Origin of the sequence: Gelidibacter japonicus (genome assembly GCF_010725055.1) — a bacterium.
GTDB classification, from domain to species: domain Bacteria; phylum Bacteroidota; class Bacteroidia; order Flavobacteriales; family Flavobacteriaceae; genus Gelidibacter; species Gelidibacter japonicus.
The window spans coordinates 288,357-346,027 of the sequence record NZ_BJKB01000002.1 but is presented as its reverse complement, the minus strand read 5'-3'; the positions used below and the strand labels follow the sequence as shown (position 1 = coordinate 346,027).

44 protein-coding genes and 1 pseudogene (1 of these 45 only partly in view) are annotated in these 57,671 nt (G+C 38.2%); 15 read left to right on the top strand and 30 right to left on the bottom strand.

Annotation, left to right across the window (positions count from 1 at the left end):
• Positions 1-126: 126 nt before the first annotated feature.
• Positions 127-1,035: a TIGR01777 family oxidoreductase gene (locus G6N06_RS03410; protein WP_163514654.1), complete on the top strand. Its 909-nt coding sequence runs from the start codon at positions 127-129 to the stop codon at positions 1,033-1,035.
• Positions 1,036-1,126: 91 nt separating this feature from the next.
• Here G6N06_RS03410 and G6N06_RS03405 read toward each other — a convergent pair whose 3' ends face one another.
• On the bottom strand, positions 1,127-1,741 hold the full coding sequence (locus tag G6N06_RS03405) for a hypothetical protein (RefSeq protein ID WP_163514653.1): 615 nt from the start codon (positions 1,739-1,741) through the stop codon (positions 1,127-1,129).
• Positions 1,742-1,796: 55 nt separating this feature from the next.
• Between G6N06_RS03405 and G6N06_RS03400 the strand changes: the two genes are divergently transcribed.
• The 8 genes from G6N06_RS03400 to G6N06_RS03365 all read left to right on the top strand — a co-directional run bounded on the left by G6N06_RS03400 (position 1,797) and on the right by G6N06_RS03365 (position 10,620).
• Positions 1,797-2,360, top strand: coding sequence for a nucleotide exchange factor GrpE (locus G6N06_RS03400; RefSeq protein ID WP_371865801.1), 564 nt, complete (start codon positions 1,797-1,799; stop codon positions 2,358-2,360).
• Positions 2,361-2,403: 43 nt separating this feature from the next.
• On the top strand, positions 2,404-3,510 hold the full coding sequence (gene dnaJ, locus G6N06_RS03395; protein ID WP_163514651.1) for a molecular chaperone DnaJ: 1,107 nt from the start codon (positions 2,404-2,406) through the stop codon (positions 3,508-3,510).
• A gap of 255 nt (positions 3,511-3,765) precedes the next feature.
• Positions 3,766-4,692 carry an ABC transporter ATP-binding protein gene (locus tag G6N06_RS03390; protein WP_163514650.1) on the top strand — a complete coding sequence of 309 codons (927 nt, stop codon included), beginning with the start codon at positions 3,766-3,768 and terminating at the stop codon, positions 4,690-4,692.
• Between the two features lie 2 nt (positions 4,693-4,694).
• Positions 4,695-6,008: an ABC transporter permease gene (locus G6N06_RS03385; RefSeq protein ID WP_163514649.1), complete on the top strand. Its 1,314-nt coding sequence runs from the start codon at positions 4,695-4,697 to the stop codon at positions 6,006-6,008.
• Between the two features lie 437 nt (positions 6,009-6,445).
• Complete coding sequence (locus G6N06_RS03380) at positions 6,446-7,609, top strand: sigma-54-dependent transcriptional regulator (RefSeq protein ID WP_163514648.1); 1,164 nt, start codon at positions 6,446-6,448, stop codon at positions 7,607-7,609.
• A 65-nt stretch (positions 7,610-7,674) separates the two neighbouring features.
• Positions 7,675-8,553, top strand: coding sequence for a PPK2 family polyphosphate kinase (locus G6N06_RS03375; RefSeq protein ID WP_163514647.1), 879 nt, complete (start codon positions 7,675-7,677; stop codon positions 8,551-8,553).
• Positions 8,554-8,731: 178 nt separating this feature from the next.
• Positions 8,732-10,111, top strand: a complete 1,380-nt coding sequence (locus G6N06_RS03370) for a M20/M25/M40 family metallo-hydrolase (RefSeq protein ID WP_163514646.1) — start codon at positions 8,732-8,734, stop codon at positions 10,109-10,111.
• Between the two features lie 20 nt (positions 10,112-10,131).
• On the top strand, positions 10,132-10,620 hold the full coding sequence (locus G6N06_RS03365) for a type II secretion system protein GspG (RefSeq protein WP_163514645.1): 489 nt from the start codon (positions 10,132-10,134) through the stop codon (positions 10,618-10,620).
• A 131-nt stretch (positions 10,621-10,751) separates the two neighbouring features.
• On the opposite strand, the gene G6N06_RS03360 is transcribed toward G6N06_RS03365, so the two are convergent.
• Together G6N06_RS03360 and G6N06_RS03355 are read right to left on the bottom strand one after the other, a co-directional pair.
• A complete protein-coding gene (locus G6N06_RS03360) occupies positions 10,752-11,522 on the bottom strand; it encodes a DUF1206 domain-containing protein (protein WP_163514644.1) in 771 nt (256 codons plus the stop codon).
• Positions 11,523-11,525: 3 nt separating this feature from the next.
• Positions 11,526-12,584: a proline iminopeptidase-family hydrolase gene (locus G6N06_RS03355; protein ID WP_163514643.1), complete on the bottom strand. Its 1,059-nt coding sequence runs from the start codon at positions 12,582-12,584 to the stop codon at positions 11,526-11,528.
• 834 nt (positions 12,585-13,418) lie between these two features.
• Here G6N06_RS03355 and G6N06_RS03350 point away from each other — a divergent pair.
• The 3 genes from G6N06_RS03350 (at position 13,419) to G6N06_RS03340 (ending at position 19,910) form a co-directional block, all read left to right on the top strand.
• A complete protein-coding gene (locus G6N06_RS03350; RefSeq protein WP_163514642.1) occupies positions 13,419-16,367 on the top strand; it encodes a SusC/RagA family TonB-linked outer membrane protein in 2,949 nt (982 codons plus the stop codon).
• Positions 16,368-16,377: 10 nt separating this feature from the next.
• Positions 16,378-17,709, top strand: coding sequence for a RagB/SusD family nutrient uptake outer membrane protein (locus G6N06_RS03345; RefSeq protein WP_163514641.1), 1,332 nt, complete (start codon positions 16,378-16,380; stop codon positions 17,707-17,709).
• A gap of 323 nt (positions 17,710-18,032) precedes the next feature.
• Positions 18,033-19,910 (top strand): CocE/NonD family hydrolase, encoded by a 1,878-nt coding sequence (locus tag G6N06_RS03340; RefSeq protein WP_163514640.1) that lies wholly within the window; start codon positions 18,033-18,035, stop codon positions 19,908-19,910.
• Positions 19,911-20,113: 203 nt separating this feature from the next.
• Here the strand turns inward: G6N06_RS03340 and G6N06_RS03335 are convergent, their stop codons facing one another.
• The 22 genes and pseudogenes from G6N06_RS03335 to lysA all read right to left on the bottom strand — a co-directional run.
• The gene (locus G6N06_RS03335; protein ID WP_163514639.1) at positions 20,114-22,138 is read right to left on the bottom strand and encodes a S9 family peptidase; all 2,025 of its coding nucleotides are present in this window, start codon (positions 22,136-22,138) and stop codon (positions 20,114-20,116) included.
• A 156-nt stretch (positions 22,139-22,294) separates the two neighbouring features.
• On the bottom strand, positions 22,295-25,462 hold the full coding sequence (locus tag G6N06_RS03330) for a S41 family peptidase (RefSeq protein WP_163514638.1): 3,168 nt from the start codon (positions 25,460-25,462) through the stop codon (positions 22,295-22,297).
• Between the two features lie 222 nt (positions 25,463-25,684).
• Positions 25,685-25,855, bottom strand: coding sequence for a DUF885 family protein (locus tag G6N06_RS03325; RefSeq protein WP_240337959.1), 171 nt, complete (start codon positions 25,853-25,855; stop codon positions 25,685-25,687).
• 6 nt (positions 25,856-25,861) lie between these two features.
• The gene (locus tag G6N06_RS03320) at positions 25,862-26,317 is read right to left on the bottom strand and encodes an acyl-CoA thioesterase (RefSeq protein WP_163514637.1); all 456 of its coding nucleotides are present in this window, start codon (positions 26,315-26,317) and stop codon (positions 25,862-25,864) included.
• Between the two features lie 181 nt (positions 26,318-26,498).
• Positions 26,499-27,353, bottom strand: a complete 855-nt coding sequence (locus tag G6N06_RS03315) for an SDR family oxidoreductase (protein WP_163514636.1) — start codon at positions 27,351-27,353, stop codon at positions 26,499-26,501.
• A 110-nt stretch (positions 27,354-27,463) separates the two neighbouring features.
• Positions 27,464-27,733: a hypothetical protein gene (locus tag G6N06_RS03310; RefSeq protein WP_163514635.1), complete on the bottom strand. Its 270-nt coding sequence runs from the start codon at positions 27,731-27,733 to the stop codon at positions 27,464-27,466.
• A gap of 101 nt (positions 27,734-27,834) precedes the next feature.
• Positions 27,835-28,716, bottom strand: a complete 882-nt coding sequence (locus tag G6N06_RS19805) for an ester cyclase (protein WP_240337958.1) — start codon at positions 28,714-28,716, stop codon at positions 27,835-27,837.
• Between the two features lie 6 nt (positions 28,717-28,722).
• On the bottom strand, positions 28,723-29,229 hold the full coding sequence (locus G6N06_RS03300) for a nuclear transport factor 2 family protein (protein ID WP_163514634.1): 507 nt from the start codon (positions 29,227-29,229) through the stop codon (positions 28,723-28,725).
• Between the two features lie 38 nt (positions 29,230-29,267).
• On the bottom strand, positions 29,268-30,623 hold the full coding sequence (locus G6N06_RS03295) for an MFS transporter (protein WP_163514633.1): 1,356 nt from the start codon (positions 30,621-30,623) through the stop codon (positions 29,268-29,270).
• A gap of 159 nt (positions 30,624-30,782) precedes the next feature.
• Positions 30,783-31,790: an NADPH-dependent aldehyde reductase Ahr gene (gene ahr / locus G6N06_RS03290; RefSeq protein ID WP_163514632.1), complete on the bottom strand. Its 1,008-nt coding sequence runs from the start codon at positions 31,788-31,790 to the stop codon at positions 30,783-30,785.
• Between the two features lie 78 nt (positions 31,791-31,868).
• On the bottom strand, positions 31,869-32,915 hold the full coding sequence (locus G6N06_RS03285) for a methyltransferase (protein ID WP_163514631.1): 1,047 nt from the start codon (positions 32,913-32,915) through the stop codon (positions 31,869-31,871).
• Between the two features lie 67 nt (positions 32,916-32,982).
• Positions 32,983-34,020 (bottom strand): nuclear transport factor 2 family protein, encoded by a 1,038-nt coding sequence (locus G6N06_RS03280; protein ID WP_163514630.1) that lies wholly within the window; start codon positions 34,018-34,020, stop codon positions 32,983-32,985.
• Between the two features lie 26 nt (positions 34,021-34,046).
• Positions 34,047-34,382, bottom strand: coding sequence for a hypothetical protein (locus G6N06_RS03275; protein ID WP_240337957.1), 336 nt, complete (start codon positions 34,380-34,382; stop codon positions 34,047-34,049).
• Positions 34,383-34,434: 52 nt separating this feature from the next.
• Entirely contained in the window at positions 34,435-35,280 is an 846-nt protein-coding gene (locus G6N06_RS03270; protein ID WP_240337956.1) for a hypothetical protein, read from the bottom strand.
• Between the two features lie 210 nt (positions 35,281-35,490).
• The gene (locus G6N06_RS03265; protein ID WP_163514628.1) at positions 35,491-36,423 is read right to left on the bottom strand and encodes a nuclear transport factor 2 family protein; all 933 of its coding nucleotides are present in this window, start codon (positions 36,421-36,423) and stop codon (positions 35,491-35,493) included.
• 106 nt (positions 36,424-36,529) lie between these two features.
• Entirely contained in the window at positions 36,530-37,462 is a 933-nt protein-coding gene (locus G6N06_RS03260; protein ID WP_163514627.1) for an NAD-dependent epimerase/dehydratase family protein, read from the bottom strand.
• A gap of 359 nt (positions 37,463-37,821) precedes the next feature.
• On the bottom strand, positions 37,822-38,325 hold the full coding sequence (locus G6N06_RS03255) for a nuclear transport factor 2 family protein (RefSeq protein ID WP_163514626.1): 504 nt from the start codon (positions 38,323-38,325) through the stop codon (positions 37,822-37,824).
• A 104-nt stretch (positions 38,326-38,429) separates the two neighbouring features.
• Positions 38,430-39,185, bottom strand: a complete 756-nt coding sequence (locus tag G6N06_RS03250; RefSeq protein WP_163514625.1) for a hypothetical protein — start codon at positions 39,183-39,185, stop codon at positions 38,430-38,432.
• A gap of 167 nt (positions 39,186-39,352) precedes the next feature.
• Positions 39,353-40,096 carry a LytR/AlgR family response regulator transcription factor gene (locus G6N06_RS03245; protein WP_163514624.1) on the bottom strand — a complete coding sequence of 248 codons (744 nt, stop codon included), beginning with the start codon at positions 40,094-40,096 and terminating at the stop codon, positions 39,353-39,355.
• Complete coding sequence (locus tag G6N06_RS03240; protein WP_163514623.1) at positions 40,096-42,015, bottom strand: tetratricopeptide repeat protein; 1,920 nt, start codon at positions 42,013-42,015, stop codon at positions 40,096-40,098. Before G6N06_RS03240 ends, G6N06_RS03245 begins: the two co-directional genes overlap by 1 nt.
• A 115-nt stretch (positions 42,016-42,130) precedes the next feature.
• Positions 42,131-43,174 (bottom strand): AI-2E family transporter, encoded by a 1,044-nt coding sequence (locus G6N06_RS03235; protein ID WP_163514622.1) that lies wholly within the window; start codon positions 43,172-43,174, stop codon positions 42,131-42,133.
• A gap of 105 nt (positions 43,175-43,279) precedes the next feature.
• Positions 43,280-44,491, bottom strand: a pseudogene (lysA, locus tag G6N06_RS03230) (diaminopimelate decarboxylase); the annotation flags it as partial.
• Positions 44,492-44,749: 258 nt separating this feature from the next.
• On the opposite strand from lysA, the gene sucC reads away from it, so the two are divergent.
• On the top strand, positions 44,750-45,940 hold the full coding sequence (gene sucC, locus G6N06_RS03225) for an ADP-forming succinate--CoA ligase subunit beta (RefSeq protein ID WP_163514620.1): 1,191 nt from the start codon (positions 44,750-44,752) through the stop codon (positions 45,938-45,940).
• Positions 45,941-46,265: 325 nt separating this feature from the next.
• On the opposite strand, the gene G6N06_RS03220 is transcribed toward sucC, so the two are convergent.
• Positions 46,266-46,523: a DUF1456 family protein gene (locus G6N06_RS03220; RefSeq protein ID WP_163514619.1), complete on the bottom strand. Its 258-nt coding sequence runs from the start codon at positions 46,521-46,523 to the stop codon at positions 46,266-46,268.
• A gap of 122 nt (positions 46,524-46,645) precedes the next feature.
• Positions 46,646-47,452 carry an alpha/beta hydrolase gene (locus tag G6N06_RS03215; RefSeq protein ID WP_163514618.1) on the bottom strand — a complete coding sequence of 269 codons (807 nt, stop codon included), beginning with the start codon at positions 47,450-47,452 and terminating at the stop codon, positions 46,646-46,648.
• A 267-nt stretch (positions 47,453-47,719) separates the two neighbouring features.
• Here G6N06_RS03215 and G6N06_RS03210 point away from each other — a divergent pair, with 267 nt between their 5' ends.
• Positions 47,720-48,121 carry a TerB family tellurite resistance protein gene (locus G6N06_RS03210; protein ID WP_163514617.1) on the top strand — a complete coding sequence of 134 codons (402 nt, stop codon included), beginning with the start codon at positions 47,720-47,722 and terminating at the stop codon, positions 48,119-48,121.
• Positions 48,122-48,249: 128 nt separating this feature from the next.
• Here the strand turns inward: G6N06_RS03210 and uvrB are convergent, their stop codons facing one another.
• Entirely contained in the window at positions 48,250-50,253 is a 2,004-nt protein-coding gene (gene uvrB, locus G6N06_RS03205; RefSeq protein ID WP_163514616.1) for an excinuclease ABC subunit UvrB, read from the bottom strand.
• A 231-nt stretch (positions 50,254-50,484) separates the two neighbouring features.
• Here uvrB and G6N06_RS03200 point away from each other — a divergent pair, with 231 nt between their 5' ends.
• Positions 50,485-51,015, top strand: a complete 531-nt coding sequence (locus tag G6N06_RS03200) for a lipid-binding SYLF domain-containing protein (protein WP_163514615.1) — start codon at positions 50,485-50,487, stop codon at positions 51,013-51,015.
• A 174-nt stretch (positions 51,016-51,189) separates the two neighbouring features.
• Here the strand turns inward: G6N06_RS03200 and G6N06_RS03195 are convergent, their stop codons facing one another.
• Together G6N06_RS03195 and G6N06_RS03190 are read right to left on the bottom strand one after the other, a co-directional pair.
• Positions 51,190-56,043: a T9SS type B sorting domain-containing protein gene (locus tag G6N06_RS03195; protein ID WP_163514614.1), complete on the bottom strand. Its 4,854-nt coding sequence runs from the start codon at positions 56,041-56,043 to the stop codon at positions 51,190-51,192.
• A 154-nt stretch (positions 56,044-56,197) separates the two neighbouring features.
• A protein-coding gene (locus G6N06_RS03190; RefSeq protein ID WP_163514613.1) for a T9SS type B sorting domain-containing protein crosses the window boundary here: on the bottom strand, positions 56,198-57,671 show its end. 3,353 nt of this gene lie beyond the right edge of the window; 1,474 of the gene's 4,827 nt are visible here — the last part of the coding sequence; the start codon falls outside the window, past its right edge; the stop codon is at positions 56,198-56,200.

The window sequence follows — 57,671 nt, the reverse complement described above, 5'->3', positions numbered from 1 at the left end:
CGGAGTGAATCGTCTATTTCCAAACGTTAAAAAAATCGATTATTTGTTAATTCTGTTAAACCTTGTGTTAAAGTGATAAACAATCAGTTTTTCATTGGTTAACTTTATAAAAAGCACAAGAAATAGATGAAGGTATTAATTACAGGAGCTACAGGTTTAATAGGTAAGGAAATAGTGAAACGATGTCATGAGCAGAATATATCGGTGCATTATTTGACAACTTCCAAAGAAAAAATTAGAACTCAGGATAATTACAAGGGGTTTTATTGGGATCCCGAAAAAAACATAATTGATAGCGGCTGTTTTAAGGATGTGGACGCTATTATTAATTTAGCGGGTGCGGGCCTCGCAAAACGATGGACTAAAAAATATAAAAAAACGATTGTTGAAAGTAGAGTCCAATCGCTACAGTGTATGAAAAGTGCGCTTTCAAAAATTGAAAACCATCACATTAAACATATTCTTTCTGCAAGTGCCATTGGTTTTTATCCAGATTCACTTACCAAATATTATGACGAATCGTGCACAAAAAAATCGCCATCGTTTCTTGGTGAAGTAGTTTCGGAATGGGAAAACGCCGTAGATGAATTTTCAACCTTGGGATTGTTGGTGTCAAAAGTTAGAATTGGCTTGGTGCTGGACGCTACTGAAGGTGCTTTACCTCAAATGGTAAAACCTATTAAATTAGGATTGGGATCAGCTTTTGGGTCAGGAGAACAATGGCAGTCATGGATTCATGTTTATGATTTATCACGAATTTTCGTTCATATTATTCAGAATGAATTGGAAGGAGTTTACAACGGCGTCGCTCCAAATCCTATTACCAATAACGAACTTACAAAGGCAATTGCAAAAACACTGCAAAAACCGCTTATTTTGCCAAACATTCCGAAGTTTTTCATGAAACTTGTGCTAGGCGAAATGCATATTGTACTTTACGAAAGTCAGCGGGTAAGTTCCAAGAAAATAGAAGATTCTGGTTTTGACTTTACTTATTCCAATGTACATCCTGCGTTGGAAGCTATTTTGATATAGCTTTTACGAAGTTTTGGGTTCAATGTTAGGAATATCATCCAACTCTATGAACGTTATGATGAGTCAGATGAATTAAAAGTGCCTCCAATTTTTAAATTTTTGCTCCTAACTTACACCGTAGTTGTTTTATTGGCGATAGGTCCAATTGTCCTTTATTCTCTATGTTTAATGCCTCTTTCAAGTCCTTAAAATTCGAATATTCGTAAGAAGAGAAGGACTTAGCCAATTTTCCATTCTTAATTAACCATACGGCCTCATATTCTCCATTTTCAGATTCTTCATAAATAATTTTGTAGTAATCATAATACTTAAATTGCACTTCTTTAATGTTGGAAGCAAACACATATTTCTGAAAGATAATACGTTCGGATTCAATCCGTAGGGGTTCCATTTTTAAAAGAGGAAAGCATCCAAATAGTAATATAGCAGCGGCAAATAAAAAAATGAGAATAGATTGTGGATCATTCCATGGTTCTGGATGTGTCCTATCTGGCGATGATAAAAAAAACAGGAGTAGGGACAATAGGATAGAAAGTCCAAAGACACTATAAGCCATTACCTTATATTTTAGAGTAAAATGTGAGATAACCATGATTTTATAAATGATTTGTGCAACCAAGAATACATCGTTGGATTGTGGAAATGTCAGCATTTCAAAAAATAATATTTTTTTACTTGGCAAGTCATGAAAAATATATTGTGACATTTTGACATTTTTTGAATAATGGCAGTACTTTTGCCAATTCAAAATGAAGATAAAAATGAAGTTCAAAAATATGAGCAAAAAAGATAAAAATGAAGACATTGAGATCAATGTTGAGGAAGCTGTTAATGAGGCTGTAAATGAAGCTGTTAAAACTGAAGAAGTTAGTGTAGAGGACCAATTGAAAGAAGAATTGGGCAAGGAAAAAGATAAGTTTTTAAGACTGTTTGCAGAATTTGAAAACTACAAAAAACGTACAACAAAAGAACGAATAGAGTTGTTCAGAACTGCAGGGCAGGATGTAATTCAGTCACTTTTGCCAATTTTGGACGATTTTGACAGAGCGATTCATGAAATTTCCAAAATAGAAAAAAAGGATAATGAGCTCCTCATAGGCGTAGAACTTATTCGTAACAAACTTAAGAGTACCCTAAATAGCAAGGGACTTGAGGAAGTTGTTGTTGAAAAAGGAGATGCTTTTAATGCAGATGAACATGAAGCCATTAGTCAAATCCCTGCACCTTCAGATGACTTGAAAGGTATGATTGTTGATGTCATTGAAAAAGGTTATAAGCTGGGCGATAAAGTGATTCGTTTTCCTAAAGTCATTACAGGATTTTAAATAGGCGAGTAAGGATTTAGGAATTGATTAGAATTAACATACCATGAAGGAAGATTATTACGACATATTAAAAATTGATAAGAATGCGTCAGCGAATGACATTAAAAAAGCATATCGCAAGAAGGCACTAAAATATCACCCGGATAAAAATCCAAACGACAAGGAGGCCGAGGAAATGTTCAAGAAAGCTGCAGAGGCTTATGAAGTATTGAGCAATCCAGAGAAGAAAGCACGTTATGACCAATTTGGTCATCAGGCATTCCAAGGTGGAGGCGGTTTCAATGGCGGTGGCATGAACATGGATGACATCTTTAGCCAATTTGGAGATATTTTTGGCGGTGGTTTCTCTGGTTTTGGAGGTGGTTTTGGTGGACAACAAAGACGCGTTAAAGGTAGTAATCTGAGAATTAGGATTACCTTGACCTTGGAAGAAATTGCCAATGGTGTTGAGAAAAAACTTAAGGTAAAACGAAAGGTTCAGGCGCCAGGTACAACCTATAAAACCTGTTCAACTTGTAATGGATCCGGACAAGTCATGCGGATTACCAATACCATCTTGGGTCGAATGCAGACCTCTTCGCCTTGTCCGGCCTGTGGCGGTGCGGGAGAAATGATCGATAAAAAACCTTCTGATGCGGATGCCCAAGGCTTGATTATTAAAGAGGAAACCGTATCCGTCAAAATTCCTGCGGGGGTGGTTGACGGCATGCAATTAAAAGTATCTGGAAAAGGTAATGATGCCCCTGGAAAAGGAATTTCGGGCGATTTGTTAGTGGCCATACAAGAAGAAGAGCACAGTACTTTGAAGCGTGACGGCGATAATTTGCATTTTGATTTATATGTGAGTTTACCAGATGCTGTATTGGGAACCAGTCAAGAAATTGATACTGTAACAGGTAAAGTACGTATCAAGATAGAATCAGGTGTGCAGTCCGGAAAGATTTTACGATTGAGAGGTAAGGGAATTCCGAGTATCAATGGTTATGGTAAAGGTGATCTATTGGTGCACATTAATGTTTGGACTCCAAAAACCCTGAATAAAGAACAACGGGAATTCTTTGAAAGCATGAGAGATGACGAACACTTTCAACCTAAACCGGAAAGTTCGGATAAATCATTCTTTGAGAAAGTTAAAGATATGTTTTCATAACCAAGTGGTAATTTGATAAAAATTACTATATTTGAATATCACTAATTTATTTTAGTGATATTTTTCTTTTTCATAGCAATTTTTTCCCATCCTTGATTTATTAAGGGTGGGTTTTGTTTTTTAGGGTATATTGCTTTTGAAATTCCTATGATAATAGTGGTTTTAAGATAAAATAAAAGTATATAATCTGAACTAAACTCTAACATTTAATATATTTACGCATCTTTAAACCATGCCATACAAACGCAATTTTTTATGAACAACTTGTTAGTTGCCAATTCAGTTTCCAAAAGTTTTGGAAATTTCAAAGCGCTAAATGAAGTATCCATTGCAGTTCCAAAAGGAAGTATCTTTGGGCTTTTGGGTCCAAATGGTGCCGGTAAGACGACGCTCATTCGAATTATCAATCAAATTACCATGCCAGATTCTGGCCAGGTGCTTTTGGATGGACAACCATTAAAACCAATGAATATCCGTGATATTGGTTATTTGCCAGAAGAACGTGGTCTATATAAATCCATGAAAGTAGGAGAGCAGGTACTCTATTTGGCTCAATTAAAAGGCTTGTCAAAGCAAGTGGCTAGAGAACGTCTGAAATATTGGTTTGACAAATTGGATATAGGCGATTGGTGGAACAAAAAAATCCAAGAGCTCAGTAAAGGACAGGCCCAAAAAATTCAGTTTATTGTCACGGTAATTCACACACCCAAACTCTTGATTTTTGATGAACCATTTTCGGGGTTTGATCCTATCAATGCCTCACTCATTAAGGATGAAATTTTACAGTTGAGGGACGAAGGTGCTACGGTTATATTTTCGACCCATCGAATGGAATCGGTGGAAGAAATGTGCGACCATATTGCGCTAATTCATAAATCCAATAAAGTTTTGGATGGGAAATTGACTGATGTAAAACGCCAATTTAAGACCAATACCTTCGAAGTTGGTATGCAGTCCTCCAATCCGGAAGAGGTCACGCGAATTATAAAGGAGAAATTTGAAGTGTTTCCGGCGACTTTCAAAAATTTGAATGACGATATCAAATTGAATATCAAACTACCTGATGAAACATCTTCCAATGATTTGTTGAGCTTTTTAACTTCAAAAGCAGAAATTCATCATTTTGTGGAAGTAATCCCTAGTGCCAATGACATTTTTATTCAAACTGTAAAAAATAATTGAAAATGAACCATTTACCGCTCATCATCAAAAGAGAGTATTTGAATAAAGTGCGCAATAGGTCTTTTGTTGTCATGACATTTTTGAGCCCTATCATCATGATTGCCCTTGTTGCAGTTGTGGCATATCTGTCCCAGATCAATAATGATAAAAAACGTAGCATTACAATCTTGGATGAAACTGGGGTTATTGCAGAGGCTTTTGAAAACACTGAGAATACTACCTATACGATATTAAGTGATACTGGGTATGAAACGGCCAAAGAGCTGGTTAAAGCTAAGGAGGACTTTGGATTACTGTATATTAAAAAAGCTTCTGATACTATTAACCTCGTCGAATCCGTAAATTTCTATTCGGATGAATCTCCTTCCGTATCCATAATTTCCAATTTGGAGCGACGAATTGAAAAGCGTTTGTCTGACATTAAATTGCAAAACGACGGAGTAGATATTGAACAGATAAGAGCTTCTAAAACTACGATAAATATTGGCCAGGAAACCTTTGAAGGTGAAAAAACATCTAAAATTGACAGTTATTTAAAACTCGCCTTTGGAGGTGCTGCGGGATATTTGTTGTTTATGTTTATTATCATTTATGGCAATATGATCATGCGCAGCGTGATTGAAGAAAAAACAAGCCGAATTATTGAGGTTATTATTTCTTCAGTTAAGCCAATTCAATTGATGATGGGTAAAATAATAGGAACCTCATTGGCTGGAATCACTCAATTTCTAATTTGGATTATTCTTGGAGGCGTATTGTTATTTATGGTTTCTGCAATTTTTGGCATCGATTTGATGCAAATTCAATCCCCACAGCAACAAATGATCAATCAGGCGATGGCGTCTTCCGACGCTCAAAATATTGCCCAAGATTTAATTGCCGGATTTGTTAATCTGCCAATCCTCAATTTATGTGTGGCGTTTTTGTTTTTCTTTATTGGAGGCTATCTTTTGTACAGTTCGTTTTATGCTGCCATTGGTGCAGCTGTAGATAATGAAACGGATACCCAACAATTTATGATGCCTATTATTATGCCACTCGTTTTGGCTGTTTATGTTGGTGTATTCACGGTCATAGAAGATCCTCACGGAACTGTTTCAACAATATTCTCCTTTATCCCCTTGACATCACCGGTGGTTATGCTCATGAGAATCCCTTTTGGTGTTCCCATATGGGAGCAGCTTTTGTCTTTTGCCATATTGGTGTTTACTTTCGTGTTTACCGTGTGGTTTGCAGCCAAAATTTATAGAGTGGGTATTTTAATGTACGGTAAAAAGCCTACTTATAAAGAGCTGTTTAAATGGTTGAAGTATTGATGTTATTGCCTGAAACTCTGTACTGAGAGGTGCTAATTGAAAAAATTAGACGTAAGTACTAATTGGCTAACTGAATAAGCTTCAATAAATAGGGGGTAAGAAATTTTGAAGTTAGATGGCGTTTGACCTCCCATTTCGATTTAAAAGTTGTTATGAGAAGAATATTTGTACCTTGTTTGCGCACAGAACACTTGCCATGGGCTTAAAGTAATTGCTAAGATTTACATTCCATACAGACTCTCCTAATGAGATCACCAAAATTTAATTTTGTGTTTAAATTTGAAGACAACAGCTACGGAATATCTTTTGCATAAAGTTATAACACCTTAGGTGTTTCTCATGAAAACAAATTAGAAAAAAAATAGAAATCAGATTTTTATTTCCGTTTCTAATAATAGTTTTTATTTTAGAACAAGAATAAAATTTAAATATAAAGAATGGCGAAAATATTAGTCATAGAAGACGAAGCAAGTATCAGAAGAGTTTTGGTTAAAATTCTTTCAGAAGAAAATGAGGCCTATCAAGTAGACGAAGCTGCGGATGGCTTGATTGGATTGGAAAAAATAAAAAAAGAGGATTATGACTTGGTACTTTGTGATATCAAAATGCCAAAAATGGATGGTGTTGAGGTTTTGGAAGCCGTCAAGAAAATAAAACCAGAAACCACTATCGTCATGATCTCTGGACATGGTGATTTGGACACCGCAGTCAATACCATGCGTTTAGGCGCTTTTGATTATATCTCGAAACCCCCTGATTTAAACAGATTGCTCAATACGGTCAGAATTGCATTAGATCGGAAGGAATTGGTGGTGGAAAATAAAATGCTCAAGAAAAAAGTGAGCAAAAATTATGAAATGATCGGCGAAAGCAAAGCCATTTCCCACATCAAGGACATGATCGAAAAGGTAGCGGCGACGGATGCCAGAGTTCTGATTACCGGACCAAACGGTACAGGAAAAGAATTAGTGGCACATTGGCTCCATGAAAAGAGCGATCGTTCCACCGGACCACTTATTGAGGTCAATTGCGCGGCAATTCCTTCTGAATTGATTGAGAGTGAACTTTTTGGACACGTTAAAGGTGCATTTACCAGTGCTGTAAGAGATAGGGCAGGAAGGTTTGAAGCTGCCAATGGCGGCACCATTTTTCTTGACGAAATTGGCGATATGAGTCTTTCTGCCCAGGCGAAGGTTTTAAGAGCGCTACAAGAGAGTAAAGTACAGCGCGTAGGAAGTGACAAGGATATCAAGGTGGATGTACGTGTCATTGCAGCAACCAATAAAAATTTAAGCAAGGAGATTGAGGAAGGCAGATTTAGAGAGGATTTATACCATAGGCTGGCGGTCATTTTAATTCAGGTGCCGCCATTGAATGACCGAAGAGAAGACATACCTTTATTGATAGAGCATTTTGCGAATAAAATAGCCGAACAAAATGGAACGGCACCCAAATCGTTTTCAGCAAAGGCCATCAAGCAATTACAGGAATACGATTGGACAGGAAATATTAGAGAGTTGCGCAACGTGGTGGAGCGCTTGATTATCCTTGGAGAAAAGGAAGTGAGTCAAAGTGATGTCAAGCTGTTTGCTTCTAAATAAAATATTAAGAATTAATACATCCGAATAGAAAATGAAGTATTTGGACTAAAAATATGACTTCTATTATGAAAAATATCAATATTGAGGACTTCAAAATTACAAATCCAATAAACATTAAGGATTTTAAAACAGAATTCAACCTTGAAGCTTCAAAAAGCGATATAAAAGATCATCTGAAGGACGTCCGAAAAGGTTTGGGTAAAATTCAAGATACCATGTACGCCCATGGTAAATATGCTGTTTTGGTCTGTTTGCAAGGAATGGATACGGCAGGAAAAGATAGTTTGATACGTGAAGTATTCAAAGATTTTAACTCACGCGGAGTGGTTGTCCATAGCTTTAAGACACCAACAAGTTTGGAATTAAGGCATGACTATTTATGGCGACATTATGTCGCACTTCCTGAACGGGGCAAATTTGGCATTTTCAATCGGACCCATTATGAAAACGTCTTAGTGACCAAAGTCCATCCATCTTATATTTTAAATGAAAACATTCCAGGAATTGATACGGTTGAGGATATTGACAATGCCTTTTGGGAAAGACGTTTTGAAGACATCAATAATTTTGAGAAACACATTGCAGAGAATGGCACCATCATTTTTAAATTCTTTTTGAACCTTTCAAAAAATGAACAAAAACATCGATTGTTGAGACGTTTGGATCGTGAAGATAAAAATTGGAAATTCTCTCCTGGCGATTTGAAAGAGCGTGAACTCTGGGATGACTATATGACCTGTTATGAGGACCTTCTCAATAGGACCTCAAAACCTCATGCGCCTTGGTACGTTATTCCTTGTGATGACAAAAAAACATCGAGGTATTTGGTTGCTAGGGTTTTGTATGATACTTTAAAAACCTATACAGATATTAAGGAACCTGAATTGGACGACGCCATAAAGGCGAATATTGACATGTATAAAAGACAGCTGAAAAAAGAGTAGCTTCTGTTTTAAAATTAAAATTTTTAATGACCTATCTGCAAGGTTTCTAAAACCATCCTGCAAGGTTTCTAAAAACCTTGTAGGTAGAACTAAAACTTCCATCTTCGGATAAATCCAACGGCAAAGTATCGCTTATAAATCAGTATATTTAATTCAATAAATCAATCATATACTTCCAATGAAACAACTTCTTTTTATATTAGGTATTTTACTCTCCATCAATATTTCAGCTCAAACCGATGCTGAAATCATTCAAAAAATCTACAGTAATTCTCTGACCAACGGAAAAAGTTATGAATGGTTGGACCATTTGTCCAATAAAATTGGTCCTCGACTTTCGGGATCACTAGGTGCCGAGCGAGCCGTAGAATATACCAAAGAAGAATTGGAAAAATTGGGTTTGGACAAAGTGTGGCTACAACCGGTCATGGTGCCTAAATGGATTAGGGGATTGCCTGAATTTGCCTATATCGAAACCTTGCCCGGAATGACTACCCATGTCAATATTTGCGCCTTGGGTGGCTCTGTTGAAACACCGGATGGAGGGGTGCGTGCACACGTTGTTGAAGTTCAGGGCATAGAGGAGTTAAAGGCCTTAAGTCCAGATAAAGTGAAAGGAAAGATTGTGTTCTTTAATCGTGCCATGCAGGCTGATTTGATTGATACCTTTGAGGCCTATGGTGGTTGCGCCGACCAGCGTTATGCAGGCGCTATGGAGGCTGGGAAATTGGGAGCTGTTGGCGTTATTGTTCGTTCCTTAAACTTACGATTGGATGATTTTCCGCATACAGGCAGCATGACCTATGGCGATTTGCCAATATCCCAACGGATTCCATCGGCTGCAATTAGCACCAATCACGCAGAGTTGTTAAGTACGATGTTGGCATTAGATCCAACGATCACGTTCTTCTTTAAACAAAATTGCAAACAGATGGCAGATGTGCAATCCTATAATGTGATTGGCGAAATTACGGGATCAGAATTTCCTGATGAATATATTGTTGTCGGCGGACACTTGGATTCATGGGATTTGGGTGATGGTTCTCACGACGATGGCGCGGGAGTGGTGCAATCTATGGATGTGCTGCGATTGTTGAAAAAGAGTGGCATTACACCAAAACGCAGTATTCGGGTCGTTCTATTTATGAACGAAGAAAATGGACTTAGGGGTGGTAAAAAATATGCTGAGATAGCAAAGTCCAAAAATGAAAACCACATTTTTGCCTTGGAAAGTGATTCGGGAGGTTTTACACCTAGAGGATTTTCATTTGATTGCAGTGACGTGGTATTTGATAAGGTCTTAGGTTGGCGAGACCTTTTTAAGCCCTATTTGATTCACTATTTTGAAAAGGGTGGCAGTGGCGCTGATATTGGTCCGTTAAAATCTGATTCTATTGTTTTAGCGGGATTAAAACCGGATTCCCAACGTTATTTTGATTACCATCATGCAGCGACTGATGTGTTTTCGGCGGTCAACAAAAGAGAATTGGAGTTAGGGGCTGCGACCATGGCCTCCTTGGTATATTTATTTGATACCTACGGGACAGGAACTAAATAGCTAAGGCTTAGTAATTAATCATGGAATCTATTGCTGGTTTATTGGCCGAATTGCTACTGATATTTGAAGATTTTAAATTTTGGCTCAAACGACGAAGGCAACGGAAATATGAACGCAAACATGGTTTATCAAAAACCTCAGTGCTTTACCCATCCCAGAAGATTATGATGGTTGGCCTATTAGTTGTCTTGTTGATTGTACTTACATTTTCCTTACTAAGATTTACGGTTTATTTATGGGGAAATAAAGAGACGCAGACCATCAAAAGACTAACTGAAGTGGCGTCGCTTTTAAAGCATCAGAAAGAAACCTCAGGTCATTACCCAAAGGAATTGTCAGCAATTATTAGAAATAATCCGTTACTCAAAAATATCCATAAAGATTATTGGGGACAGGAATTTTTTTATGAACGGCATCCATCTGGGGAAAGTTTTGTTTTAATTTCTTTAGGTTCTGATGGACTACTAAACACTTCAGATGATATTGCGTATAAGTTTGAAATTGATTGAAGGGAAAACCTTTACCAATGCTGCCTTCATGAACGACTTTATGCCAGAAGTGAGCCGCTTTACATGAAGTGTCAATAACTGAAAGGTCTTCGATAATGAAGACTATCAATAACCAAGATAACGCAATAATTTTACTGAATATTGACATACAAATATTTTGCTTTTACGAACATAAAGAGTCCAAAACATAAAAACCCAAGGGCCACAAGACCAAGAACCGCGTCACCAAACTCATTATTCAAGAATTGAAAAGCATCCTCTAAAGTACTCATTTTTTTATTTCGAAATGTAATTCCGGTTCGCATCGTTAAAAATGACATAACTCCAAAAACTACTGCACGCGCTGAATGACCAATACCTCCAAACTTCAATAAAGTTGTTTTAGCTTTCGGATGCATTTCTGAAGATTGTATATTCTTTTTAAATCGATTTGAAACCACAAAATATAGCTCGAAGATGGCTTTTCCTGCTAATACCAGCCCAAAAACGATAGCAAAGAAACTTCCGTATTTTGAGTTCAATGCTTTAATGATAAACTCTTGTTGGTGATCATAACCACTCCTAAAGAGTACTTTTACGGCAACAGATCCCAATGCCCCATAAAACAGACCACCGGTAAAATAACCAGCTCGAGTGAAAAGTGCCTTAAAATCAGTTCCTAAATTTCGGGAGTCATACAATGTCTGATACATTCTCCAAAAGGCGTAACTAAACAAGCCTATAGCCATTGTGACTAGTAGGATTTTGCCAAAAGGCTGACTGGACAAATAAGCAATAGCTCCTTTTGTTCCGGTTTTTTGCCCACCCCAATTGAGCGCCGTCATGGCCGTCAAAACACCAATGAGAACATAGACAAAACCCATGGCACTGAGACCAAATCGTGCTATGTTCTCTTTAAACATGATTTAGTTTTCTTTAAATGTTCCATTATCTACATCTTTAATGAATTGTATCAATCCATTAAAGAAGTTGTCAGCATCGTCATACTGTGTCAAATGGGCACCGTTAGTAGTCACACTTCTTCCGTTCTGTACCTGAGTGCTCATCCATTCCATATAGTTTGGATCCATAGTATCGTGCTTCCCACCAATCATCAAAGTTGGAACTCTTAGTTCATTTAACCGTTCAGAAATATCCCATCCTTTTAAGGTTGCATTCCCAGTGACACCAAATTCACTGTAGCCTTGCATATAAATATAAATGTTGGGATTCATATGGGAGAAGGAACGATTGATGAATTCCGGCCATTCGTCGAGAGGTAAATGCAGCACGTGTTTGGTGTAATAATGTTGGGTCACAAGTTCCGTGTATCGAGGATTGCTAAAATCTTCCTTGGCTTCCATGGTTTTAATTTCTTTATGGACTTCCGGTGGTAATTGAGGGCCTAAAACCTCTGCGGCATATTTTTCATATTCAGGAATACTGGCCATCATATTGGCAACAATAAGTCCCTTGATGTTATCTTGATATTTGAGTGCATATTCCATGGCCAAAAGACCTCCCCACGACTGTCCAAATAGGTAAAAATTATCCTTGTCGAGATTTAGGGCTTTTCTGACTTGCTCCACTTGCTCTACAGAATGTTCAATGGTCCATAATGTGGAATCGTTTGGCTTGTCACTATAATAACTATCCAATTGGTCGTAATAGATGTATTCAATCTCTTCATTAGGAAGATATCCATCAAAATTCTCAAATAACTCATGCGTTCCTCCCGGACCTCCGTGAAGTAGCAGCACCTTCATTTTTGGATTGTTGCCCATACGTTTTGTCCAAACATTAAAAGTGCCTTTTGGCGTGGTGATTGGAATCATTTTGATGCCACCCGTTTTTTGGTCATCGCTATTGGAATAGTCGAAATAACTTGATTTGCTATCGATTTCAGTTTTTACTGCGTTCTGTTGGTCACCGCAGCTTAAAAAAAATGCTGTCGAAAGGAATAAAGAGTAAATGATAGTTTTCATAAATTCATTGGTTTTTTGAAAGTTAATCTGATATATGCCAAGGTTAATGGATTTTAAGAAGGCGGTTCAAATAAAATATCGTTCGATTGAAAAAGCAACTTGTTAGTATAATGGGTATTTCACATGTTGAGATTCCTTAATTTAATATGCTGTAAACCTTCTATTTATGGTTCATAAAGATAAAGCTACTGATTATAATTTGTACTATTGTTCATTTTTTCTTTGTTTTTGATCCTTTTCTGCGATGAAGACCTTCTTTCATGAAAAAAACACAACAATAGACACATTTAGAATCTCTATTGTAGAGGCTGTCATTTCTGTCCATCTTAACCTCATGGTAGGAACTTTGAAAAGATGATGATTAACAATAAAAATAATGGTAAACCTTTCGGTTAATATAAGATAAAAAAACATATTGCCTTTTTTTGCTTGGCCATGCCGCTTAATATTTGCGATAGGATATGGTTTAAAAAATATTCGGTCACAGAGTTTATTATTGATTACTCGGTAGACTTCTGCTAAAAGACAAAAATTAAATCAAGATCATATTAATGATTTTCTTACTGTTATAGTCACCATTCTTACCGTTTCATTTCTACTATAAATATATTGAGCATCCAGTCCGATCTATGTGATACCGTCCGATTGACTCATTTTTCATTAAAAAGATATGTTGAAATCCTATTTTAAAATAGCATGAATTACCATAAAACTGTTCGGAAATTATTTGGAGGATTTACTTGCGGGAATTTACTTCTTCTGATAATAAAGTTTTTAAAACTTGAAAACTTTGCTATCTTCAGCAATTGAAAATTTAACACTAACTCTAAGAATATGAAAAAAAACTATTGGAAAAACTCCATTTTCTTGATTTTTTTAACAGTTCCATTGCTATTGGCAGCTCAGGGAACTGTGACAGGTAAAGTTACGGAAGGATCGGCAGGACTACCACTTCCGGGTGTCAACGTTGTTGTAAAAGGAACTACAACCGGCGCCATAACCGATATTGATGGTGATTTTGAACTCTTGGTTCCTTCATTTCCTTCAACCTTGGTATTTTCTTCTTTAGGTTACGCCACTACGGAAATCAATTTGACCGGACCTACAGTTCTGAGTGTCATTATGGAAGAGTCAGCGACCGGACTTGAAGAAGTCATTGTAACAGGATTGGCGAGTTCCGTTAAGAGACAAAACCTTGCGAATGCCGTTTCCACGGTATCTGCTGCTGAGTTAGTGGGAACTACCAGTCAATCTACAGTGGATGGAGCATTGTATGGGAAAATTCCAGGGGTCAATATTACGGCTACCTCAGGGGCTCCGGGCGGAGGATTTGCCTTAAGACTACGCGGAATATCTTCTATTAACGGAAACAACCAACCGCTCATCATCGTTGATGGTGTCTATTATAATAATGTGGAAATCCCTTCAGGCCTTCGTTTTGCATCTGGTGCCAACCGTGGGAATGAGGAGAACTCCAGTAACCGCTTGGCGGATTTAGATCCTAACGACATTCAAAATATTGAAGTGTTAAAAGGATCTTCTGCTGCTGCTATATATGGGCAACGAGGTAATGCCGGTGTAGTATTGATTACTACCAAGCGTGGACAAACAGGTAAAACCAAAATTAGCTTTAGCCAAGATTTGGGTACCAATAAGATAGCAAAGCGTTTAGGTATGCGACCATGGACGGCCGCGTCGGTAGAAAGTGCGTTTGGTGCGGCAGAGAGAGCCAAATATGAAGCCACTATGGCGGAAAATGGAAAGCTTTATGATTTTGAAGATATTATTTATGGGAATACTGGTTTCATAACAGAAACCCGTTTAAGTGCGACTGGTGGTAATGATAAGACAAAATTTTACGTTGGAGGTTCCTATAGAGATGAAGAAGGAATTATTAAAAATACCGGTTTTGATCGTTTCTCGTTACGAACCAATATTGACCATCGTATTTCTAAGGTGTTTGATTTCAGTTCTTCAACCAGCTATACTAGGAGTAATTCCAGTAGAAGCTTTACCGGAAACGAAAACGAGGGTGGCTTAAGTTATGGGTACACCTTGGCATATACGAGACCATGGACCAACTTATTTCCTGATGCCAATGGAAATTATCCTGTTAACCCAAATGCCGCTGGAAACTCAATATTTGTGAGAGACAATGCCTTGAATGATGATACCAACGATCGTCTCGTACAAGGGATGACCTTAAATACCAATTTGCTACGAACCGATACCGATAGGGTTAGAATTGTAACCAGTGGTGGTTTAGATTATTTGGCGAACCAGACTTATGTTTATGTTCCGGAAACTCATCAAGCTCAGGTTCAACCTGGACCTGGAGGTTTTATAGCAGTTGGGAAAAATAACTTTACTCAATTGAATACCCAAATTATTGGAGTTTGGAATCGGGAAGCAATGGACGGTAGTTTAGATATTACCACTCAATTGGGTGTGGCTTATCTCTATCAAAAATCAAATCTTGTGAATAGTCGAGGGTCCCTATTGGCTGCTGGCCAAACTAGTGTTGACCAATCTGTGAACCAAGTCATTGATCAATTTCGATCAGAAGAAAAAGATTTTGGATATTTCGGACAAATAGAAGGAAATTATAAAGATCAGATCATCGCTACTTTGGGCTATCGTATGGATAAGTCATCCAGAAATGGTGACCCCAATGAATTCCATGGATTTCCGAAGGCTTCTTTGGCGGTAAACATGGCAAATTTTGACTTTTGGAGTTTAGAGTCTATATCTCAGTTGAAGCTAAGAGCCGCTTATGGAGAAACAGGAAGTCCAGCCAGTTTTGGTTCGACATTTACGAGTTTGGGAGCGAGCAATATAGGGGGAAATATTGGGCAGTCCGTTGTAGGAAGTAAGGGAGATGCCTTGGTGAAACCTGAAACTGCCAGTGAATTGGAATTTGGTTTTGATCTTGGGATTTTCCACAACAAATTATCTTTTGAAGCGACCTATTACGACAAGAAGGTAAAAGACTTAATATTGACAAGAGCGCTACCATCATCTTCTGGTTTTACGCAGGAAACGACTAATCTTGGTGACCTTAAAAATACCGGGGTAGAATTGGCCTTGAGAGCTTTTGTGTTTGATAATGAAAATTTCAGATGGAATACTTCCGTACAATGGTATAAAAACCGTTCTGAGGTTACCCGCTTAGCAGTACCGGCGTTTGCTCAACCTGGGGCTGGATTTGGTCTTGGTCTTGGAACCTTCTATATCCAGGAAGGGAAATCCGCTACCCAGTTGGTCGGAAATTTAAACTTGGACGGTACAGGAATAAAACCTACCAAAGTGGGAGATGTAGAACCTGATTTTCAAATGGGCTGGAGTAATAACTTTACAATTTACAAACAATTTGATGTGTCATTTCTTTTAAACTGGAAAAAAGGGGGAGAAAATCTTAATCTGACAACATTTCTTTCTGATTTAGGATTGGTTACTCCTGATTTAGAAACTCCAGAAGGTCAGGCACGACTTCAAATGCCTGCAAATGCGGTGCGATTTGTAGAGCCTGCGGGTTATCTTAGATTAAGAGAAGCCTCTATTCACTATTCTTTAGACAGAAACACGATAAATAGTGTATTTGGTAATACCGTGCAAGGTGTGAAGTTTGGGATATCAGGGAAGAATATTTTCACTATTAGCGATTACAGTGGCTACGATCCCGAAGTGTCCGTAAATGGTGGTTCTGGACTTTCTACCGGAATAGAGGTAGGTTCATACCCTAGTTCACGCCAATTTTTCTTTAGCCTAAACGTTAATTTCTAAAAAAAATAATATGAAAAATAATATAAAAACATTAGCGATTATGACCTTCATAATCCCACTATTCTCGCTTATGGGTTCTTGTACTTTCGATGAAGTCGTAGACCCTAACGGACCAAGTGTGGATGGGGTTTTAAAAAATGCCTCCAAAGGTCAATTGAATGAACTTGTGGTTGCGATAGAATCTACTTCTAGAAACGGACTAGGAAATGAGACTACGTCCAATGGCGTCATGGCAAGAGAGTTTTATCTTTTCAATGCTGAACCACGAAATACGGGAGATTTGTTGGGAAAAGATGGCCTTCAGCTAGACAATAACTCTTTTTACAGCGTAGGATCATGGAACGGAAATTACAGGTGTATAAAGAACATCAACCTATTAATTGAAGCTATTGCCAATACTGATGCGGCAACTGAAAGTGAGAAAAACGGCTATTTAGGATTTGCCAAGACGATGATGGCAGAAGAGTTGATTCAAATACTTAAATCCTACGCAAAGGCACGTATAGATGTTGCCGATCCTGAAAACTTGGGGCCAATAGTAGATTTTAATGAAGGGATTGCTAAGGCTCGAGCTCTTTTGGAAGAAGGACAACAACACCTTTCCAATGCTGGAAGCAGTTTTGCTTTTAGATTGAGTACAGGCTTCTCAGGATTCGATACACCTTCTACCTTTTCTGAATTCAATAGGGCATGGGCTGGCGTAGCTGCCGTTTATGATGGTGACGGAAATGCGGCGTTGACTGCCTTAGCCAGTTCTTATATGGATTTGACAGGAGATTTAAATATAGGTCCAAAACATATATTTGGCTTAGGAGGTGGTGACCAGGCTAATACAGTCTTCAAGGTGCCTTCTACAGCTGATAAACCAAATAATGGAGATCAAATTGTAGTCCATAATACTTGGATTGCGGATGCCGAACCAGGCGATTTAAGAGTAGCACAAAAATCGGCATTAAGAACAAATCCAGCTTCGCAGGATGGTCTAAACGGCACTCATGAAACACGTTTGTACGATTCTGATACTAGTCCCATCGATTTTCTTAGGAATGAGGAGTTAATTTTGGTCTATGCGGAAGCGAATATTTTGGCTAACAATTTGGGAGAGGCAGAAGATGCGTTAAACATCATCAGAAATTCAGCCAATTTGCCTGATTATTCAGGAGCACAAACCACAGAAGCATTAACCACGGAGATGCTAAAACAACGGAGATACTCACTTTGGGCCGAAAACCACAGAATGTTTGATCTTAGACGGTATGGACTATCTAATACTTTGCCTATAGATAGGGCTGGAGATCAAATATTTAATACCATGCCAATTCCATTACCGGAAACTTACTAAGGCATAATAGATGATAAGAATGAAGGAATTGGTTTTGAACTAATCTTGATTGGAAATTCCATAACTACGCCCGATGATAACTCATCGGGTTTTTTTTTCATTGGATCTATAATGGTACAAGGCCTGTCTCGATCCATTAGATAATTCCTTATTTATCATTGTAGATCTAAACATCCGTTTTGGCTAACGGCCCCTGAGCTAATTCACTTATCCTAATTAATGTTGTATGGGTGGTTTTTCAACCTACTATATATATAAATTTTAATTTATTTATCTTTAAATTAGACAACCCGTAAAGACAGCCACTAATTAAAATTAATCCTATGAAAATTTATCGTATTCCCTTTATCTTTATCTTTTTGTTGGCTGTTCAGATATGCTATGGACAAGAGCAAAAAGATATCTTTGAAAAACTTGATGAAATCGCCATTATTGATCAAAAGGTGATGATGCCCATGCGAGATGGTATTCGCCTAGCCACTGATATATACAGACCTAAGACGACAGGAAAGGTTCCCATTATTTTCTCGCGTACCCCTTATAATTTTAATACTTGGGTTGATGGTGTGCGCCAAACCCGAACTGCCCAACAAGCTTATGAGGCCGTTAAACGCGGATATGCCTTTGTGGTGCAAAATGAACGTGGACGTTTTTTTTCAGAGGGCGAATGGGATATTTTGGGAGTGCCACTTACCGATGGTTATGATGCTTTTTCATGGATGGCAAATCAATCTTGGTCTAACGGAAAAATTGGCACAATTGGCTGTTCATCGACTGCAGAGTGGCAGATGGCCGTATCCGCGCTTGATCATCCTTCACATGCGGCCATGGTACCACAGGGGTTTGGCGCAGGTGTTGGAACCGTAGGCGACATTAAGGAACAGGGCAATTGGTACCGAGGTGGCGTAGAGCAGCTTTTATTCTTTGCTTGGTTGTACGGGGTGGAACAAGATAAATTTAAGCCAAGAATCCCTGAAGGCGCTACACAAGAAGACTTGATCAGAATTTCAAGGTTCTATGATCTCGCTCCAAAAAATCCGCCAATAGATATGGCAGAGGCCCTTAAGCATTTGCCAATTAAAGATATTGTCAAGAATATACATGGAAAAAAGGAAATCTTTGATAAAATGGTGATACGTAAACCTAATGATCCGGCCTGGTACGAAGGTGGACTTTATCATGATACTATGGAAATCGGTGCACCTAGCTTTTGGTTTGCCTCTTGGTACGATGTTTCAATCACGCCCAATTTGGCCTTGTTCAACCATGTTCGCAACAATTCAAAAGATCCTGAAATAAGAGAAAATCAATATTTGGTAATTGCTCCTACCTTACATTGTGCATATACCCGTGCCACCGAAAATACGATAGTCGGCCAACGCAGCGTAGGTGATGCCCGTTTGAATTATGACGAACAGATTTATGCTTGGTGGGATCTTTGGTTGAAAGGAGAAACCAATGATTTCAAGAAAAACACGCCTCGAGTACAATATTATACCATGGGCAGCAACGAATGGAAATCGGCGGAAGAATGGCCACCGGCAGACACTAAAATGACTACCTATTACTTGAATAGTAACGGAAAAGCCAACACCCTTAATGGGAATGGCACGTTAACTAAAAAGAAAGCTACGAGAGACAATCCAGATTCTTTTGTTTACGATCCCATGAACCCTGTTAATTCTTTGGGTGGCAATGTATGTTGCACGGGGAATGCCGTTCAGGGTGGTGCATTTGATCAACAAAAGGCGGAAGAAAATCCTAATATTCTTGTTTATACTACGGACGTTCTCACGGAAGGAATAGAAGTAACTGGATTTATTGAGTCCACACTCTATGTTTCTTCTGACGCTAAGGATACGGATTTTACCATTAAACTGATCGATGTATATCCTGATGGTACGGCCTATAATCTTGATGAAACCATACAGCGTGTGCGTTATAGAGAAGGGTACGATAAAGAAGTGTTTATGGAAGAAGGCAAGGTGTATAAAGTCGATTTGACGCCAATGGCTACAAGTAACTATTTTAAAAAGGGACACCGTATCAGAATCGAGGTTTCTAGCAGTAACTTTCCACGTTTTGCACGTAATCTGAACACTGGAGGAAATAATTTTGACGAATCAGAAGGCATTATAGCAGAAAATAAAATTCACCATTCAAAACAATATCCTTCACAAATACGATTGCCTATACGGTAACCCAATCATTGAAAGAGATTTTTGACAATTGGCAAGAGAATGCTGTTAATGGATTCTAAAATCACAGAAGATGAGTATTACAATACCTAAATGCATCCATTAAGTTGACATACTTCAACTTTAAGGATGCATTTTTGAGATATCAGAAAACTGTTTTAAAGAGTAATTTATCGAGTTTTACTGGAGAGAATAGTCATGGAAACCTAATCTTTACTTTTATATTTATCAAACCAAGCCAATATACTTGCAATTTTGGCAATCAGATTACTTGGTTTATTGGCAATGCCATGAGACGCTCCGGGAATTCTTACCATAGCAGTTTCTACCTGTTGAATTTTGAGTGCAGTATATAGTTGCTCCATCTCACTAATAGGCGTCCTATAATCGTCTTCACCACCCAACACCATGGTTGGAGTGGTAATATCGCCAACATAAGACAATGGTGATCTTTTTAAATACGCTTCAGGATTGTCCCAAGGTTTATCCCCAAACCAATACTTGTAGAAGAATGCCGGGCTATCTGCATAAAGTACAAAGCTGTACCAGTTAATCACCGGTTTAGCCACCACGGCAGCTTTAAATCTGTTGGTTTTACCAACAATCCAAGCCGTTAATACCCCACCACCTGAGCCACCGGTAACAAAAAGATTGTTGGTATCTATATTGCCCATTTTGATAACGGCATCCACACCAGACATGAGGTCTTCATAATCATGGTTGGGATAATCATGGTGAATCAAATTTCCAAACTCCTGTCCGTAACCTGTACTTCCCCTTGGGTTGGAATATAAAACCACATAACCTGCAGCGGCATACATTTGGATTTCGGCTGAAAATACCGAACCATAACTGGCAAAAGGACCGCCGTGTATTTCAAGGATTAAAGGATATTTTTTAGTAGAATCGAAGTTGGGCGGCGTGACGATCCAACCTTGAATGTCTCTATTGTCATAAGAGGACTTCCACCAGATTTCTTTTACATTACCCAGTTGTTTGTCAGCAAACAGGTCTTTGTTTACATTGGTGATCCGTGTCGTTTCACCTCCATTCCAAACCGCTAAATCTGCAGGATGATCAGTTCCACCTAAGGTATAGGCTAGCTTGTTTTTGGCTTCTGAATAGGAAGCTGCATTGTATGGACGCCCTAATGAAAGTCCACCAAGCTCGTTGGTAATCGTTCTTATTTTTCCGGTGAGTGCTACATGACCAATTTTGGTATCACCTTTTTCATCATACTGAAAATAAAGACCTTTGCCATTATCTTCCCAAATTGGATTGGAAATATCTCGGTCTAAATCTTTGGTCACAATTTTGCTGCCAGAACCATCTGTATTCATTATATAAAGATTGGAAACTGTATAGCCTTGATAGGTATCATCAAAACCTGTATAGGCTATTTGACTTCCATCGGGCGACAAAACGGCACCATTATCTGGACCTTTCCGAGATGTGAGTGCTTTAATGGCGCCTGTGCTGATGGTGAGTTGGTAAATTTCGCTATTCCTAGGTTCCATTTCATGGTTTTCGTGAAGATTGGCGTCAAAATAAAGTGATTTTCCATCTTTGGACCAAATAGGATTTCCGTGGTCATTAGCAGTAAAAGTGAGCTGTCTTGGAGTGCCACCATCTGTAGAAATTATAAACAATTGCTCGTTACCGCTTTTAAGATAGCCCTGACCATCGCCTCTATAGTTCATTTGGTCAATATAAATTGGAGGCGCATTCCATTTGGCGCCTTCAGGTTTTAGTGGTAGGGTGATAGGTGATTTTTTGGCAGCAGGTACAAACATAGAAAATGCCAAATGCGTATCGTCCCAAGACCATGACACAGCTCCGGGACTTTCGGGAGTGTTGGTAAGCGCTACTACATCTTTGGAGTCGACCCACATCATATAGAGTTTTGTCCGATCATCTTTCATGTTCGATTTGAACACTATTTTAGTACCGTCATGCGACGATCTCGGTTGAGAATCGTTTTGATTTCCAGTGGTAAGGGGTCTGTTTTGGCTACCGTCGGTGTTTACCATCCAAAGATTTGATAAATTCCGGTCGGTCATCACGTCTTTGAAATTTCTGACGTAAATAATACGGTTGCCATCAGGAGAAATTTGAGGATCAGAAATATATTCCAAATTAAAAACATCCAGAAGTTCCAGGTTTTGGGCCCTTTGAGCAATACTATTGCCACAGATAAGGAAGGAAATAATAAGAAAAAAAATGCTTTTCATGATTTATCTGATTGATTATAAAAAATGTAGGTTATCTCATCTAACTGGGAAAAATTCGGTATGCTATTAAAAATAAAATTTAATGTTATTTTTTTAATTCTATTTATGTCTACCAGTGGATTTTAATTTCCGCAGGCTTTCTTTTAGTTGCATCACTTAACGTTTTAAATCCTTTAGAATTTCGGCGATGGCTTCGTCTAATTGTGGTTGCTTGCCCGTGAGTCGGTCTTTAAAGTCTTCTTTTACATAAATGTCTGGTGCTACACCTGTGTGTTCTAAATTATCGCCGCTCAACGTGTAGCAACCCCAAGATGGCAAACGATAGGATGAACCATCTACCAAACGGCCGGCTGAAGTAAAAATAATCCAACGGTAGGTTTCTGTTCCGATGATTTTTCCTAAGCCCAATTCTTTAAAACCGGCAGCTGTAACTTCGGCATCACTTAATGATTGCTCATTGATCAGTAAAACGATCGGTTTTGCTGCAGGTCCAAAATTGGGTTGTGGTGCCAATTTTCCATTTCTATATTTCCATTGGGCGTAAGGTTTTTGGGATAAGAACTGTAAAACGGCGTCGTGCACGTTTCCACCTGTATTATTTCTTAAGTCCAATATTAAAGCGTCCTTTCTATAGGCTTCAGAAACCATCTCCTTCATAAAATTATCGAGTTCACTACCGCTCATATTTTTCATGTGGACATAAGCTATTTTATCATTGCTTTTTTCATCTACATACTTCTGATTGTCTTCAACCCATTCATCATACAGCAAATCTTTAAACTCTCTGGTAGCAATTGGATGCAGGTTTACAGTAATGTCCTTGCCGCTTCTTTTAAAGGTTAACTGCATTTCGTTATCCAATGATGGTCCAGAAAAATAGGCTTCTCTATTTGTTTTGAAATCTACCGACTTCCCATTGACTTTGGTTAAAATATCACCTAGTTTAATGTCTTTTCCAGTGATATCCGCAGGACTTTTACTAACAATATGTGCTACTTTATAAGGGTTGTCTTGAGAGAAAATGATTCCCGATTCTGAAGTGGAAGTGCCGTAATAGGTCTCATCTTCTTTCCCTGAGGTATTAAATCCAACATGGGAGGTATTTAACTCACCAAGCATATCGTTAAATAACATACTCAATTGTGAGCGTTTTGTAAGGTAGGGGAGAAAGTGAGCGTACTTATCTCTAAGTTGTTGCCAGTTTTCTCCGTGGAAATTTTCATCGTAATAATTACTCTCAAAACCTGCCCAGGCTTCAAAAAACATCTGATTAAATTCATTTGCCAGATTTTTTCGAAATGTGGCTTCTGTTTCAATTTTTTCAAGCTTGTTGCTTTTTAAGTCCATGGTATGGATAGTGCCATTCAACAAGGCATAATATCCGTCTTTAGTGGACTCCAGTTGACCGTCCCTAATCACTTGGTCATCTACTTTTTCAGTTTTGTTTTCTTCAAAAGGTTTAATAATGGTTCTCCATAATTTATATTTTCCTTGGTCGTGATTAGAAACATAATACACATAGGTCGTTTCATCCTTTGTAATGACATAAGGGTCATTTTGTGACCCAAATGAAGGACTGATGCGTTCGATACGATCCATCAGTCCTTTTTTATTGATGGTGATTGAAATGGGTTCTTTGATGCTATCTTTTTCTTTTTTGTCTTTATCTTTCTTCTCAGATTTATCCTTATCCTTTTTTTCGTCTTCTTTAAAAAGTTCGTCAAACTTATTCGATTTAAAAGGTGCGTCATAGGTGTCTAAAGCCATTCTGTAAATATGTGTATCTCCAATACCTCTTGGGAACGAAGGTTGCGTTAAGTTAGATTGAAAGTAGATGTATTTTCCATCTGGAGACCATGTGGGATTACTTTCTGAAACCCCAGTTTGGGTTAAGTTTATAATTTCTTTGGTTGCGATATGATAAATAAACATATCGAGTTCAAAATTGCGAAAGGCAGAGTATAAAACATAGGAATCGTCCGGTGAAAATTGAGGGACTGGCGGACGAAGAGCCCAAAATTCATCAGTTACAATAGTCGTACTTTTTAAGGTTTTTAAATCCAATAGTCTCAACTCATCACGGCCACTTATATAAGCCGCATGTTCCATTTTATGGTCTATAGCAATACTGGCGTTGTTTTTTGCCTCGTTGGTAAGTCTTTTTTCTTCACCTGTTCCATCGGCAGCAATAGTAAAGAGATTGGTGTATCCAGAAGCGGTCTGATTATATAATAGTGTACGATTATCCTTTAGCCATTTTACTTCCTTAACACGCTCATTGGGATTGGTGTTTAATTTTTTGATAAACTTACCTTTTATGTCCGATACAAACAGTTCGCCACGAGAAATAAATGCCATCTTCTTATTATCTGGCGATATGGACATGGTACTGATTTTACCCTTTGTTTCAAAATCCTGCTCTTTAATGAGCGTATTGTTTGTGTTAATTAGAATCTTGACCTTTTGAGTTTTATTTGAAGCTACGTCGTACAAGAAAATCTGATAGTCTTTGGTAAACACGATCTTATTTCCGTTGGCACTAACTTGGGGCCAACCGATTGAAGTTTCAAATTTTGTCAAGGCTGTTTTAGTAGCTCCATCTTTAAAAGTATATAGATTATATTCCCCGTTGATTTCATCGGAAACAAAATAAATAACCCCATTTTCATCTATGGTGGCCCACATATCTTTTCCATTATAATCGGTGTATTCTTTGAATGCCTTGGTTTTTGGATTGTAGGATTTAATATCAGGATTATAAGCGCCTTTATAGCGTTTACGATTGGTGAAATTTTTGCTTTCCCAACTTTCATTAAAGAAAATTTCGTCTGTTTTAGGATGGGAAACAACATTATGGACATTGTTGAAATAATTTTCAAACAACCGTATTGGTGTGCCACCAGAAACAGGAACCTTATAACCACTATAACGATTGTACCGCGATGAGGTAAAATAAATTTCTTTGGAATCCCACGACCAGCTATCTACATCATCTGTGGCATCATGAAAGGTGAGTTGATTGATCTCACCGCCATCTATTGGCATGACATAAACATCCTTATTACCATATTGTGTGGCGCTGAAGGCCAACCATTTTCCGTCTGGTGAAATACGCGGCAAGGTTTCTTCTCCTTCCATTGCTGTGAGCCTAAATGCATCGCCACCACTTGAAGGCACTTTCCATAAATCGCCATCATAACTAAAAACTATGGTCTGTCCGTCTGGAGTTAAGGTGGGGTCTATTTGAAAATAAGCTTCTTGTGCATGAGGTGTTCCGATATATAAAAAGGAAATTAAAATTGAAAGGAGATAGTGCGTTTTCATAAGTTTTAGAGAATAATAATTTAGAGGATGTAAGTTAATTATTTTTAAGATAGTTTTTCGTAACTCCTCCTCATCAATTATAATTTAAATGTCTAAAAGATATTATGCTCTATTTTACCGCAAGGAAATCAAAGTTTTAAAAAGTATGTTCCTTAAGAATTGCGATCTTTGCACCGTCCTTGACGACCTTTGCGGTTAAGCTCAATTCAAAAACCCTGAACCTTAACTGGGTTTGGTATCCGTGATATATCTGAGTACGACGGTTTCCAATATGTCCAGGGGCATCGAGCCATTTTTATGAACGACGTTGTGGAATTCTCTCAAATCAAATTTACTTCCCATTTCCTGTTTTGCCTTTTCCCGCAGTTCCTGAATCGCAATACAAACACTCAATTGTTTTTAATTTAAAAGCTCATAATCTGTTTTAAACATGTTTAGTACTTGTTGTGTAGGGGGCATTTCGAAAATAGTAACACCACAATGTTTAAGAATTCCGGGTATATTCTGCGCGTTTCTGCCTTTCCAAAACGCTGCTTTTGTATAGCCAACAGCACGAATCTCGTTTTGCTGTTTAAAAGCTTGTTTGTGGTAGACCCATTTATCGTCCCATCCTTCCAAAACCAGAGTAATGGTAAATACCGACCACATTTTTAGGGATTTTTTATAGATGATTTTTTGTGAACCCAGAATGCCATATAAGCTTTTCTTGACCGTATTGTCGAACAGTGGTGTTCTAAACATCATTTCAAACCGAATAAAATCCATATAATTGAGGTGTCTGGAATTGTTCATATACCGTAAGGTTTCACAATCCAAAATATTGACACGCCGTTTTCTGGTGAGATTCGAAGTCATGTGGTTTCCAAAAGAATTTAGAGCCGATGAAAATATAAATTAGATATAGCCAATAGTAAATCATAATTTTTCCATATATCTAAGTTGTTGAAATTAAACGACTAATTTTATTCTCATTAGTGGATTTTAATACCCTGAGGTTCTTGATTGAATAGTTTAAAGTTCCATCACATATTAGTATCTACCTCGCATTCAACCCGAAATCCTGCTCAACCGATTTATACCAATCTTCATCACTGGTGGCATTCCAATTTATCCATTGTTCATCGTTCATTGACCCGCGCCATTCAATAAAAGGTGCTGCATCTGGGCCAACGGGATGTCTTAGTTTCCAAGTGTTGCTTTCTGAAATTTCTAAGATTTTGTCTGCCACGAGTGTTGGAGGTGTTGGCGTTTGAAGTGATGCTGAAAAAAGGCCGGCAAGGCGTTTTGAATGCGGATATAAGGATTCTGCATTCACTGAAATATCCTTTGCCATTTGCGTATTAATGATGCCAGGTTCTACGATGGCTACCTTAACATTAAATGGTTTCATTTCTTGGGCAAGGGCCTCGCTTATGGCTTCAAGTGCAAATTTACTTGCGGCATAGGCACCCAACGGACTATTGGCAATATGACCTGAAACTGAAGCGATATTAATAATGCAACCATTTTTGGCTTTTCGCATTTGAGGCAACACCGCTTTTGTACACCGAAGGACTCCCAAATAATTGGTATTCATAACGGATTGAAAATCGTCCATCGACATCTCTTCAATGGAGCCATGGCGTTCAATTCCGGCATTATTGACAAGAACATCCACCGAGCCATTCTTTTGAATAATCTCATCCATACCTTTCTTTACGGAAGCATCGGAGTCGACATCCATTTTGGAAATCGTGATGTCTAAAGATTCATTTTTGATTTTTTGCTTAAAATCGGAAGCGTTTTCGGGATTACGCATGGTGGCAAATACTTTGTAGCCTGCACGACCAAATGTTAAGGCTGTTTCAAGGCCTATGCCTTTGCTTGTTCCTGTGATGAGTACTATTTTCATGTGTTTTGATATTTATTTTTTACATAATATGTTCCAGCAATAATTAAAATTTTAAATGTGCTCGAATATTCTTCACGTTAGTATATCGTTATTAGTGATAGAACCAATCATTACACTTCTATTGGCATGGAGACCGTTATCGGTTCTAAAACCGTGTGCTTGTCTTTCAATGCTTTTAGAGACGGATCATTTAAAATTGCTTTAAATTTTTCCATATCCGTAACTTCAATTACCAATACCACTGAATTTTTATTGTTGGCATCCTGAAATGTTCTAAGGCCAGATATAGCAGGTCCAAATACATCAAGTCTGTCTTGATGGCCTTTCAGCCAGGTGTCAATATTTCCTACTTTGTGTCTGGTTACGATTGTTTGTGTCATGATTTTTATATTTAATTTTTGATGCCTACTCTAATTGGTTTCCTGCCTGCCCTCCTACGGAGGGTAAACCGGCAGGCAGGTCGGCTTCTCCGTTTTTCATTTTATCTCTTTTCCGCATCAGCCAATTTCTTGGTATCCACATATTGTTGAAACCCCACCACTTTTCCATCCTTCAAGGTCCATAAGTGGGCCGCCTGGGCATTGTATGCTTTTCCGTCTTTAAATTTCCCGTCATAGCGTAAGGTTGCCAATACTTTATTGTTGCTCATCTCGTGAAGTTCAATGTCCTGCAGTTTAAAATACTCGTGATCGGCCCCAAGACGGGCAAAAACACCATTTAACACAGCGTCCGGTCCTACATATGGGTTGCCATCTGCATAGGAGTTGCCTTCGGCTTCGTTCCACACGATGTTGGCATCCATACCGGCCAAGACGGTAGGAATATCACCTATGGCAAATGATTTGTATAAGCCATCAACAATGTTGACGTTTTCTGGGTTTGAAGTCAATCCCAACTGTTGCATCAATACGGAATTGTCCATAAAATCCTGCTCTTGGGCTATGCGTCCATCTTTCATTTTTACGAGTGTAACGCCTTCAACATTGACCAATTTGTTCGTGGCAGGAATGCCAAAAAAATCGCCTGTGTGTTTTCCTTCAAACTTCCAATGTTTAACGATGTTATCATCTTGTCCAAAGACCTTCATAACGGTAAATTTGATGTCAGAGAAACCCGTGATAAAATTTTGATAGTAAGTTTTGAAATCTGCGATGCCAACAATATTTCCGGCAGGATTGATTTGGACAACATTTGGGTCGAAGTTTTTATCGTTGATGAGGTCTAACTGACCTTGGTTAACAATGTCGTCCCAAACTTGTTCGTACATTTTTAGGTTTTTTTCGAGATTGCTTTTTTGGGCAAACGATGATGTAAAGCTTAAAAAAGCAAGGGTTGCTAAAATGATTTTGTGTGTTGTTTTCATGTCTGTTCAGATTATAATTGGTGTTGAGTTTGATTCATGGGCATAAATAATTGACCAAATACCTTTTTCTTTTTTGAAAAGCATGCTTCCCATATAAGATGCAATGGTCAGTTTGTCTCCAGTTTTGAATTCCATGTTGTTTTTCCCGAACCATGTACAGAGCACAAGGTCTTCGGCTAAAAACCGAAATTCTTTTTTGAGGGTTGAAAATTCGAGGGAACGAAGTTGTTTGAATGCTTCCGAATTCACCGTTTTCATTTCCTGATAGTTATAGGAAGAACCATCAGGATTGATAATCATAAAATCCTCCGAATTTGAATAAGCTTCTATTGCCTCCTCGATATCGAGATGTTTTGCGCCTTGGACAATGTCATCGATGCGTAAAGAGATCTCTTTTTTGGCTTGTTCTTTTTCTTGAGTCGTCCATTCGGAGGTGTTGTTCAAACAAGAGAAAAGGCATAGAAAAGCTAAAGGAACTCCCAATTGAAAAGTTAAAAAGCCGTTTCGTTTCATTTTGATTTAATTTTTGTTAATCCTCAATCGATTTTTTTTTAGACATCTATTATTGTACTTAGCATACCACGTCTTTCAATGTCCTTATTCTCTAATTTTTCGACATTTTTGACAAAAAGTTTGATATTTAAAAATTGCAATAAAACCCAGCTTACTAATACAATGCCTGCGAAGCCCAGCAAGGTAATCTCCCAGCTAAAATTGGCCTTCATTGGAGGTATTAATGCTGCAAATGCAATACGACCGATATTAGAAATAGTCATATATAAAGTAAATTGACTAGCAGAAACTTTTTTCCAACAACATTGCATGGCAATGGCAAAAAGGCCGATATTACAAAAAACACTTAAAGTGGAATAGGCAAACATGTAACCATTGATGAAAATGGTATTAGCCCAAAAAGGTTTCATAAAGAATAATACGACAGTTGAAGCTATCCAAACGAAGAAGTATATATTCAACATTCGTTTTTTACCAAATTTATCTACCAAAAGACCCCCAATGAGCATTCCGCCAATGCCACCTACTACGGAAGTGGTTGCGAATACTTGCGAGTAGGTGAGGTTTGTCCACCCTAATTCCTTGACCGTGAAAATGGGCAGAAGGATATCCATATAATTGATGCTTCCGGCAATAAGGAAGCCAATAATGGCAAGTAGCAATGAGTTCTTTAATTTGAATACACTATATAACGATTTGAAAATTGCTTTCCAGTTGGTTAATTGTAGTTGTTTGTTTTCTAAAGACGCTGTCCCTGCCGTCCAAGGCATTGTTTTTTCACCAGGTCTTTCTCTTAAAAAAATGGGAACAAGCATTATTGTTCCAACCAAACCTGAAAGCGATGCAATGGAGACAGTATAGCTATATTGATTTAAAAGCCAACTTCCTAATGCTAAGGACGCCGAAGTTCCAATAATTTTTGAACCCCACATAAATCCATTGGCACGGGCTTGTTCATCAGGAGGTATAATATCTACTGCCATCCCATCAGTAGCTACATCCTGAAATGCGCCAAAAAATGAGACTATAAAACCGGCCAACATGAAGGTGTCCAAATTATTTAATGGATCAGGAATAAATGCCATGAGGATGAAACTGGTCATTAACCCCAATTGCCCGAAAATTACCCAAGGTCTTTTTCTTCCCATAGATAAAATGGTATAGCGATCCATTAAGGGCGCAACTATAAATTTGAAACTCCATGGCAATCCGCAAGCAATGGCAAAACTGGCAATTTCTCCAGCAGATTTTCCATTCATTGCCATCCAAGCCGGAATTCCAAAGAATAACATGCCTTCGGGTATTCCTTGTGCAAAATAAAGGGCGATAAAATTAAAATACCTTAAAATTGTATTTTCAGAAAGTGCTGGTAACGTGGTTTTAGTTGAACCCATGGTTGGTGTTTCTATTTGTTTTTCTCAATCGCCTCCCGATAGCTATCGGGATGTTAATCTTCTATCGTTTTGTTTGTTTGCTTCCAATGCTATTTCATTTATAATCTTTCATCTGTATTAACTTCAAATCATGTCGAAATTCACTGTGTATGGTGACAGTTATGGATTTTTCAGAACCACCCTAAACCTTGCCTTTCCTGCCTTTAGGTGTTCAATGGCTTCATTTACTTTTGCCATCGGAAACTCCTCAACATCTGGATAAATAGCGTGTCTTACACAAAAATCGAGCATGGTTTTAGTTAACGCAGGACTGCCTATTGGACTGCCGCCTACCGTTTTTTCTCCTATAATTAAACTGAATGCAGGAATTGCCATGGGCTCCAAAACAGCCCCTACGGTGTGAAATTTTCCTTTCGGTGCTAAAGCTGTCAGATAAGAATTCCAATCCAATGACACATTGGTCGTATTTAAAATAAAGTTGAGTTTTCCCGCAATACTTTCTAATTCTTCGGGAGATATTGAATTGATCACTTGACTAGCTCCCATCTTCAAAATCTCCTTTTTCTTATTCGGATTTGAGCTAAACGCGATTACGTCGCAACCCCAGTGTTTTAAGAATTTGATGGCTAAATGGCCCAATCCTCCAATGCCTATGACACCGACCCTATCGGTAGGTTTTACTCCGGCTAATACTATTGGGCTGAAAACGGTGATCCCTCCGCATAGTAAGGGGCCTGCTTTACTCATATCAATAGCTTCTGGAAGCGGAATGACCCACGACCAATGTCCACGAACATAATCGGCAAATCCGCCGTTTCGGCCTACAATAGTGGCTTCACTTTGAGCGCAGAGATGGTGGTGTCCATCCATGCATTGCTCGCAACTCATGCAGGAAGATGACATCCACCCAAGTCCTACCTTATCACCAACCTTCACGTTTTTAACAGCCTTGCCAATTGCTATGACTTCACCAATTATTTCATGACCGGGGACCATTGGATATTGTGTCATTCCCCATTCATTGTTGATCATACTTAAATCAGAATGGCATATACCACAGAAGGCCACTTTAATGTCCACCTGTTCCGGTCCCAGTTCCCCTAAATCATAGGAATAAGACTCTAATTTTCCGTTGGGCTCGAAAGCCGCGTAAGCATTTACTTTCATGATTTTTATCTGCTTTAATTGTTGCCAACAAATGACTTTGGTTTTCTCAATTAGCCCAATACTCAAATGTTGATGTTTTTATTTATAAGCGATTGCTGCACTCGCTGGTCCTGCCAAGGGCATCAATTCGGTAGATGAGAAACCTGCTTTCTTTGCCCATTTGCTGAAATCGTCAAACGTGTAATTAAAGCCATCGCCCGTTTCTATGAGCATGTTGAGGCTCATCATTAAACCAAAGACATTTTCTTTTCGCTCATTATCAATGACATGTTCTATCGCTATAAAAACACCTCCTTTTGGTAAAGCATCATAAGCGATTTTCATGAGTTTGATTTTGGTCTCTTCATCCCAATCGTGCAATACATTTCCCATGGTCACGATGTCTGCTTTTGGCAATCCATCTTTAAAAAAATCACCATTCATCACTTTTACATGGTCTGCCATTTTGAATTTTTGTATGGTTTCCGTGGCCATAGATTTCAATGCAGGTAAATCGAAGGTGGTGCAGTTCATGTGAGGATTGTTTTTGGCGACCATCACAGACAGCACACCAGCAGAACCACCGGCATCAACCAAAGTTTTGTAGTTTGAAAAGTCAAATTGTTGCGCCAAAGCAATAAAGTTGCCCATCTGGACCCCTGTCATGCCATCCACGAATTTTTTGAACATTTCGGGATTATTACTTATAAAATCGAAAATGGTTTCACCATTATTTTTTACGTCATGTTGAATCAATCCGGTTTTTAAACCTTGATCAAGTTTTGCCCATACATTCCAGCCTTGTTCATTCTGCATTTCAAGGATTCCGCCTATATAAGATGGTTTGGCTTTGTCAAGAAAAATACCGGTATCTATGGTGTTTGAATAACGAGAGGTTTCCAAAAGCCCTTCGCGATTTAGAAATCCCAATGCTGACAGACAATCCAAAAAATCGTAGGTATTTCTGTCGGTGCATTTCAAGTCTAAATTTGATTTGATGTCTTTGACAGTCTGGTTCGGATGTTTTTCCAATTGTGTGAATAATTCAAATTCTACGGCGGTTAAAAGGACTTTTGAGGCCCAAAATCCTGTCCCCATTTGAAGAATTGCTGCTGGTGATGGTTTTGTGACTGTTTCGGTTTGCATGATGTATCTGTTTTAGTTTATTGTTGATAATTTTAATTCCCACCAGTAGGTTTTAATATCCCGAGGCTTACCTTGATCGAAAAGACAATTCCTTATTTATACTTTGTGGTCTTGCCCGCCCGTGCCGGTCGGACGGGCCCCGAGGTTCTTGATTTTTTATAATATAATTAAGCTGTCTGTTATATTCATCGGCATCAAAAGTGCCTATGGACTTTTTGATAAGCACATTCTCATTCAGTTGCCAAAGTTCAAAACCGCTGATGTTTATTTTTTTTCCAGTGCCTCGCCAGAATGACTTTATCGGGCTGGCCTTAATGCCTGAATTGGTTCCTGTCAAGGTCCAGTGAAACTCTATTCCTTTGGAGGTTTGTATCAACCTGTCAAAAGCGACAATCATATCATCCGGAAAGGCATCCATAAAGGCTTTGGCATCTTTTGCAATTGCAGTTCTTCCAACTGAGGCAATGCCGTTGTTTATATTAAGCGAACCATCTTCGGCATAGAACAAAACCACAAAATCTGGATTTTGAATGCACCAAACTTGGGCATAACTTTTGGCAAAGATGATTGGGTCATAGATTCTTTCCGCTTCTGGAATACGGGTTGAGGTGAACGAAATATTAATAAACTTCCAAACCTCGTTTTCCTTTATCAATGTGAAATAATCGATGTTGTGCAAAAGTGGCACTCCAAAAGCATGTAAAACGGCATCGGCTTTTACAAAAGCCAAATGTCCATCGCTGACGTGGATTGTATATTCATTTACTGGTTCAAAATATGGCCGATTGACGCTTTTTTTGGCAGCTGCTAAACGATCCTCTATCAACATCGTTTCAGTCGTCCACTTGCCATCTCTTAATCTTGCAATTGCCAGGCTGGCTTTGTCTGCCATCATGTTTGCCATGGCATCAAGGTTGTAATTGCCTGCAACGATTAGGAATTGTTCGATGGTTGCCTTGACATCTTCCTCATCTTGTGTCCAAACTTGATTTTTGGTCGGAATTTTTCCCTTCCTGTTTTCAGAATTTTGCGCCATACATTTGCTTTGCACCATCAAGCAGAGTACAAAGCATGGCAACAAACGATTTATATATAGTTTTTTCATTTGAATGGTTGTGATAATTGATTTTGTTAATACAACATATTATCAAACACTTTGCACAGATTCCGTTCCTTCATTTCAAATTTCTTATCGGAATTAAAAACTTCCATAACCTCCTTTTTGATTTCTGAAATTTCATATGGAGAGAAAGGATATTTCCCGATGACATCGTCAATTTTCTCAAAGCACCTATCCTCGTCGTCACCACAAAATTCATTGTACAACCTTTCAAATGTTTCTGGGTCAGTTTTGGATTTTATCAAGTCGATTTCTTCCTTTGTTTCAACCTGATCTCCCTTTGCGCAACATAGAAGGATGTAAATTTTCAGTTCTTCCTTGCTCCATTGGGTATGATCCGATTTCATGATTTTAGTTTTTGGTAAAATGTAGATCAAGTACATTTTAGAAATTCAACAATCAGTTTCGTGTTGAGACATCAACTACGCCACTAATGCCACTAAGCTCAGGAAGGAAAATCCAAAGTTCAGTTTCAACACCATCGGTAACAGCCATCCAATCGTTTAAAAATTGCCCCCAACTGTCTTTTCCATATACGCTTTCATATTTGGTGACAAAGCCATGGTCCTCACCCAACCAAGCCGATTTATCATAGAATGAAATTACCGTCAAATCGCGCCCTTCCTTGGTGCTTGGAAATTCATTGGTATAAATACCATAGGTCTCATCGGGACTTTTGTCAACATATACTTGATGTACTTTTTCAACCAATTTTTTGGCTTCAGCCATTTTGCCACGCTTAACATCCCAGTAATCTACTTCCATGTTTTTAATGGTGAAGTTTTTGGGGAATCTTGACATTTCAGCCTGAAAACGCCAGTAACTCTGGGTGCCACTTTCAGTTGTTGTGTACTGCGCTACATTCATATTCCAATCGGCATCGTGGCCTTCTTTTTGAGCAGGTCTATTATCTAAAGAGCTCCAAGGAAAAGGACCCATAACCCAAACATAACTTCCAGTTTTTGGTCCGTTGTTAATCCAATACACACGTACGCCATAAGGACCATCACCATGGTATTTTTTGTTGTGCGCCGCAAGGCCTTTTTCAAACTGTGTTACCTGAGCGGGATTGGGCGTTAATATTGCATTTTCGAAAACGCCGTATTCTGTGCTGTTTTGTGATAGTGCCAAAAAGGGAATTAAAAGCATGGTAAAGATTGATTTTTTACTCACCGCCCAAATAGTGTTGTTTTGCTGGTTCCCTAAAAGTCGGGACGATCGGTATTTCTTATTCAAAAATTTCATAATGTTTAAATTTGTGTTTGCCAATGACAAACTGATTAAAATTGCATTGTTATATTTTATTCCTACCGGTGGGTTTTAACACCCTGAGGCTGAACTCCATTGAAAGAACAATTCCTCATTCATACTTCGTTGGTTTTCCCGCTCTTGCCGGTCGGACGGACCCCAAGGTTCTTGATTAAATCTGAAGTTTAACGCGAAGTCCTTGGTTGATCAATCCAACAACTTTGGGTTATAATAGGCCAATTCCGAAATTATTTTTCCTTCCTTGTTAAAATCGTGGATATAATGGATAGGCATGACGATTGCTTTTTTGTCCGATTTGCGGACAATGTTAATGTTCCACCAGGACTGGACTACCCGGGCATCTCCCATTTCATAATGTAAATAATCGGGATAGCCCACTACATCTACACTTGTAATTTCATAGTTGTCAAAAATTTGTTTATCAATGACTTTTTGTTCAGCTAAAGATTTACCTTCAAGAGTGGGGGAGCTTGAGTCCAAAAATCTTGCTTTTTCATCATAAAAACTATAGGCCTTGTCATAATCCTTCTTCTCAAAAGCATACATCATTTTCCGAATGGTATTGATGTTTTCATGATGGTTGTAGATGGTTCCGTTGGTTCTGTCAGCAAAACTGGACTGTATTTCGTCAATGACCCTTCCATTTCCGTAGCTAATGATCATTTTGATCTTATTGTCTTTGGTAAGTGTATATAGCCTATGGGCTGCCGCGTCAATTTTTACACCGGTATTTTTTTGGACCCCCTTTAGCAAATTCCAGGTCTGTACCCAAACCTCGCCATCTGGGTTATCTTTTTTGTATTCAATGGCATCTGCATAAGATCCTGGAAAATCTTCTATGGCATAATAATCCAATTGGTTGTGATACACCATTTGATTGTTAAGGAATGCTTCTTTGTCCATTCCCTTGTCATTTTGATTGGTGGAAGTTCCGTTGTAAGCTTTAAAGTCATTAGTTAAATAGCTCGCCATTTTTGATCGGTCACCAGCAACCGAGGCTTTTACAAATTCATGTACAACATCGATGGCAGGATGTTCAATATAAACGGTTCCATTCTTTTTTTGCGCGTAGTTAATAAACACTGATAGCATCATTACTATAAGGACTATTTTTTTCATGATTTTTGATTTTTGTGTTCGGCATTGACGAACGGGTTAGTATTGCATTTTAATATTTGATTTTTTAGATCCATTTGTTTCAACCGAACAGGTTTTCGTTGATTTTTTAAAATTCTGCCAATGTCCTCTTGACGGGCTTGAAAGTCATCCCCAGATCGCGTTGTGCCATGTTGTTTTGATAAATTATTTTTGGTTGTTTGTTTGGGGACAGACCGTTGAGCATCAAGGCCACATCAGATACTGAATAGGTTTCACTGGAGAGCAAATAATTTTTACCGTGTAATCCTGAAATGGTAGCGGCTTTATAAATGCTTTCGGCTACATCCCTAACATCCACAATCGCAAATTCTGCATTGGTGTCGTAAAGCATTTGTACAAACGGATTTGGTGCAAGATGGTTTTTGATTAGAAACTGAAGTCCTGTTGATGTAGAATCATCTCTTTGTGACATCGACTTCCCAAACACGGCTACAGGCGATACACTTGTAATTTCAATATCGAGATTTGGATGCTCTGCAATAAAATCATTTACTCGTTGATTGGCTATGAATTTAGCTTGGGCATAAGGATGGCTTTCTTTACTCAAAAATGGGGCGTCACTTTCACTGAAGGGGTCTGATGCTGATTTCCCGCCTGCTGGCAAAGGAAAGTTCGTATTCCATGCTGCAACCGAAGCAATCAACACTACTTTTTTGATGGATGGTGATTCAGAAACAACTTCTAAGAAATTTTCGGTACCCTCTATAGTTGGATCAAAAAGCTCTTTCTTTGGGTCCTCAACGTCCAGTTGAAACGGAGTGCCCCCATGGATGACAATATCACAATCTTTGACGAATTCCTTTAATTGTTTTTTATTTTCCACATGGAGCTCACTGATGTATAAATGGTCGGATTCTGGCAGTTCCATCAAGTGTTGATACTTTTCTTGTTTGGATATGTCTCTTGCAGAAACTATCGCCTGAAAACCATTTTCCAAAAACTGTTTTGTGATATGGCTCCCTATAAATCCAGATCCGCCAATTATGCCTACTTTTTTCATATTTATAACCCGAGATAACGGGTGTCTCCTTTTAGTTATACTTTACTTTGTTAGAGTCCGAATAACTATCAAGAAGGACTCTGGAATTTTGGTTGATTGTTTATAAAAAAAACTCGCATTCCCGTTCCGATGGGAATGAAATCGGTGAGGCTAAGCCAATAAATACAGGCAGGTGCAATTATGTCAGGTTGACTAACTATTAAAACGCTAAAACGAATAACCTAAAAAACACAATTGCAATAAACTATCTCCACAATTCCGCTCTGCCTGCTTTAAGGACTCTTAACTTCTTGAAGCTCTTTATATTTTGAGCTTACAGATTTTTGAGGGGTCTCTTTAAATGTTGGTAGTCAGGGCTTTTATTCAGCTGGTATATTCTTGGCTGCCTCTATTTCCTGAAGGTTCATGACTACTGCTGTTGGGTCCCAGTACCCATATTCCCTGACAATTTTACCCTCTACAAACCTATAGGTTAAATGAATAGGCATCTTTACTTCTTCGCCGTTCCCAGCCATGATAGCTTCCCAATCCAACCAACAGTTTACCCAAGTTTCTCCGTCATCGGTGACTACCATTTCATATTCCTGATCTTCGTTCCTAAATCCTCTACTGGAATAATTGGCATCATTTGCTTTGTGATATGCCATAGTTTCAGATGGAGACATAAATCCATCCCGCGTATTGAAATAGGTTTTGGACGTATCTGCATAAATACTGGCATCGTACATTTTATTATTGTAGTTATTAATGGCTGTTTTAACCGTTTCAATCTCTGGCGAGTTTTGTGTATAGCGTGTGGCCTGTTCGTTGCAAGCCGTGAAGAGGGCTATTGCAAGTCCTATTACTATTAGTTTTTTACCCATGACGTTTTTTGTTTTTACTTTGTTGATGATTATTTGAAAAATTCATTGATGTGGTTATAAAGCTTTGTACTATAACAATTCGGCAAAATTTAGAGATTGGCTTTTTAATTGTTGGTATAACTCAACTCTGGTTTCATTTCACCAGTTTTTAATTCGTATCTGTCTAAAAGCATTGACATTTCTGTGAATAATTTTTTACCTTCTTCACCCAGAAGTACATCGTTTTGATCGGATGTCATTGAATACGATTGTTCATCTTTTGCGGAAACAGTGGCAAGAAAATAATCTCCCATGGTCCCAAATCCACTCCGATAAATTCTAAAATATTCCTTTGAGCCTTTCTTTTCGTACAGGTTTTTTATCTCCTTTATTTTTGATCTAAGCGCTGCTACATTACTAGGTGTAACATAAAGAAAATGCCATTTACGGTAGTTCTGCCCGGGTGTATCAGGTGTCAATCCATTGGGCATATAGGATAGATCTGAAATCAAATGGACTATATAGTCACCATGTTGGTCATAACACTCATTAAATCGTTTGAAGATATCCCTAAATTTTTCTTCTCCCATTTTTTCCATGAGAGGTGCTAATGGGTTTTTATCAAGATCGGCCATATTGGCAATTGGTGTAATGCTCAAATAGGTGCCATCGTCCACGCGAGCTGTTGACCAATTAGAATCTTTCAGGTCGTGTTTTTTACAAGCTTCAATAAAGTCTTTGGTGACTTGTTCGTACATAGCTTGTTTAGAGGGTTTTACTTGGTCAGCATGGATCCAGAAGGATTGGTTTTGAGAATTCGAATTTGTTGAAGAAAGTATTAGCAGGATTGCCAATGCGATGGTGGTTTTAAAAGTTTTCATTGTAACTGTATTTATTTGGTTAATTGTTGTTATCCTAAATTATATGGTAACTAAATAATTGATAATCACAGTGAAAACAAACCGATGTAGGACGAAACGTCCTAATTTATGTCCGAAGGAATTAATTGGTTTATCGGAGATATAAAGAGAAAAGAAGAAGGATGTTACTATATGGTGTGCAATCTGTTCAGCAATTCCTCTTTTAAGGCTTTGCTTACGGGAATGGCTTTTCTGGCAATCACGATATGGCTGGTGGCCACTTCATCAATTTGGGAAAGATTGACGATGAAGGAGCGATGGACTCTTATGAAATGACGTTGCGGCAATTTTTCATCCATGTCTTTAAGCGTCATGACCAAAAGATATTCCTTGTCTTTTGAATAAATGCGACAATAATTGCGTTCGGCCTCAATATATAAGATGTCTTTAATATCGACTTTGACCATTTTCTCATGATGTCGTACAAAAATACAGTCACTTAAAATAAACGGGGCGGTATTGGCCATCGTGGCATTGCTTTCGGTGTCCTCTCGACAGTGAACTTGGCTAATGGTTAATTCAATTGCTCTTTGAAGATCTAATTTTTTGAAAGGTTTTGAGATAAAGGCATAGGGATGGGTAGTCTTTGCTCGATTAAAGTTTACGTCATCTGCATTCGCCGTGAGATAAATGACTGGAATGTCGTAATCGTTTTGCATCATCTTTACCGTGTCGATACCATCGATATCTCCCTTAAGTGAGATATCCATCAGCACGATATCTGGTTGGTTGTGTTTGATACTCTTTAATGCTTCATCTCCTCTGGGAATAATTCCAGTAACTTCATAGCCCAACGCGTTAAGTTGAATTGAGATATTGGAGGCAATGACCATTTCATCTTCTACAATCAATATCTTTACTTGTTGTCCCATTATGCGGCGGGTTTAGTTTTAAATTGAAACAAAATTGAGGTGCCATTATCATATTCTTCGATCATATTTCCTTCCAATTGTTGGGTCAGCAACTGAATCAGTTGGGTTCCAAAACCGGTTCCTTTTGCAGATGATGCTACACGTTTACCAATGCCATTATCTGCTACCTTTAAGGTCAATGTCTCTGGAGATGATTGCGATAGACTAATTAGTATGTTTCCTTTACCATTCTCTGGAAAGGCGTATTTCAGAGCATTTGTGAGCAATTCGTTTACGATCAATCCAATTGGGACGGCGGTGTCGACATCCAATTTTAAACGATCCATCGCACATTCTATTTTCACTTTATCTTCAGCGTTAAAAGAGTCTAAAATACCTTCACTGAGATTCAAAAAATAATCTTTCATTTCAATGCTCTTCAAATTTTCACCTTGATATAATTTCTGATGGATGATTCCCATAGACTGAACACGGTTTTGACTGGCGATCATTGCTTCCTTGGTTTTTGAATCTTCAAGCTGTTCCGATTGAAGGGCCAATAGACTTTTGACAAGTTCGAGGTTGTTTTTGACCCGATGGTGGATTTCTTTGATCAAAAGTTCGTTTTGTTTGTTTTTAGTGTCCAATTCCAAATTTAATTGCTGCAACTTTTGATTCTTTTTTTGGCGTTTTTTGTAGTAATAGAATAACCCAAAAAGAATAAAAGTCAGTAATGAGGAAAGAATAATATATAAAACTTTGGTTTTTTTCTGTTGGTTGATAGTAGCGTTCTGCAGTTCGATGGTGGCGTCTTTTTTTTCCGTTTCAAACTGGGTGAGTAGGGTTGACATAGTTTTGTCACTTTCCATTTTAGCAGTGCTATCTCTCATGGCACGTGCTTTTCTCTCAAATTCCAATGCTCGCGGATAATTGCCCAGTTTTTCATAAATACTGCTCACGTGTCCATAGTTTTCGGTCAAATTGGAGACGTCACCTTCGGCTTCTTGTAAGGCTACGGTTTTTAACTGATATGTTAAGGCGTCTTCGTAATTGCCCAAAAGCAGATTCACTTCGCCCAAATTCGCTATTATCACATACATGGCATTTTCGTAATTGACTTCTTCTGCCTTGGCATATGCACTTTTATACTCCTTTAAAGCTTCTTCATAGTTGCCCATTCGCTTCAGGGCATTCGCGCGATTATTGGTGAAATTGATGATGTCATAAATTGAAAAGCCAAGTGATTTTGCCAGGGTAAGTGCTTGGTCAAAATAATCATAGGAGGCTTTGAAATTGCCCATGGCCATATAAGTGTCTCCAGCTGAGGTATAGGCGTAAACCAATTCTTCATTAAATTTATTCTTCTTAGAGAGCTCAATTGTTCTGAGTGCGTATGCAAGAGCTTCGTTATGCCTTCCCTGTTTGTTTAAATCCTCTGAAATTCTCGAGTAGGCTCCGGCAATCCCCAATTTATCGTCTATGGATTCCATGAGCTTTAATGCATCAAGATCTGCTTTGAGCGCGAGTTCTATTTCGCCTCTGCGTTTATGGACCCATCCAATTTTAAAAAGTGTAGTGGCTTGGCCTTTTTTATTGTCTATTGCTGTATAACCTTTTAAGGCCTTGTCGAAATTGCTGGATGCCGAATCCAATTCCAAGAGATTGGCGTGCATCCTTCCCTGCATTTCGTAAAACTGGGGTTGCCACACGTTGTCATTTGTTTGGATGGCCAATAGAACACCTTGTTTGGCGTATGTCTTTGCTAATTTCATGTCAAATTGGAAAGCCAAATCAACCATCTCATTGAGCAATTGTAATTTTATGGGATTGTTTTTTTCTTTTTCTAATAATTGTGACAGACTGTCGAGCGCTTTGTTTTGAGAGAAGCAGAACGCTGCACTCAAGAAAAGTGTAATGAAAACAATAACAGGTTTTAACATATAAGTCTTTGTAGGATGCTATATAAAGACCTGAGGAAAATCGATATGCTAAATTTAGTGATTTTTTTTTTAAGAGAATTAAAAATCGATGATTTTATGAGGCTTTTAAAACCATTTAAAGAGTTTTTGTTTCTGTATCCGTATCTGTTTCCGGTTTTCCGTACTCTCGTCTGTAGATGCTTACCAAAGCCATAAACAGACTGATCAATAAGGGTCCAAAAATCAATCCGATAAAGCCAAAAATAGGAACACCGACAATAACTCCAATCAAAGTAATCAGTGGATGGACATCATCTAACTTTTTGAGCACATATAGCCGGATAATATTGTCAGTAGAACCTACCACAACGAACCCATATATTAAAATACCCCAAGCTTGAAAAGTTTCACCTGATGAAAGACTAATTAAAAACACCGGTAATATACCAACAAGCGTTCCTACAAAAGGAATCATAGAACCAATAGTAACAATTATAAACCAGAAAAATGGCTCTTGAACACCAAAAATCAAAAAGCCAATAAGGGCAATTATACCTTGGGCCAAGGCAACTAGTGGGATTCCGATGGCATTGGATCGCACCATGGCTTGGACTTCTAGACCTATTTCTTTTAGATTGTCCTTATCTAAAGGAATATATTCTGTTAAGGATTCACGCAATTCCCTTCGGTTGGTCAACATATAATAGAGCATGAAATACATCAGGCCAATGGCGATGAAGGCATTAAAAGTTCCACCTACCACGTTTTGTAAATTTGTGGACACCCATCCAGTTATGGCTGTAGTATCAATTTTTGAAGCAATATCAAAGCCCATATAATCTTGAACAATGCTCAACTGATGTTTAAAAGCGGTCACTACTTGTGCACTATTATTTGCCGCTCTCCCAATTTTATTGCTCAACATCCATATAATACCTGTGAGAGGAACAAGGATCCCGATAAAAGATAAAAACATGATAAGAAAGGCGGCCAAAGATGCGTTCCACTTTTTGGTTTTGACCAAATACGCCATCCATTTTTTGAAAAGAATATAAATGGTTATAGCTCCAAGAACCCCCGTAAGATATGGCAACATTTCCCGAAATATCAGGCTTCCCATGAATAGAATGAGAAGTATTACAAAAATTTGACGGATTAATTTAACGGGTATTTGGTTCATTGTGAGTTGTTTATATTGAGAATGCCGATTGCGATATCTTTCATTTATATATACAGCAAGTTTCTGCTATTCCGCCGGGAAAACAAATCGCAGATAGAAAATTTTTTAACTCAAATCAATCTCAACTTGGTTTCTTAGGATATCGTCAAAAGTTTCACGTTTTCTGATCAAATGTGCTTTCTTATTGTGCCAAAGTACTTCCGCAGGTTTATAGCGGGAGTTGTAATTGCTGGCCATGCTAAAACAATAGGCGCCTGCATTTTTAAAACAAAGGATATCGCCTTCACTAATTTCGTTAATTCGGATGTTATTGGCAAATGTATCAGTTTCACAAATATAACCTACCACCGAGTAAAAACGCTCACGGCCAGTAGGATTGGAGATATTGATAATTTCGTGCTTTGACCCGTAAAACATTGGTCTTATTAAATGATTGAAACCAGAGTCAACTTGTGCAAACACGGTAGAGGTGGTCTGTTTAACTACGTTGACCTTTGTTAGAAAAACCCCCGCTTCACTCACTAAAAATTTTCCAGGTTCAAAAGTCAGTGTTAATTCCCTTCCATATTTTTTACAAAAACTGTTAAAACGTGCCGTTAATTTTTGACCCAATTCTTCAATATTGGTTTCTATGTCGCCTTCTTTATAAGGTACCTTAAATCCTGATCCAAAATCAATGAATTCTAAATCCTTAAAATTTAAAGCGGTGTCAAATAAGATTTCGCTGGCATGAAGAAAGACATCAATATCCAGAATATCACTTCCGGTGTGCATGTGAATGCCGTTGATATTCATTCTTGTGTTTTCTATAATTCGCAATAGGTGCGGAATTTGGTGGATTGAAATCCCAAACTTGCTATCAATATGTCCCACGGAGATATTGGTGTTGCCACCAGCCATCACATGGGGATTGATTCTGATACAAACAGGTGTTTTCGGATATCGGGTCCCAAATTGCTCTAAAATGGAGAGGTTATCGATATTGATCTGAACTCCAAGTTTTGCCGCCATTTCAATTTCTTCAAGAGAAACGCCGTTGGGTGTGTAGATAATTTGATCTGGAGAAAATCCAGCTGTCAAACCTAATTGGACTTCCTGAATAGATACCGTATCCAAGCCAGACCCTAAGGTTTTCATGAATTTTAGTACAGATATATTGGATAAGGCCTTAACAGCATATTTTATTTTTAAATTTTTAACCTTATTAAATGCAGCCGTTAAGCGTTTATATTGCGCTGCTATTTTTTCTGTATCATAAACGTAAACTGGACTGTCAAAGTCTTTTGCAATCTGAAGTAAGGTTTTTTGTTCCATTTTTAAATTTAAATTATAATCGCGGTAAAGCTAAATCCTTTTTTTTATTCAAGCTAAAGAAATACTCAAAAGTGACACAACTTCTTATAAAATGAATTCAATCATCGCAAACAATACTCAAATTTATTGGTTAAAAGATTTATGTTGATTACTTTTGTGGCCATTAATTTCTTGGATATTTGAAAGAAATTAAAGACAATTTTAAAATATTCCTCGTGATACCTATTGGGATTGAGGAAATGACAAAATAAACATTTAAAGATGAATTTACACGAGTATCAAGGAAAAGATATTTTAAGCAGTTTTGGAGTACGTATCCAACGTGGTATTGTCGCAAAAAACGCCAACGAAGCTGTTGCAGCAGCAAAACAATTGACCACCGAAACCGGAACGAGCTGGTACGTGATCAAAGCTCAGGTCCATGCAGGTGGACGTGGTAAAGGCGGTGGTGTTAAATTGGCCAAAAACCTAAAAGAAGTTGAAGAAATTGCTGGTAAAATCATCGGCATGCAATTGATAACACCGCAAACTTCCGCAGAAGGGAAAAAGGTGCATCAAGTTTTGATAGCAGAGGACGTTTATTATCCAGGAGCAAGTGAAACTCAAGAATTTTATGTTTCGGTTTTGTTAAATAGAGGTACCGGACGTAATATGATCATGTACTCTACAGAAGGAGGTATGGATATTGAAACGGTTGCTGAAGAGACACCACATTTAATTTTTACGGAAGAAATTGATCCTGCAGTAGGCATTTTACCGTTCCAGGCAAGACGGGTGGCTTTTAATCTTGGGTTGGAAGGCAATGCCTTTAAAGAAATGACCAAGTTTATAACCAATCTTTATACGGCATATGATAAATCTGATTCATCATTATTTGAAATCAATCCTGTATTGAAAACGAGTGATGATAAAATCATTGCTGTAGACGCAAAGGTTACTATTGATGACAACGCCTTATACAGACATAAGGATTATTTGGATTTACGTGATTTACGTGAAGAAAATGCTATCGAAGTTGAAGCGGGTGCCTTAGGTTTAAACTATGTGGATTTAGATGGTAACGTTGGCTGTATGGTTAACGGTGCAGGCCTGGCCATGGCAACTATGGATTTGATCAAACAAGCAGGCGGAGAACCAGCCAACTTTCTGGATGTAGGTGGTACTGCAGATGCTGCTCGAGTTGAAGCTGCATTTAGAATTATCTTAAAAGATCCCAATGTAAAAGCAATCTTGATTAATATTTTTGGAGGTATTGTACGCTGTGACAGAGTTGCACAGGGGGTGATTGATGCCTACAAAAATATGGGAAATATCAACGTGCCAATTATTGTACGTTTACAAGGAACAAATGCTGATATCGCCAAACAATTGCTTGACGATTCAGGATTGGACGTTTTGAGCGCGACAGAATTCCAGGAAGCTGCTGATAAAGTACAAGCGGTTTTAGCTTAAATAGAAGATAACATTATATAATTTCAGACCTGACAGTCCCGATAGATATCGGGACTGTCAGGTTTTTTTAGTGAGACCCATACTCCAAAAGCCGAAGGCGCATTGGAGTATGCCGGTCGAACTAATCCCGCTTTTGGGGCGGGATGAAACCCCTGTCTGCCGACAGGCAGGAAAAACTCAAAAGCGAAGTTTATTGAGTCTGTTTGTCGTGAAAGTTATCGGGTTAGCAGAATTTACGTGGTGTTCTGCTAAGCGCATAGTGATTTGAAGCGTATTATAAATGGGAGTTTTTTTGTTGAACAATCTGCTTGTCACAAAATATTGTTTAATCCTCTTTTTTTGGCTTTCCTTTTTCACCTTTTGCAGGCATTGGTCCTCGTAAATGGATGACCAAACCATTTAGGAAATTGCGCAAAATCTGATCCCCGCACTCCATATATTTAGGGTGGTCCTCCTTTCTAAAGAAGGCACCTAATTCACTTTTTGAGATTCTGAAATCTACCAATTCAAGAATTTTTACGATTTCGTCATCTCTTAGCTTGAGTGCAACACGTAGTTTTTTGAGTATATCGTTATTTGTCATTCGTATATGGTTAATCTTTTAAAATATTAGTGATAAATTTAGTGATCCTTGAAAACTAATAAGCTAAATTTTTGATTTTTGTTATCCCGCCCGTACCGAAAAGGCACGTTCGGGCTAGGTTCTTAATCTCCAACCAGCCACTGATAGGCTTCAGGAAAATTTTGACGCCATAGTGCTTCATTATGTTGTCCACCTTCAATGATGATATTTTGAATATGATTTTCGGGAACTCCCTTTTTAAGCAAGAGTTTGACCATTTTATCTTGATCCGGTACCATTCCATCACCTTCCTTTGAGCCTACCAAAAAATAAAATCGCGATTTTGGGGACACGTCACTTTCAATTACAAAATCAAAAATACGATTACTGAACCAGAAAGACGGCGAAAATATCCCCGCGTTTCCAAAAGTATCTGGATATTTTATTAGGGCATAAAAAGAAAGGAGCCCACCTAATGAGGATCCAAAGATGGTTGTATGTATAGGATCATTTTTAGTTCGATAAGTAGAATCGATCTGTGGTTTTAAAGTGCTGATGATAAAACTTAGATAATCATCTGCTTTTCCACCTCCATATTTCTCATTGGGGAAAGGCGTTAATTCGTCCATGCGTTTTTCATTGCCATGTTCAATGCCTATAATGATTGCTTTGTCATCTGAGAGCGAATCAAGATACTCATCCACATTCCATTCCCCAGCATAGGAGGTCTCAGTATCAAAGAGATTTTGCGCATCGTGCATGTAAACCACAGGGTATTCTTTATTCGAATAGGAATATTCTAACGGAAGATAGACCCATATTTTTTTTTCGACTTGCAATTGCGGTGCATCTATATCAAATGTGGAGACCTGGAAAGAGGCACTACTTTGGGCATGACCAAGACTACATATTGCAAAACTGAAAAGGAATAATATATGACGAATTTTCATTGATGGACAAATTGAATGTGAGCTAACAAATTTATAAATAAAGGGCGATTGCCGTTCATCGAAACTACAGTTTGATTTGTGAAAAAATCGATGAAATGCATATATTTTTTAATTAACTGATTTTCAGAATGTTAATTGACTGAGATATATGAAGGTAAGAAAATGACGATGAATTACAGTTTATTTTTCGATATGCTACTCATTATCAACGATTATCAAAGTAATATTCTCTTTAACTTTATAAATGTTAATTAATCCCCCTCTTATATGATAAATCGTGTAGAAAAATTAAGCTTGCTTTCAGAAATGATCGCTTTTGCTCAAACGGATACTTCCATAAAGACCATAGAATATAAATTTCTTTTAGGCGTTGCCAAACAATTGGAAATATCACAAGAAGACCTTGTTTATTTGTTTGAATACCCTGTGAGTTATGTGCATTTGAAATCGCATAGCGAGCGGATTGTTCAATTTCATAGGTTGGTATTGTTGATGAATCTCGGTCAGAATATTACAAATAAGGAACTTGTTAAATTGCATAATTTTGGATTACGGATGGGGTTGAGCCACGAATCCATAAACCGAGTTCTCGATTTAATGGAAAGTTTTCCTGATAAAATCGTACCACCAGATTTCTTGATTGATATTTTTAAGGTTCAATATAATTAGTTTTTTAGTAGGTAGTGGGTAGTGGGTAATGGGCAGTCACAGTGACAATTTACATTAGATTGTTCTCCAGATATCGCAGAGACTCGCAGAGAAACTTTAAATTTCCTAACTCCTAACTCCTAACTCAATCACGCTTTCAACTCCTCCAATTTCCCTTGATACGCTTTAATATCGTCCCTCAATTGCGCTGCAATAATGAAATCTAAGGCTTTGGCAGCTTGTTCCATGAGTTTTCGCTTCTCGCGGATTTTCTTTTCCAATTGATCTTTGGTCAAGTATTGACTTTCAGGTTCTGCTGCTTTTATCGCTTCCAATTCATAGCTGTATGTGCTCACAGAATTCTTGGAAAGTGCATTGTCCAAACTCTTATTGAGCGCGGTAGGCGTGATACCATGTTTTGTGTTGTAAGCGATTTGTTTTTCGCGTCTGTAATTGGTGTCGTCAATGGTTTTTTGCATGCTATTGGTGATTCTGTCTGCATACATGATCGCTTTTCCGTTAAGATGCCTTGCAGCTCTTCCCACGGTTTGCGTTAAGGAACGATTGGATCTTAAAAATCCTTCTTTGTCAGCATCTAAAATAGCAACCAATGATACTTCTGGTAAATCCAATCCTTCACGTAGCAAATTGACGCCTACCAAAACATCGAATAAACCTTTGCGTAAATCTTGCATAATTTCTACACGTTCCAAGGTGTCCACGTCACTATGAATATAACGTACCCTGATCTGGATTCTGTCTAGATATTTGGTCAATTCCTCAGCCATTCGTTTGGTTAAGGTCGTTACCAAGATGCGTTCGTCTTTTTCCACACGTTGGTGAATTTCGTCAATCAGGTCATCAATCTGGTTCAGGCTTGGACGCACCTCAATAATCGGATCCAGTAAACCAGTCGGACGTATCACTTGTTCCACATAGACTCCATCACTTTTTTGCAATTCATAATCGGCGGGAGTAGCACTCACATAGATGACTTGGTTTTGCATCGCTTCGAATTCTTCGAACTTCAATGGCCTATTATCCATCGCGGCAGGAAGTCTAAACCCGTATTCCACCAAGTTTTCCTTTCGGCTTCTATCACCTCCGTACATGGCGTGGACTTGTGAAATGGTCACATGACTTTCGTCAACCACCATTAAATAATCATCAGGAAAATAGTCTAACAGACAGAAAGGACGTGTTCCAGGTAATCGTCCGTCCAAATAGCGCGAATAGTTTTCAATCCCAGAACAATAACCTAATTCCCGAATCATTTCAAGGTCAAATTCTGTACGTTCCTTTAAACGTTTTGCTTCCAAATGCTTGCCAATTTCCTTAAAGTAATCGTGTTGTTTGACCAAGTCATCTTGGATTTCCCTGATCGCTCCTTGAAGAACTTCAGGAGAGGTAACAAACATATTTGCCGGATAGATATTGATTTGTTCATACAGTTCTATGACCTTATTGTTCTGAATATTGAAAGCTTCTATTTCTTCAATTTCATCACTAAAAAAATGAACGCGCACGCCATAATCTGCATATCCAGGGAAAATATCGACCGTATCACCCTTTATTCTGAAATTTCCATGATTGAAATCGGCCTCCGTTCTTGAATATAGACTTTGAACCAATTGATGAAGCAATTTTGTTCTGGAAATGACTTGATCTCTTTTGAGCGTGATGACATTTTTTTGAAATTCCACTGGATTGCCAATACCGTATAAACAAGAAACAGAAGCCACCACAATAACGTCCCGTCTGCCTGACAGTAGGGAAGAAGTGGTGCTCAATCTCATCTTTTCAATTTCTTCATTAATGGAGAGATCCTTTTCTATATAGACCCCCGTTACAGGAATGTAGGCTTCTGGTTGATAGTAGTCATAATAGGACACAAAATATTCGACCGCATTTTCTGGAAAGAACTGCTTGAATTCGGAATATAGCTGTGCCGCCAAGGTTTTGTTGTGTGCCAAAACCAAGGTTGGACGTTGCACCTCTTCAATGACATTCGCCACTGTAAAAGTTTTGCCTGAACCCGTTACGCCCAATAAAGTTTGATATTTCTCGTTGTTTTCAATGCCTTTGGAAAGTTGCTTAATGGCTTGAGGCTGGTCTCCAGTCGGCTTGAACTCCGATTTGATTTTGAATTTCATTTTACAAATTTAACCAAAGTTTTTTGAAGAATAATGGCAATTTTAAATAACGTAGAATGAAGGGCTTAGAGCTGTTTGTGATGAAGCGTTTGGATTAATAATTAACCCATTTAGGTTAAATCTCTAAATGTTTTAAAATTATCTTTACTAAACCTTGCGATAAAAAATGCGTTCATAGAGCTGTTTTTAGTAAGGTAAAAATTTTAACAATTCTTAAAAAAAACAGACCATATGAAAACTTTAAAGCAATTTACTTTTGCCATTTGTATGTTGATTGCATTTGGCGCTTATTCACAAACCAAAAAGGACCAAAAGATCATGGCAGACGCCGATGAGGCAAAGTCGGCATTGATTAAGGCCGATCCGGGGCTTTCTCATTATTTTAACAATGCCGCAGGATATGTTTTATTTCCAAATGTTGGTAAAGGCGGATTTATTATAGGTGGTGCTTCTGGAAATGGAGTGGTTTATGAAAATGGTGTGGCCATTGGGATGGCAGATCTGAAAAAATTAGATATTGGACTCCAAGCAGGAGGTCAAGCTATCATTGAAGTCATATTTTTTGAAACCCCACTTGATCTCGATCGTTTTAAAAACGGCAACTTTGAGTTTTCTGCGGAAGCAACTGCAGTTGCTGTAGAATCTGGAGTTGCTGTAAATGCAGTGTATAAAGATGGTATTGCAACATTTGCTTTGCCTAAAGCTGGACTTATGGCAAGTGCTTCTGTAGGTGGTCAGAAATTTGGATATAAAGCATTTTAATAGCGTGGTTTAATGATACCAAAAAATCATTTTAATTGAAAGAAATGTCCGTGATAAGTTTTATTGTGGACATTTTTTTTATGAGGTCTTGGCTCGACCAAGGGGTTATGAACTAAGACACTGAACGTTTTCAGATATCCTAAGAAATAGAATGTTCAAATGATTTTTTTAACTTTAAAGCTTCAAAGCGAAATGCCCTTTCACTTCAAAAGTATTGTCATTTTTTTTAATTTTTCCAAAGAACCAATAATCTGATGAAGGCATTATACGTCCGTTATAAGTTCCATCCCAACCTTCAGAATCTGAAGTCAGGGTGGTGATAAGTTTGCCATATCGGTCAAAAATAGTGATTACACTTCCAGGTAAGGTTTCAATGCCACTAATATGCCAGGTGTCAAAATAACCGTCGTTATTTGGTGTTACGAATTTGGGAGCGTCAATGACTACCACTTCTTTTGTGGTTTTGGCACAACCATTTAAATCTATAATGGTAACGGTATGATACCCTAGGGTCACATTTTTGAATATATTGGATTCTTGAGGCGGACCATCATCTAAAATATAGAGATAATTGCCAATCCCGCTAATCGTGATTGTGATATTGTTTGGATCAGAAAAATCGACAGTTTCTGTGGCATCAATAGTTGCGGATTCAGAGGCTATGACCTGGAATTCTCGTGTTGATTGACACCCAAAACTGCTTGTAACCCTGACCGAGTAAGAGCCAATGCTTGTAATATCAATTTCAGGCGTTGTAGCGCCAGTTGACCAGAAGTACGTATCTGTAGGATTATTGGTGCTAGCATCAACAATTAATGGTGAATTGTCAATACATAGCACCTGGTCGGTAATGGTAATTACTGGTCTTGGGTGAACAATGGCTGAAAACTGTGTGGTACTATAACAACCAGTGACCACGTTGGTGACCCTTGCGTAAATAATTTGTGAGTCCGTTGCTGAATATAGATTTTCTAATGCATTGGTGCCTGAATTTGCTGCCCTTTGCGAAATGTGATAACTAACAGTGTAATGTATCGGATTTTGACCATTAAGGATGGTGGCGTTCTGTTCAGACAGATCAAAAGCGAAGAAACCATCAAAATCATCGTCACAATTCTCCAAATCATCTGGTGTATTTGCCACAGGTAAAGGCAATACGGTCAGCCGAAAATCATAAAATGAGATGCAACCTGTACTTATATTTTCCAAACGGGCATAGATCCGATCATTTGTGGTTGTGTAGGTGTAATCAGTGTTTAAAACGGAGGCATTGATGATGGCATCATTCTGAGATGAATAATAGCTGACAGAAATATCAGATTCTGATGTGATGAGGTTGTTTATGGTATTGAGATCAAAGCTGCTCTCAGGATTGGAACAAATTTGATGGCTTTTAAAATCGTTAATTGTAGGAGGCAAATTAACTTTTAAATTGATGGGCAAATTGACAAAGCAGTTAGAAACGGTATTGTTGATTTTTATATAAACCGTCTGTGTATTCGATATATTCGTATAATTTTCAGGATTCGGAATAATTTGACTGTCTGTTTCGGCACCTTCTAACGATTCGTGATAAGTAATTATAATATTGTCCTGTCTTAAGTCCAAAACTTCAATTTCTACAACGGATAAATCAAAAACGAGAAAGCCATCTCCGTCCGTGTCGCAATCAACTAAATCTGATGGCGTGGTCACTGCGGGTAATTGAACAACATTTATAGAGAATTTAGTAAGTGCATAGCAATAGGAGTTATTTTCGATACGTGCATAAATGGGTTGCGGATTGACATTGTTGGAAAAATTTGTTAAATCCGTGATGGGATTGAGATTGTCATTGGCATCTTCTTCGGAAGTGAAAAAGGTAATATCTATCGGTTCATTAATGTCTCTTGCAATTTCTGATAATTTGGCGTTTAAATCGAATGTCACAATCTCGTCGTTACTAAGATCATCACAAATAAATTCATCTTCCGGAGCATTAAACGGTGGCAGCGAGCCAACTTCCAAAATGAATGATGTTATACCAAAACATCCCGAATCTGTTATGGCTTCAACTCTTGCGTAAACCGTTTGTGGGCTTGAAATATTTGGGTAGGGAGCAAATTTATCTATGATATTAACACGATTGTTTGCATCTTCAAGAGTTCTAAAGTACAAGACCTGTTTTTCTCCCTGTCCATTTAAAATTTCATCATCTTTCTCATAAAAATAAAAATCCGCAATAGGGTTGCCCGCAGCTTCGCAGTTTTCGAAATTTGAGATATCGATAAACTGAGGCAGCGTATTGACATAAACATAAAGGTCGGCAATGCTAATGCAACCTGTGACATTATCTTCAACACGCACTGCAATGTACTGTGTTCTACTGTTGTAATTTTCAGGATTTGGAATGGGATTCTCTCCGCTAATTGCCAAATTGTAATTAGTATGAAATGTGATCGTCAATCCTGTAGTGTCTGCAACTAGTTCTGGAATTTTGTTTTCAAGATCCACAAAGTAGTAGCCATCCTCATCGTCATCGCAAATGATAATTTCGGCATCTCCAATAATTACAGGAGGTAATTCTATTTGAATGGTCAAGGCCGTAATATCATAACAGCTCGTTATGGAATTGGTCACACGGGCATAAATTGTTTGTGGGTTGCTTTCATTGTAAATATGTGGGTCTAACACATTTTCGTTGTTCAAGGCGTCTTCCTCGGTTTTGAAATACCGAACATTGGCGCCATTGACACCTTGACTTACATAAGAATTAATGGTTTCCAATAAAATATGGGCGACCCCGTCTTGATCTGTATCACAATAGGTCACAGGGTCAAGATTCGGAATTATTACTGGTGGGTTAACAATTAAGTTGATGCTAACAAAATTATCGCAACCGTCATTAGAAACTGTTAAATATAAAATGTGAGGGTCAGGTGAGATGTTGGAATTGACCGTATACGGCAGATTCTTATCGAGTGCATTTATATTGTTTTCCTGATCGGTTTGGCTTTCATAAAAACTAACCGTAAATCCCTCGTAGCCATTCAGAAGCTGGGATTCTATAGAGAGTAAATCAAAATCGACAATTCCATCCTGCGAAGGATCATCACAACCATTAAAATCGGCGAGTACAAGTCCGGTTTGTATGATATTGGTGTGTAACTCTATGGGAACAATGGTAAAGCAGCCTGTGACATTATCGACAATTTTTAAATAAATGGTTTGAAAATCAGCTACAATATTTTGATAATTGGAGGTGTTGGCTATAGGATTGATACCTGCTTCTGCATCTTCCTCTGATTCATAGAAGTTTTCTGGAATATCTGTCAGACCGTCCAAAAGATCATCTATTAAACTTGTCAAATCGAAGGTTTCAAAGCCTCCGCTTCCAGCTTCACAGGCATTAATGTATGGCCTATCAATTGCTGCATGTGGCGTGTTAAGAATTGTGACATCCAATGTTGTTGTATTGAAACATCCTGTATTGCCATCATAAACTCTTACATGAAATGTGTGATTTTGATTGCTGTTGGTGAAAGGGGACGGCACGGGATTATTTCCTGAGACAGCATCGATTGAATTAAAATGATAACTAACATATAGGTTGGGGGAGTTGTTCGTAAGCTGCGCATCCATCTGCCTAAGATCTATCCCAGTAATACCATCAGAATGGCCATCTGTATCACAAACTATCAGAGGATCAGGAGCTGTAACTACGGGGAGTGGATTGACTGTTAAACGCACTCCGGAAAATGTGAGGCAGCCATTGTCAACATCTTGAATCCTAATGAATACATTTTGTGGATTCTCCCTATTTTGGATAGGTGATACGATAGGATTGTTTCCAGCTTCTGCTTCTTCTAAGGTGAAGTGATAGGAGATGTTGTAATTTGATGGCGGCAACATTTTCAATACTTCAATGTTCTGGGAAGATAAATCGAAAACTTCGAGACCATCGTTTGAAAGGTCGTCGCACAGTCTATAATTTGGAATATTGGCTAGGAGTTTTTGTGCATTTAAGGTGATGAGAATATCATCTTCAATCTCGCACGTTTTATTATTAAGTTTAACACTTGCACGAACTTTATAGTTTCCTGATTGATTGACGGTGAGCGTAGGGTTTGTGGCACCATCTATTAGGGTACCGTTTCTGAACCATTTATAAGTTGCCAAAGGATTGTCAATACTACCATTTAATGTAGTTGAGGTTGCGCAGGTGAAAATGTCTGGGCCCAAGTTTACTGTGGCATTAAAACTATTGCCTTCTATAAAAACGGCAGAATCGTAAAATGGATCTTTTTGATCTGCAATCACTAATTTGATATGGTAGGCCACATTAGGTTTTATATTTGCCGTTGCATTAAGTATTGTTGTTCTTCCGTTATAATTAGAGTCCCCATCATTATAATCATGAAAATAGGCTAAATTTTCAGCGGGACAATACCCGACAATTTCTGGACGAATCGTGGTGGTGTTTACAGGTGTTGAAGTGCCGGGGATAAGGGCAATATTGGTATATGGATTTGGGGAGCCCGCTTCCTTAATTAAAAAAGCAAATCCGTCAGAATAGATGCAGGGATTGGTTCCTAAATATTCTTCAGATGCCAAAATATAATTGAACGAAATTTGGTTGGATGCAGATATAAAATCAAATTCGATGGACGTTGCGTTCATGGTTCTAGCAATGCCCAATGCCGCTTCCAAATCTGGGTCAGTGCCCCATGAAACAGTACCTTCATTTAGTGGATTTGTGTTTAGAGTATTGCCTGCAGAAAGAACATTGCCCGTGGTTAGAATGAGGCCATTTTGGAATGGAAAACTTGAATTTTCCTTTGTAAATCGTCCAAAACTCGGAATGTTATTTGACGAACCATTGACACGAGATGAAATATTTGAAATTTCAACGCATCCCTGACCAAGCGTATTTTGTATCAAGGCCTCCAAGGACATCGTGTTGCTGGTAGCAATCTGTTGAGCATAGAGCATACCACAGAAAGCTACAAATACAATGAAGCTCAGAAAAGTTTTGTTTAATATTAACATGGTACTTATAACAGAATTGAATGTGAACCTCGTAGTTAACAATCAATTACGGATTTTAAAAGTACCAAAAAAACACTCAATATTGTGAGTTTTAATGATGATATGAAAATTTTATAGCTGAAATATTTATTTCAATAGCATTTTGGTCTTTGATTTAGCGCTTTAGGGTAAAGTGTCCTTTAAGTTGAAAAGTGGTATTGTCTTTTTTGACATCAGCAACAAACCAATAGTCTGATGCAGGCATTTTGTGCCCATTATGGGTGCCGTCCCAACCCTTAGAGCTTGAGGTCAAATAGGCCAGTTGTTTGCCGTAGCGATCATAGATGTAAACGACGGTTCCCGGTAGGGTTTCAACACCTGTAATATGCCAAGTATCAAAGTAACCATCATCATTTGGAGTCATGAATTTTGGAGTATCGATGACCACGATTTCTTTGGTGACTTCAGAACATCCATTCAAATCAATAACCGTAATCAAATTGGGGCCAATGGGCACTCTTTCAAAAACATTTGATTCTTGAGGGTCTTTATCGTTTAACACATACAAATAGTTTCCAATCCCACTTATGGTCACGGTGATATTGTTAGGGTCCGAAAAATCAACAGTTTCTGTAAATTCGATGGTTGCGGCTTCTGACTCTATGACATTAAATGTCTGAGTGGTTTCACAACCAAATATGGTCGTCACGTTGACCCAATAAGTGCCGATTTCAGTGATCTCGATTTCTGGAGTCGTTTCGTTGGTTGACCATAGATACGTGTCATCCGTTCTATTGGTATTGGCGCTCACCAAAAGTGGTCCTCTGTCCAAACAAATAACCTGATCAGGAATATCCACTATTGGCAGAGGATGCACATAGGTTTGGAAACTTGTGATATTATAACAGCCCGTTGCATTGTTTTCGACTCTTGCATAAATGGTTTGTAAATCGGTTGCGTCATAAAAGGTGCTTAACGCATTTGAGCCGGTATGTGCTGCTTCGCTGGTTTCATAATAGGAAACTCGGAATTGTTCAGGGTTTTGGCTTCCCAAAATAAAGTCATTCTGTTGAGAAAGATCAAATGTGTACAATCCGTCAAAGTCGTCATCACAATGGTCTAAATCTGGAGCAGTGTTTGCAACCGGTAATGGGTCAATCTTTAAAGTAAACTGATGGGTTGTGAAACAAAGGGTGGAAGCATTTTCTATCCTGACATAAATTTTTTCTACCGCGGATTGATGGCGAAAGTTTTTGTCAAGGGCGTTGGTGGCATCCAATGCATCTTTTTTAGTTTTGTGGTATGAAATATTCACATTTGAAGTGTTTTCAACAAGTAATTCATCTACTTCTGACAAATCATATTCATGGGCTTCATTATCACAAATTGATAGACTTGTAATGGGATTAAATACCGGTGGTTGATTGACAACCAATTCCAACGGAATGGATAAAAAACAGTTTGAAATGCTATTGGTAAGTCGCACATAAACTGTTTGCGGATTTGAAATATTTTTGTAGGATTCAGGTATTGTAATAGGGTTGACCTCTGCCTCCAAATCTTCTGCAGTCTCATAGTAGGCAACGACAAGATTATTCTGTCGTACTTCCAAAATATCAATTTCAGATTGTCTTAAATTGAAGGTCATC

Excerpts from the sequence above, each read along its gene's own strand:
- G6N06_RS03410 (WP_163514654.1), top strand. The coding sequence starts at position 127 with ATGAAGGTATTAATTACAGGAGCTACAGGTTTAATAGGTAAGGAAATA.
- G6N06_RS03405 (WP_163514653.1), bottom strand. The coding sequence starts at position 1,741 with ATGTCACAATATATTTTTCATGACTTGCCAAGTAAAAAAATATTATTT.
- G6N06_RS03400 (WP_371865801.1), top strand. The coding sequence starts at position 1,797 with ATGAAGTTCAAAAATATGAGCAAAAAAGATAAAAATGAAGACATTGAG.
- dnaJ (WP_163514651.1), top strand. The coding sequence starts at position 2,404 with ATGAAGGAAGATTATTACGACATATTAAAAATTGATAAGAATGCGTCA.
- G6N06_RS03390 (WP_163514650.1), top strand. The coding sequence starts at position 3,766 with ATGAACAACTTGTTAGTTGCCAATTCAGTTTCCAAAAGTTTTGGAAAT.
- G6N06_RS03385 (WP_163514649.1), top strand. The coding sequence starts at position 4,695 with ATGAACCATTTACCGCTCATCATCAAAAGAGAGTATTTGAATAAAGTG.
- G6N06_RS03380 (WP_163514648.1), top strand. The coding sequence starts at position 6,446 with ATGGCGAAAATATTAGTCATAGAAGACGAAGCAAGTATCAGAAGAGTT.
- G6N06_RS03375 (WP_163514647.1), top strand. The coding sequence starts at position 7,675 with ATGAAAAATATCAATATTGAGGACTTCAAAATTACAAATCCAATAAAC.
- G6N06_RS03370 (WP_163514646.1), top strand. The coding sequence starts at position 8,732 with ATGAAACAACTTCTTTTTATATTAGGTATTTTACTCTCCATCAATATT.
- G6N06_RS03365 (WP_163514645.1), top strand. The coding sequence starts at position 10,132 with ATGGAATCTATTGCTGGTTTATTGGCCGAATTGCTACTGATATTTGAA.
- G6N06_RS03360 (WP_163514644.1), bottom strand. The coding sequence starts at position 11,522 with ATGTTTAAAGAGAACATAGCACGATTTGGTCTCAGTGCCATGGGTTTT.
- G6N06_RS03355 (WP_163514643.1), bottom strand. The coding sequence starts at position 12,584 with ATGAAAACTATCATTTACTCTTTATTCCTTTCGACAGCATTTTTTTTA.
- G6N06_RS03350 (WP_163514642.1), top strand. The coding sequence starts at position 13,419 with ATGAAAAAAAACTATTGGAAAAACTCCATTTTCTTGATTTTTTTAACA.
- G6N06_RS03345 (WP_163514641.1), top strand. The coding sequence starts at position 16,378 with ATGAAAAATAATATAAAAACATTAGCGATTATGACCTTCATAATCCCA.
- G6N06_RS03340 (WP_163514640.1), top strand. The coding sequence starts at position 18,033 with ATGAAAATTTATCGTATTCCCTTTATCTTTATCTTTTTGTTGGCTGTT.
- G6N06_RS03335 (WP_163514639.1), bottom strand. The coding sequence starts at position 22,138 with ATGAAAAGCATTTTTTTTCTTATTATTTCCTTCCTTATCTGTGGCAAT.
- G6N06_RS03330 (WP_163514638.1), bottom strand. The coding sequence starts at position 25,462 with ATGAAAACGCACTATCTCCTTTCAATTTTAATTTCCTTTTTATATATC.
- G6N06_RS03320 (WP_163514637.1), bottom strand. The coding sequence starts at position 26,317 with ATGACTTCGAATCTCACCAGAAAACGGCGTGTCAATATTTTGGATTGT.
- G6N06_RS03315 (WP_163514636.1), bottom strand. The coding sequence starts at position 27,353 with ATGAAAATAGTACTCATCACAGGAACAAGCAAAGGCATAGGCCTTGAA.
- G6N06_RS03310 (WP_163514635.1), bottom strand. The coding sequence starts at position 27,733 with ATGACACAAACAATCGTAACCAGACACAAAGTAGGAAATATTGACACC.
- G6N06_RS19805 (WP_240337958.1), bottom strand. The coding sequence starts at position 28,716 with ATGAAAACAACACACAAAATCATTTTAGCAACCCTTGCTTTTTTAAGC.
- G6N06_RS03300 (WP_163514634.1), bottom strand. The coding sequence starts at position 29,229 with ATGAAACGAAACGGCTTTTTAACTTTTCAATTGGGAGTTCCTTTAGCT.
- G6N06_RS03295 (WP_163514633.1), bottom strand. The coding sequence starts at position 30,623 with ATGGGTTCAACTAAAACCACGTTACCAGCACTTTCTGAAAATACAATT.
- ahr (WP_163514632.1), bottom strand. The coding sequence starts at position 31,790 with ATGAAAGTAAATGCTTACGCGGCTTTCGAGCCCAACGGAAAATTAGAG.
- G6N06_RS03285 (WP_163514631.1), bottom strand. The coding sequence starts at position 32,915 with ATGCAAACCGAAACAGTCACAAAACCATCACCAGCAGCAATTCTTCAA.
- G6N06_RS03280 (WP_163514630.1), bottom strand. The coding sequence starts at position 34,020 with ATGAAAAAACTATATATAAATCGTTTGTTGCCATGCTTTGTACTCTGC.
- G6N06_RS03275 (WP_240337957.1), bottom strand. The coding sequence starts at position 34,382 with ATGAAATCGGATCATACCCAATGGAGCAAGGAAGAACTGAAAATTTAC.
- G6N06_RS03270 (WP_240337956.1), bottom strand. The coding sequence starts at position 35,280 with ATGAAATTTTTGAATAAGAAATACCGATCGTCCCGACTTTTAGGGAAC.
- G6N06_RS03265 (WP_163514628.1), bottom strand. The coding sequence starts at position 36,423 with ATGAAAAAAATAGTCCTTATAGTAATGATGCTATCAGTGTTTATTAAC.
- G6N06_RS03260 (WP_163514627.1), bottom strand. The coding sequence starts at position 37,462 with ATGAAAAAAGTAGGCATAATTGGCGGATCTGGATTTATAGGGAGCCAT.
- G6N06_RS03255 (WP_163514626.1), bottom strand. The coding sequence starts at position 38,325 with ATGGGTAAAAAACTAATAGTAATAGGACTTGCAATAGCCCTCTTCACG.
- G6N06_RS03250 (WP_163514625.1), bottom strand. The coding sequence starts at position 39,185 with ATGAAAACTTTTAAAACCACCATCGCATTGGCAATCCTGCTAATACTT.
- G6N06_RS03245 (WP_163514624.1), bottom strand. The coding sequence starts at position 40,096 with ATGGGACAACAAGTAAAGATATTGATTGTAGAAGATGAAATGGTCATT.
- G6N06_RS03240 (WP_163514623.1), bottom strand. The coding sequence starts at position 42,015 with ATGTTAAAACCTGTTATTGTTTTCATTACACTTTTCTTGAGTGCAGCG.
- G6N06_RS03235 (WP_163514622.1), bottom strand. The coding sequence starts at position 43,174 with ATGAACCAAATACCCGTTAAATTAATCCGTCAAATTTTTGTAATACTT.
- sucC (WP_163514620.1), top strand. The coding sequence starts at position 44,750 with ATGAATTTACACGAGTATCAAGGAAAAGATATTTTAAGCAGTTTTGGA.
- G6N06_RS03220 (WP_163514619.1), bottom strand. The coding sequence starts at position 46,523 with ATGACAAATAACGATATACTCAAAAAACTACGTGTTGCACTCAAGCTA.
- G6N06_RS03215 (WP_163514618.1), bottom strand. The coding sequence starts at position 47,452 with ATGAAAATTCGTCATATATTATTCCTTTTCAGTTTTGCAATATGTAGT.
- G6N06_RS03210 (WP_163514617.1), top strand. The coding sequence starts at position 47,720 with ATGATAAATCGTGTAGAAAAATTAAGCTTGCTTTCAGAAATGATCGCT.
- uvrB (WP_163514616.1), bottom strand. The coding sequence starts at position 50,253 with ATGAAATTCAAAATCAAATCGGAGTTCAAGCCGACTGGAGACCAGCCT.
- G6N06_RS03200 (WP_163514615.1), top strand. The coding sequence starts at position 50,485 with ATGAAAACTTTAAAGCAATTTACTTTTGCCATTTGTATGTTGATTGCA.
- G6N06_RS03195 (WP_163514614.1), bottom strand. The coding sequence starts at position 56,043 with ATGTTAATATTAAACAAAACTTTTCTGAGCTTCATTGTATTTGTAGCT.